37 protein-coding genes and 1 pseudogene (1 of these 38 running past the window's edge) are annotated in these 57,671 nt (G+C 41.0%); 19 read left to right on the top strand and 19 right to left on the bottom strand.

Going from position 1 to position 57,671, the window contains the following annotated elements; all coding sequences use genetic code 11:
- From glmS to cas5, 9 genes are all read left to right on the top strand, one after another.
- Positions 1-1,470, top strand: the 3' portion of a protein-coding gene (gene glmS / locus RMY27_RS23995; RefSeq protein ID WP_322667390.1) for a glutamine--fructose-6-phosphate transaminase (isomerizing). The gene continues 402 nt to the left of window position 1, outside the view; the window shows 1,470 of its 1,872 coding nt (coding positions 403-1,872); its start codon lies beyond the left edge, outside the window; it ends in the stop codon at positions 1,468-1,470.
- A 132-nt stretch (positions 1,471-1,602) separates the two neighbouring features.
- Positions 1,603-2,421: a TnsA endonuclease C-terminal domain-containing protein gene (locus RMY27_RS23990; RefSeq protein ID WP_322667389.1), complete on the top strand. Its 819-nt coding sequence runs from the start codon at positions 1,603-1,605 to the stop codon at positions 2,419-2,421.
- Between the two features lie 153 nt (positions 2,422-2,574).
- Positions 2,575-4,812: a Mu transposase C-terminal domain-containing protein gene (locus RMY27_RS23985; RefSeq protein ID WP_322667388.1), complete on the top strand. Its 2,238-nt coding sequence runs from the start codon at positions 2,575-2,577 to the stop codon at positions 4,810-4,812.
- A complete protein-coding gene (locus tag RMY27_RS23980) occupies positions 4,799-6,472 on the top strand; it encodes an ATP-binding protein (protein ID WP_322667387.1) in 1,674 nt (557 codons plus the stop codon). The genes RMY27_RS23985 and RMY27_RS23980 overlap by 14 nt, the downstream gene beginning before the upstream one ends.
- 7 nt (positions 6,473-6,479) lie before the next feature.
- Complete coding sequence (locus RMY27_RS23975; RefSeq protein WP_322667401.1) at positions 6,480-7,427, top strand: TnsD family Tn7-like transposition protein; 948 nt, start codon at positions 6,480-6,482, stop codon at positions 7,425-7,427.
- Between the two features lie 172 nt (positions 7,428-7,599).
- The gene (gene cas6 / locus RMY27_RS23970) at positions 7,600-8,301 is read left to right on the top strand and encodes a type I-MYXAN CRISPR-associated protein Cas6/Cmx6 (RefSeq protein WP_322667386.1); all 702 of its coding nucleotides are present in this window, start codon (positions 7,600-7,602) and stop codon (positions 8,299-8,301) included.
- Positions 8,302-8,354: 53 nt separating this feature from the next.
- The gene (cas8a1, locus tag RMY27_RS23965; RefSeq protein ID WP_322667385.1) at positions 8,355-9,890 is read left to right on the top strand and encodes a type I-MYXAN CRISPR-associated Cas8a1/Cmx1; all 1,536 of its coding nucleotides are present in this window, start codon (positions 8,355-8,357) and stop codon (positions 9,888-9,890) included.
- Positions 9,891-9,945: 55 nt separating this feature from the next.
- Positions 9,946-10,920, top strand: coding sequence for a DevR family CRISPR-associated autoregulator (locus RMY27_RS23960; protein WP_322667384.1), 975 nt, complete (start codon positions 9,946-9,948; stop codon positions 10,918-10,920).
- A gap of 1 nt (position 10,921) precedes the next feature.
- Entirely contained in the window at positions 10,922-11,548 is a 627-nt protein-coding gene (gene cas5, locus RMY27_RS23955; protein ID WP_322667383.1) for a type I-MYXAN CRISPR-associated protein Cas5/Cmx5/DevS, read from the top strand.
- A gap of 565 nt (positions 11,549-12,113) precedes the next feature.
- On the opposite strand, the gene RMY27_RS23950 is transcribed toward cas5, so the two are convergent.
- Entirely contained in the window at positions 12,114-12,260 is a 147-nt protein-coding gene (locus RMY27_RS23950) for a hypothetical protein (RefSeq protein ID WP_322667382.1), read from the bottom strand.
- A gap of 449 nt (positions 12,261-12,709) precedes the next feature.
- Positions 12,710-12,973, bottom strand: coding sequence for a helix-turn-helix domain-containing protein (locus RMY27_RS23945; protein WP_099100438.1), 264 nt, complete (start codon positions 12,971-12,973; stop codon positions 12,710-12,712).
- A 95-nt stretch (positions 12,974-13,068) separates the two neighbouring features.
- On the opposite strand from RMY27_RS23945, the gene RMY27_RS23940 reads away from it, so the two are divergent.
- On the top strand, positions 13,069-13,380 hold the full coding sequence (locus tag RMY27_RS23940; protein ID WP_322667381.1) for a hypothetical protein: 312 nt from the start codon (positions 13,069-13,071) through the stop codon (positions 13,378-13,380).
- Positions 13,373-13,657 carry a helix-turn-helix domain-containing protein gene (locus RMY27_RS23935; protein WP_322667380.1) on the top strand — a complete coding sequence of 95 codons (285 nt, stop codon included), beginning with the start codon at positions 13,373-13,375 and terminating at the stop codon, positions 13,655-13,657. The genes RMY27_RS23940 and RMY27_RS23935 overlap by 8 nt, the downstream gene beginning before the upstream one ends.
- Here the strand turns inward: RMY27_RS23935 and RMY27_RS23930 are convergent.
- Complete coding sequence (locus RMY27_RS23930) at positions 13,640-13,837, bottom strand: hypothetical protein (RefSeq protein WP_322667379.1); 198 nt, start codon at positions 13,835-13,837, stop codon at positions 13,640-13,642. The genes RMY27_RS23935 and RMY27_RS23930 overlap by 18 nt on opposite strands.
- A gap of 3 nt (positions 13,838-13,840) precedes the next feature.
- On the opposite strand from RMY27_RS23930, the gene RMY27_RS23925 reads away from it, so the two are divergent.
- Both RMY27_RS23925 and RMY27_RS23920 read left to right on the top strand, forming a co-directional pair.
- Positions 13,841-15,073, top strand: a complete 1,233-nt coding sequence (locus tag RMY27_RS23925; protein WP_322667378.1) for a hypothetical protein — start codon at positions 13,841-13,843, stop codon at positions 15,071-15,073.
- Positions 15,074-15,154: 81 nt separating this feature from the next.
- On the top strand, positions 15,155-17,080 hold the full coding sequence (locus RMY27_RS23920) for a TnsD family transposase (RefSeq protein ID WP_322667377.1): 1,926 nt from the start codon (positions 15,155-15,157) through the stop codon (positions 17,078-17,080).
- Here RMY27_RS23920 and RMY27_RS23915 read toward each other — a convergent pair whose 3' ends face one another.
- From RMY27_RS23915 to RMY27_RS23880, 8 genes are all read right to left on the bottom strand, one after another.
- The gene (locus tag RMY27_RS23915) at positions 17,081-17,824 is read right to left on the bottom strand and encodes a hypothetical protein (protein ID WP_322667376.1); all 744 of its coding nucleotides are present in this window, start codon (positions 17,822-17,824) and stop codon (positions 17,081-17,083) included.
- 5 nt (positions 17,825-17,829) lie between these two features.
- Positions 17,830-19,815, bottom strand: coding sequence for a BREX-3 system phosphatase PglZ (pglZ, locus tag RMY27_RS23910; protein ID WP_322667375.1), 1,986 nt, complete (start codon positions 19,813-19,815; stop codon positions 17,830-17,832).
- Positions 19,812-22,607: a DEAD/DEAH box helicase gene (locus tag RMY27_RS23905; protein WP_322667374.1), complete on the bottom strand. Its 2,796-nt coding sequence runs from the start codon at positions 22,605-22,607 to the stop codon at positions 19,812-19,814. The genes pglZ and RMY27_RS23905 overlap by 4 nt, the downstream gene beginning before the upstream one ends.
- Positions 22,604-24,532 (bottom strand): hypothetical protein, encoded by a 1,929-nt coding sequence (locus RMY27_RS23900; RefSeq protein WP_322667373.1) that lies wholly within the window; start codon positions 24,530-24,532, stop codon positions 22,604-22,606. Before RMY27_RS23900 ends, RMY27_RS23905 begins: the two co-directional genes overlap by 4 nt.
- 195 nt (positions 24,533-24,727) lie before the next feature.
- Positions 24,728-27,649 (bottom strand): DNA methyltransferase, encoded by a 2,922-nt coding sequence (locus RMY27_RS23895; protein WP_322667372.1) that lies wholly within the window; start codon positions 27,647-27,649, stop codon positions 24,728-24,730.
- A 121-nt stretch (positions 27,650-27,770) separates the two neighbouring features.
- On the bottom strand, positions 27,771-31,481 hold the full coding sequence (locus RMY27_RS23890) for a DUF6079 family protein (RefSeq protein WP_322667371.1): 3,711 nt from the start codon (positions 31,479-31,481) through the stop codon (positions 27,771-27,773).
- A gap of 28 nt (positions 31,482-31,509) precedes the next feature.
- Positions 31,510-35,364 (bottom strand): BREX-3 system P-loop-containing protein BrxF, encoded by a 3,855-nt coding sequence (gene brxF, locus RMY27_RS23885; protein ID WP_322667370.1) that lies wholly within the window; start codon positions 35,362-35,364, stop codon positions 31,510-31,512.
- Entirely contained in the window at positions 35,361-37,985 is a 2,625-nt protein-coding gene (locus RMY27_RS23880) for a PD-(D/E)XK nuclease family protein (protein WP_322667369.1), read from the bottom strand. Before RMY27_RS23880 ends, brxF begins: the two co-directional genes overlap by 4 nt.
- A gap of 517 nt (positions 37,986-38,502) precedes the next feature.
- On the opposite strand from RMY27_RS23880, the pseudogene RMY27_RS23875 reads away from it, so the two are divergent.
- Positions 38,503-39,221: pseudogene (locus RMY27_RS23875) on the top strand (IS630 family transposase); the annotation flags it as partial.
- Between the two features lie 169 nt (positions 39,222-39,390).
- Entirely contained in the window at positions 39,391-39,513 is a 123-nt protein-coding gene (locus tag RMY27_RS23870) for a hypothetical protein (RefSeq protein ID WP_322667368.1), read from the top strand.
- On the opposite strand, the gene RMY27_RS23865 is transcribed toward RMY27_RS23870, so the two are convergent.
- Both RMY27_RS23865 and RMY27_RS23860 read right to left on the bottom strand, forming a co-directional pair.
- Positions 39,508-40,134 (bottom strand): peptidoglycan-binding protein, encoded by a 627-nt coding sequence (locus RMY27_RS23865; protein ID WP_322667367.1) that lies wholly within the window; start codon positions 40,132-40,134, stop codon positions 39,508-39,510. The two genes, RMY27_RS23870 and RMY27_RS23865, sit on opposite strands and share 6 nt — an antisense overlap.
- Positions 40,135-40,262: 128 nt before the next feature.
- Positions 40,263-40,679: a hypothetical protein gene (locus RMY27_RS23860; RefSeq protein ID WP_322667366.1), complete on the bottom strand. Its 417-nt coding sequence runs from the start codon at positions 40,677-40,679 to the stop codon at positions 40,263-40,265.
- A gap of 600 nt (positions 40,680-41,279) precedes the next feature.
- Here RMY27_RS23860 and RMY27_RS23855 point away from each other — a divergent pair.
- On the top strand, positions 41,280-41,411 hold the full coding sequence (locus RMY27_RS23855; RefSeq protein ID WP_322667365.1) for a hypothetical protein: 132 nt from the start codon (positions 41,280-41,282) through the stop codon (positions 41,409-41,411).
- A gap of 241 nt (positions 41,412-41,652) precedes the next feature.
- A complete protein-coding gene (locus RMY27_RS23850) occupies positions 41,653-43,776 on the top strand; it encodes a M13 family metallopeptidase (protein ID WP_322667364.1) in 2,124 nt (707 codons plus the stop codon).
- Positions 43,777-43,983: 207 nt separating this feature from the next.
- On the opposite strand, the gene RMY27_RS23845 is transcribed toward RMY27_RS23850, so the two are convergent.
- From RMY27_RS23845 to RMY27_RS23820, 6 genes are all read right to left on the bottom strand, one after another.
- Positions 43,984-45,789, bottom strand: coding sequence for a mechanosensitive ion channel family protein (locus tag RMY27_RS23845; protein ID WP_322667363.1), 1,806 nt, complete (start codon positions 45,787-45,789; stop codon positions 43,984-43,986).
- 105 nt (positions 45,790-45,894) lie between these two features.
- Positions 45,895-47,070 (bottom strand): PrsW family intramembrane metalloprotease, encoded by a 1,176-nt coding sequence (locus RMY27_RS23840; protein ID WP_322667362.1) that lies wholly within the window; start codon positions 47,068-47,070, stop codon positions 45,895-45,897.
- A gap of 11 nt (positions 47,071-47,081) precedes the next feature.
- On the bottom strand, positions 47,082-47,318 hold the full coding sequence (locus tag RMY27_RS23835) for a hypothetical protein (RefSeq protein WP_322667361.1): 237 nt from the start codon (positions 47,316-47,318) through the stop codon (positions 47,082-47,084).
- Positions 47,319-48,966: 1,648 nt separating this feature from the next.
- Positions 48,967-49,716 carry a hypothetical protein gene (locus RMY27_RS23830; protein ID WP_322667360.1) on the bottom strand — a complete coding sequence of 250 codons (750 nt, stop codon included), beginning with the start codon at positions 49,714-49,716 and terminating at the stop codon, positions 48,967-48,969.
- Positions 49,717-49,970: 254 nt separating this feature from the next.
- Positions 49,971-50,534 (bottom strand): hypothetical protein, encoded by a 564-nt coding sequence (locus RMY27_RS23825; RefSeq protein ID WP_322667359.1) that lies wholly within the window; start codon positions 50,532-50,534, stop codon positions 49,971-49,973.
- 58 nt (positions 50,535-50,592) lie between these two features.
- The gene (locus RMY27_RS23820; RefSeq protein ID WP_322667358.1) at positions 50,593-50,970 is read right to left on the bottom strand and encodes a hypothetical protein; all 378 of its coding nucleotides are present in this window, start codon (positions 50,968-50,970) and stop codon (positions 50,593-50,595) included.
- A 637-nt stretch (positions 50,971-51,607) separates the two neighbouring features.
- Between RMY27_RS23820 and RMY27_RS23815 the strand changes: the two genes are divergently transcribed.
- Both RMY27_RS23815 and RMY27_RS23810 read left to right on the top strand, forming a co-directional pair.
- Complete coding sequence (locus RMY27_RS23815) at positions 51,608-53,125, top strand: AAA-like domain-containing protein (protein WP_322667357.1); 1,518 nt, start codon at positions 51,608-51,610, stop codon at positions 53,123-53,125.
- Between the two features lie 34 nt (positions 53,126-53,159).
- On the top strand, positions 53,160-57,170 hold the full coding sequence (locus RMY27_RS23810; RefSeq protein ID WP_322667356.1) for an AAA-like domain-containing protein: 4,011 nt from the start codon (positions 53,160-53,162) through the stop codon (positions 57,168-57,170).
- Positions 57,171-57,671: the final 501 nt, after the last annotated feature.

Here is a 57,671-nt window from a genome sequence, read left to right as displayed (position 1 = left end):
GAATTTTTAAAGAATCTTCCCCCCTCATCTCCCTTCCTAGAGGCAGTTCGCCAAGCCGTTAACCATTTGCGCGGGGCGTTTGCACTTGCAGTTATTTCTGCTGATTTCCCCGATGAATTGATTGTTGTTCGCCAACAAGCACCTTTAGTAATTGGTTTTGGGCAAGGGGAGTTATTTTGTGCGTCTGACACGCCTGCGATCGTTGCCTACACCCGTGCCGTACTACCTCTGGAAAATGGCGAAATTGCTCGCCTCACACCTTTGGGCGTTGAGATTTACAATTTTGCTGGCGACAGGTTGAAAAAACAACCACGCCTGCTCAACTTCAATCCGGCAATGGTAGAAAAGCAGGGATTCAAACACTTCATGCTCAAAGAAATCCATGAGCAACCAGGAGTAGTAAGAGCTAGTTTAGACGCTTACTTTAATCCAGCCGAATCTACCGAATCCCCAATCAATCTTGGTTTACCTGCGGATTTATACACCGATTTAGAACAAATTCAAATCCTCGCTTGTGGTACAAGTTGGCACGCAGCATTAGTCGGAAAATATTTACTCGAACAACTAGCAGGAATTTCCACTCAAGTACATTACGCTTCTGAGTATCGTTATGCACCATCACCCGTGACAGCTAACACCTTGATAGTTGGCGTTACCCAATCAGGTGAAACAGCCGATACCCTAGCAGCTTTGACGATGGAAAAAGAACGTCGCCAAGGGAGAGAACCCAAATATCAAGCGCGACTATTGGGTATTACCAATCGCCCAGAAAGCAGCCTTGGTCATCTAGTGCCGCACATTATCAGTACCCTAGCGGGAATTGAAATTGGGGTAGCGGCAACGAAAACTTTTACCGCTCAACTGATGGCGTTTTATGCTTTGGCATTGGATTTAGCAGCTCGTCGTCAGACAGTTTCAAAAGATACATTAGATCAAATTATTAATGGGTTGCGGCAGATTCCCAAAGAAATTGAAGCAACTTTGGAAACCCAGGAACGTTTAACCGAACAGCTAGCCCACGAATTTGCTGAAACTCAAGATTTCATTTTTGTGGGCAGAGGAATTAACTTTCCTATTGCTTTGGAAGGGGCTTTGAAATTAAAAGAAATCAGCTACATTCACGCCGAAGGGTATCCGGCTGGAGAGATGAAACATGGCCCGATCGCACTTTTAGATGCGAAAGTACCAGTAGTTGCGATCGCAATACCTGGTAGCGTTTACGAAAAGGTTATTTCTAATGCCCAAGAAGCCAAAGCCAGAGATTCTCGGTTAATTGGCGTGACTCCCGTCAACGATGGCGAAGCTACGGAAATCTTTAACGATCTTCTTCCCGTCTCTCATGTAGAAGAGTTACTTTCTCCGATTTTGACAGTAGTTCCTTTGCAATTATTGGCTTATCATATTGCCGCCCGTCGCGGTTTGGATGTCGATCAGCCTCGTAACCTTGCTAAAAGTGTCACCGTTGAATAGTATAATCTTATACTTTAATTTAATTGTACAACAATAATAAAGTCGTATAACAAATAAAAAAGTTATACAATATATAAAAAAGTTGTACAATTCTTCCTGTGGGTGTATATGTAAGCATCTACAGGAGTTTTTATGGCTAGAAGCAAACAAGATTGGACGCAAGCCAAGTTTGAGCGTTACCTCAAAGAAGGGCGTGGTCAGGGTAGCGGGAAAGACTATCAGCCTTGGATAAAGATTCAGGATTTTCCTTCAAAGGGCCGTGTTTCCAGACCCCCAGGTTGGAAAACAAACCGAGAACATCATCTGCTTTCTGATAACGAGAAGCGGCTGTTTTACGTCTTCGAGTGGTCAGATACGATTGTAGATATAAGAGAGCAGTTTCCTCTAATTGACCTTGACTTAGCAATGAGTATCGCAGACGAAATGGGTATTAAGTATCCTAAAGATTCGCAAAGCAATACTCCCTATGTTTTAACTACGGATTTTATGCTTTCTGTCAAACAAAGCAAAACTATAGTCCAGCAAGCACGAACATTTAAGCTAACTAAGGATTTGGGAAGTAAATCTGTAGCTGAAAAGTTTGAGTTAGAAAAGCGTTACTATGCTGCCAAAGGTATTGATTGGGGAATAATCACAGAGAAAGAAGTCTTTAAGCAATTAGCGGAAAATGTTGAGTGGATTCATACTGCTTATAAACTAGAAGAAAATGCAGATATAAAGCTCGAAGAACTACGCAACATCGCCAACATCTTAAAATCCAGACTTCAGGAAAGTGATGCAAGCATCAATCAGATAACAACATCTTTAGATAAAAACATGAATCTAGAGTCTGGTACATCTCTGTATCTTTTTAGGCATCTTATTGCTAAGAAGGAAATCATTATAGATATGTTAGCCACAAAAATATCTAGTTGCCCTTCTTCTAGAGAAATTAAAAATATTATTTTTTAGAAAATAATATGTGGTGTATTACATCATAGAGTTTCTCGCAGAGGTAAGGTACAGAAAAAATAATTAACCACAGATGAACATAAATCCTTGTAAGAGCGTACATCTATGCGCCCTACCCATGTACCTCATTGAAATTATAATCGCCATATTATTATGATTAATGATTTATTTGTCAACGACCTGATTGAATGGATTGATGAATCAGGTAATAGCTTTATAGAACGGGTTCTCTGGGTTGATGAAAGCTATATTATAGCCTTTGTTTTTAATATAAATACTAAAAAAGGATTTCCAGAGCCTAAAAAAGTTTCGGAGATTATAGAAGCTATTTCTAATGGTAGCGCATTGAAACTTAAATCAGACCCGTGGGCAAGAATAGTAACAGAGAAAGATTTGTCTGAGAAAGAAAAAGAACTTAGAGATAGAGCTTGGGAAATAATTTCATTTATTGTTATTCAAGAACCATCGATATATTATCGGGATTATAGAGGTGCTTTAGTTCAGCAGACTATTGAAAAATATAATGTAGGTAGAAGTAAAGGTAAATTAGTAGAAATAAGTGTTTATAAATATTTAAGAAGATTTTGGCAAAGAGGTAAAAATAAAAATGCCCTTTTGCCTGATTATGTAAATTCTGGAGGTAAAGGAAAGCCTAAAACATCTGGAGAAAAAAAGAGAGGAAGGCCAAGAAAATATATACACGATCAAGAAATTGGTGTTGGAATAAATGTCACTGAGGAAGATAAAAAAATATTTAGATTTGCAATTACTAAGTTTTACAATAACTCTAAAGAAAATTTTTTAACAACCGCCTATGATTTAATGATTAAGGAATATTACTCAGAAGATTTTTATTACGATGAAAATGGAGCCAAAAAAAGTATCTTGATTCCTCCAGATAAACAACCTACATTTACTCAATTTAAATACTGGTATGAAGTAGAACAATCTGATATCAGAAAGACTATAATATCTCGTAAGGGTTCGACAAAATACGCTTTAGAACATCGAGCCATTACGGGAACTTCCCAAATGGAAACTATTGGCCCTGGAGCTAGATATCAGATTGATGCCACAATTGCGGATGTATATTTAATATCAATGTACAATCGTAACTGGATTATTGGTAGACCTGTTATCTATGTGGTTATTGATGTTTTTAGTCGCATGATAACGGGGGTTTACGTTGGATTAGAAGGGCCATCTTGGGCAGGGGCAATGATGGCTTTAGCCAATTCAGCCATAGATAAAGTAAAGTTTTGCCGAGAATATGGTATAGAGATTTCTGAAGATGAGTGGCCATGTAGACATATTCCTGATGCTATTTTGGGCGATCGAGGTGAATTAGCAGGGATGAAGGTAGAGACATTAATCCCTAATTTAAACGTTCGCATTGAAAATGCTGCTCCTTATCGAGCAGATTGGAAAGGATTAGTTGAAAGACAATTTCGGACTATTCATGGGTATGTAAAACCATTTGTTCCCGGTTATATAGATACTGACTTTAGACAGAGAGGAGGTCATGATTATCGCCTCGATGGTAGGCTTAACATAAATGAATTTACTAAAATAGTTATCTTTTTCATCCTCCAGCACAACAATTATGATTATTTAACTAAATATGCTAGAGATGAAATGATGATCTCTGATGATGTTAATCCTATACCTAGAGAGTTATGGCAATGGGGAATTGCCAATCGTTCCGGTAAGCTGAGAACTTATGAAGAAGATATTGTCAAGCTGAATTTAATGCCAACTGGAAAAGCTACAATTACCGCTCGTGGTATTAAATTTAAGGGAATGTATTACACCTGCGAGAAAGCAAGGAAAGAATTATGGTTTGAAAAATCTAGAAGTAGTTTACTTTCTAAATCCGAAAAATCATTAGATATATCATATGATATTCGACAATCAAAGTTTATTTATTTGCGTTCTCCAAATGGTAGAGATTTTGAAAAGTGTTTTCTTTTAGAGTCTGAACAAAGGTATTTAGATAAAAATTTATATGATATTGAATATTTGTTTGCATATGAAGAATTGCAAAGGCAAAAAAACCAAGGTAAACGACTACAAGGAAAAGTCGATTTGATAGCAAATATAGAAAATATAGTTAGTAAGGCTAAAGAAGATACTGAAGCAGTTTTAGATGATAATACAAGTAATAGACAAAAGGTTGCAAGAATTCGAGAAAAAAAAGCTTTTGAAAAAGAGAAACGACGTGAAAATGAAAGTTTTGAACTAGCAAAAGAAGAAATTACTGATAGTACCGAGGCTACAAATAATAAAATAAACACTCAATCTGAAGATTCAGAGTCATCCAAATTATTGAAGCCTGACCATATGGATTTACTAAGGCGAAAAAGACAGGAGCGAAAACGTGGAGAAGATTGAGGGCGAACTTGTTATGATTCCTAATGGGAAATCAGCGATTGTTGCCAGATATATAGACCAAAAACTTCTAGAATACAACACCAATCCATTAATTCAGGCACTACCTCCTATCCTTTCATCGGAAGAATTTATAGATAAAGTAACGAGAACACCAGACTTTGATGAGCAAGAGAGGCAGCTAGAAGCGCATTATCGATTTCATTGCATTGAGAGGCTATCTCGATATTTTGATCCTCAAAATAAAACTGTTGAATTACAGAAGGTCATTTCTGTACTAATTATGACGGGCTATTTAGCTCGGAATATTCTGAAACCTGAATATGCGAGTCGCTCTAGGCAAATTTATAATGCAATAAAAGATGGAGGAGGTAAAAACTTAGAAAACTATGTTAATCTTCCTACATCTGCTTCCGGTTTAACCCTAATTGGCCCATCAGGGATGGGTAAGTCTACGAATTTTCAAAATATTCTTAATCTTTACCCTCAGATAATTCTTCATCCTGAGTATACTGTTTACCAAATAGTTTGGTTGATGGTTGACTGCCCTCATGCTGGTTCTTTGAAAGGTCTGTGTACTGATATTTTTCTTGGTGTTGACAAACTATTAGGTACTAATTATTTTAAAAAATTTGGTTCATCGCGCAACTCAGAAGATTACATGCTTGCTCAAGTTGCCCAAATTGCCCATACCCATCATTTAGGCACTCTAGTTATAGATGAGATGCAAAATCTTGTTACAGCAAGAAGAAGTAGCTCAGATATGTTGAACTTTTTAGTAAAAATGGACAATACTGTAGGAATTCCAGTAATCCGAGTGGGAACAAATGAGGCTTTTCCTATTCTTCAAGGAAATTTTAGAAATGCTAGGAGAGGAACAGGAGAAGGAAGTGTAATTTGGGATAGAATGGTAAACGATGACGAATGGTATTTCTTCATGGAAGGAATGTGGGAATACCAGTGGACAAAAATGCATGTTCCTTTCTCTGATGAAATAAACGAAGTTTTTTATGACGAAAGTCAGGGAATTATTGATATTGCTGTCAAGCTTTACAAAATGGTTCAATGGAGAGCTATTTCAATAGGTGGGAAAGAAATTATTACTATTGATATAATTCGTCAAGCAGCTAAAGACGGACTATATTTAGTCAAGCCAATGCTTGATGCTATTAGGTCAGGCGATAAAGAGTGGATGATTAAGTATAAAGATATTGCTCCTCTCGATACTACAGAATATCAAAAAAAATGTTTATCTGAACTTGATTCTAAAGATTTGCAAGAGATTCGGAGATTAGCCAGAAAGCAACAGACTCATCAGAAAGTATCACCTAAGCTAAATTATATAATTCTTGAGCTTTTGGAGTTGGAAGTAGAACCTGCTAAAGCAAAAGAATGTGCTGAACAAGTAATAGTTTCTAGTGATGAAGATGCAGACATTACATTGTTAATAAAGAAAGCATATACTCTTGCTTTGCAAGGAGGACAAGTAAATGAGAGTCTTGTTAAGGCAAATACAAGCAAGGCTAAATTAAAACCAAAGTACCAAGGAAATGACATTCGACGAATTGTTGAAAATGCCAAGAAGGAGAAAAAATTTGCATACGATGATTTGAAATTAGCTGGTATAATCAAAAATCCAGTCGAAGATTTTATAAATATTTAGCTTCTTGATGCTTAGTTTTTTCCCAACTCTGTATCCTGACGAGCTTTTGTATAGTACTTTAGCTCGATACCATATTCGGAGTGGTAATAAAAGTTTCAAACAAACTGACTTAGAGGTATTCGGTTACAGCTCTCAACAAGTGTGCAAAGTTACTTTAACTAATAACTTAAATTATTTAGTTAAAAATTTACCTTTACGTTCTCAGCAGACAGTTGATAATTTACTGCAAAATCATACTTTATATCCTTTTTACGGAACTTTCTTAATACCACAGGAAGCTTGGTTATTAAAAGACTCAATGAGTAAAAAACTTAGTGGGTCTATTCTAGAGGTTGCTAAGGTGGCTACTGGTTCTAGTGGTGAGTCAAAAAAATTTTTAAAATTTTGCCCTAAATGTTTAGAAGAAGATACTCGGCAATATGGTGAGCCTTACTGGCATAGAACACATCAAATACCAGGAATTTTAGTTTGTCCAATTCATGGTGTCGTTCTTTGTGATAGTTGTGTAGCAGTTGAGTCGAAAGGCATACATTATTATGCTGCGAGCCTAGATAATTGTTTAGTAATCACAGATGTCAAAATTTTTACAAATCAGGCTTTAAAAACGCTCTTAACACTGACAAATGACATTAATCTGCTAATCCATAGTAATTTTGCCTTTAAAGGTTTGGTTTGGCTTCGAACTCAATACCAACGTTACTTAGTTAATAAAGGACTGTTGCAAATCTTTCCTGGTGGAAAGTTTAAGTTTGATGAGTATGCTTTTTCAAAGCTTATATTTGATTTTTATGGTCAAGAATCCTTAGAAGCCCTTAATCCAAAGTTAACCCAACATCAAGGTAAATATTTTTCTCATTGCTTGCTTGGATGTGACTTAAATCCAGCAGTTGACCGCATCACTCATATTTTAATGGTAAAATTTTTAGCAAATTCTATAGAAGCATTTTTTCAGTAATAAGATTTCCATCAAAAGATTGTTACGAACATTAATATAAAGTAACAATAAATTACTAAAAAATATTATATTTGCTTGGTGTTTTAAAGTACTCTCACATTAATCACTAAGGTAGTCTAAATAATAATTAGTTGCCTCTATCGTATATCTGTTTAAAGATAGGGTGGTAAAGATGGTTGTTGATTGCAGCTTACCTACACAGATTCTCTCAGAGTCACCTTTAAATCTAACAAAGCCAACGGAGGTTTTAACACCTCACTTACCGTACATAGATTTAATTTTTAACCTGCTTGGTGAAACAGTACCTCTCGATCACGGCTATGAGTTATTTTCTGCGATCGCCCACTTTGAACCTGAACTTCATAAGTTAAATACAGTTGGAATTCATACTATTGCAGGTATTCCCAAGGAAGGCGTAATTCAGCTAACTAAAAATTCTAGGCTTCGGATTCGGCTACCAGTAGAGCAAGTGCGTTTGGTTTATCCGTTAGCAGGTAAGTCCCTGAAAATTGGCAGGCATACAATTCGCTTGGAGATTCCTGAAATTTATTTGCTTGAGCCTGCTGAGAGACTGCGATCGCGTATAGTGATTATCCAGGGTTATCAAGAACCGGAATCATTTTTAGCAGCAGCACAGCGTCAGTTAGAACAACTGGGTATCCAGGGAAAAGCCTTTATTACCAAAAATACTGATGGTAGCCCAAAACGTAGAAGTATCAAAATCAAGCGCTTTACGGTTGTGGGTTTTGGGTTAGAAATCATTAATCTCAGCAATGAAGATTCGCTAACATTGCTGAGATATGGCATTGGGGGAAAACGTAAGATGGGCTGTGGCGTTTTTGTGCCTGTGGAGAGAAAGGGAAACGCAAGTTAAAGCTGGTTTTGAACCCAATATAAGTTTGAGAATATTTCCTAAAAATAAATAAGATGTCCGTAGTAGCTAGTGTTGTCAACCCCAAAATTCAGTTAAATTTGGGCGATCCAAGCATAACTTGGATACATCGTGCTGGCATAGCAGGGCTGTGGATGACGCTCAAGCAACTAGAAAAACTATATCCAATACCTGCGGAACGACCTGGTAATTTAAGTTGGTTGCTGACTCCTCGCAGCATCAGCCTTGAATGGCAAGGGCAGGATTTCGTAGTTTTAGACTGGCTGCTAAAGCAATCTTTTCAGATTAATGAAGAAGGTCTAATTTCGCTGACAGGCTTAAATACGCATTCAATCAATATTGAAACCCAAATTTATATTCACTTGGGAATAACAGGAACGTTTCTCCAACATAACCAGGTTTTTAAATTTGACGGGGGTAAATCCTGGTCATTAATAGTTGATGGTATAGAAATCGATGTCGAGTATAAGAAAGCAGTTTCCTATGCTCATCAAGATTTTGCTAAACAACTCTGTGATAAACAAGGTCAATTATTTGGACAATCAATTGGTGTAGCAGGGTGGCTGTATCCGGGGTCTGTAGTTCGTCATGTTGCTTTTACAGAAAAAACTAAGTTTGAAGAGAAACCACAATTGGCTTTTGCTCTTTTATATGCTCCTATTGCTTGCCACTACTTTGTTTTGCGATCGCATACCAAACCGGAACATACACAATATGCCCTAGTTATACCTGAAGTGGTTGACTTAGAAATTTATGCCCAGGAATACTGGAATTTGGGAAACTTAGATTACAAGGATTTCAATGTATCTAGCTTAGGAGATGCTGCATTAAGATACCTTACTTACGAAACAATTATAGAATTGGCTACACCCGATCAAGTAAAACGATGCCAAGTAATATTATTTGGAACGGTAATTTGGTCAAAGCAGCAAAAAACTCGCATAGAAATAGCAGTGGTAGAAGCCACTGGAATAATAAATTTTATCTATAAGCTTAGTCAGATTTCTTTTCCAGAGTACCAAATTATTGAGTATAAAAATAAAAATTTTATCATTAGCAATCTGTTTAGGGGAACAATTGCCGATAACTTAGTAAAGGGCTTTCCTTGGTGGGCTAATTTATATACAATCTTTAAAAATAAAAGTTTATTTAAATTTATTACCGATGATGGAGCATATAAGATGATTCAAAACTCTGAATGGAATCTAGAAAGTCAAAAACTCTTTATTAAAGCTTGTCATGAGGCATTGAAGAAAATATACGCTAAAATTTATGGACGAACAAATGAAGGTCAATATGCTCAAATTGAGCGAGAAAATATACGTATTTTATCGCAACTAGGACGTTGTACAAATGCTGAAAATTTTCGGAAATTTATTGCGGAGTTTTGGGGAAGAGCAGGTCAACTTTCCATTCTAGAAAAACACTGGGAAGAATTACTGCCATTAACTTCTGGCATAATGGATTGGAAAGTTGCCAGAGATTTAACTTTTATTGCTCTTGCTAGTTATCCAAAAAGCAATATGGTTGAGAAACAAATATTGGAAATCTCTGATTCTAATAGCGAATAATTACACCTTTTTTTGCTTAAAAAACACAAAAAATGAATTTAATAGGCAATTTTAAATGTTTCATTTATTCGGTAATATTTTGACTAGCTATGGAACCGCAGCTAATAATCGTGGGGAAAATGAAGGTAATATAACTCCTTTACAAAAATTGAATTGGAAAGGTGAAGTTCATACTATTGTTTCATCTGAGGCGATTCGTTGGGCATTACGGTACTACTGGCAAAATGTTGGCTATCCGGTGAATCGACGTTGGGATGAGAATGCTCAACCAGTAGCGGATCATGTTTGGCAAGACCCCAACTTTGATGATATTCGCTTCATTGATGATGATGTTCTGGGATTTATGCAGGCAGAGGCAGCCAAAGCTGAAGCTTCCGATGAGTCTGAAGGCGAGACCGAAGAAGCATCTCAAAATGAGAGCAAAAAAGTTTCTAAAAGTAAGGATAAGCAAAGTTCTCCACGTAAGGGAAAGCAAAAGCCTAAAGGAAAAATAACTGCTAGACGAGGTGTATTAGAAGTTACCCGTGCAGTATCAATGATACCTTTTATGGGAGACATTACCTTTAATGCTGTTAGTGGAGTAAAAGGACGAAATTCTCTTTATGCCACAGAGATTCATGCTACTCGTTATCAATATGGTTTTGCATTGACACCCGATAGCCTCAAAGATAAATCTCGCATCCATGCTGTTCTAGATGGTTTGATTTCGATTGGTGAAGTGGCGGGAAATCATGCCCGTTTTTTGTATGATTTCTCCCCTGAAAGTATTGTACTGCGGTGGACACATGATTTTTCCCCTCGTTTTCTATATTGCTTTGAGCAAGATGAACTGGGAAATATGTCAGCATCAAACTTAGTGCGACAGGTAGAAGTAGGAGATATTGATCCCAAAGAATTATGGATTGGAGGCTTAATTTCTCAAGGTTTAGAAGATTTGGGAGCAAATGTGTTTCCTGGAGTGAAGTCGGCAGTCAAAGCATTAAAACAGGTCATTGCTGAAGATTTGCAGTTGTCATCGGGGAGTGATTAAGATGACGACAATTGCTTTGAAAGTTGAAGTACCTATTGCTTGTTTTCGTCAATCCCGTGCTAGAGAATACGCTGAAACGTATTCAGTACCTCCACCTTCTACGGTGTATGGGATGTTACTTTCTCTGATTGGTGAGACAGATCGTTATAAGCATTGTGGAACTCAATTAGCGATCGCGCTCTTGTCTAAACCAGAAAAATCTATTGTAATTCGGACTTTTCGCAGGTTTAAAACGAAAGATATCCACCACCCTAAGAATGCTAAACCTGATTACCAAGAGTTGCTAACGAACATTGAGTTTGTAGTTTGGGTAAAAACAAACAAAGCAAAGCCTACTTTACCAGAACTTTTGCAGCAAGCATTTGTGAACCCAGCTTCTATCAATCGATTTGGTGGGCTGTGTTTAGGTGAAAGTCGGGATCTAGTCAATACTGTTACCCTTTTACCTGAGAACTATCATGGTGAGTCTTTGTGGTGGTTAGTTACAGATGAAGATGGTTCGCTAACCTTACCCTACTGGGTTGACCATGTTGGGTCTAAGAGAACACGCTGGCAGTGTTATGAGCTTCAAGAGTCCCAAGTATGGCAACCACCGGATTTATCGTGGACTACAATTCAAACTAGTTGAAAAAGGAGGATATTTAGATTTTGACAAGCATACCTGCTTGTTGCGCCGACATAAAGAGATAAAAAGTCGGTATTCTTTACTGAATCAGCAATTGAGTCTTTTCATTATGATTAAGGATGCTTGCAATTCCTCAGAAAGTTCCAACAATAAGCCTTCTGGACGTTGCTAAATTAACCTAGCCTATTAAATTTTGCAAATTTAGTACCTCCTAATGGCAGGTGCTTGTAAAATTATTTAGAAGGCCTGATGGATTAATATGTTTAGCCATCGCTGTTTTTTAACATTAGATGTCGTAAGACGTTGAGCAGATCCGGAGGTCACACTCTAAAATCGAGGTCGGCAAGTTCTTTAACATTAGATGTCGTAAGACGTTGAGCAGCCACAAATTTTAGACCAACCTTTGTTATCCGGTTGTTCTTTAACATTAGATGTCGTAAGACGTTGAGCAGACCCAGATCCGAGCGAACTTCCCCACTACCTCTAATGTTCTTTAACATTAGATATTGTCAGACGTTGAGTAAGATTCTGCTGCTTGTTGCCATAGCTTTTACTTCAAAAACTTCCCTCAACCCTCTTCATGCGAAATTTTTGTGCGGATTTGTTCCCATTGCTCAATCTGCTCGTGTAGTTGCAATTTGCGATCACCCTTAACTGCACCAAGACTACTAAACAAATCCTGGCCATTCAACTGATCGCTGTAAATAGCAATCAATTCGGTCAGTTCTTTTTTATGGCTTCCATTTCCTCCTCAGTGAAGAAATTTACATCTAGGCAAATCAGTCATCTGCCAATTCTCTCCACAAGCTCCAACCTACTTATATCAAAATAAGGTTTTTTCTGAACCACCGACCTTGACGCTTAGTTTTAGAAAGGGTCAGATTAAAAAACAATCGTTTGCTATTTCCTACTTTCGCAAGTTCTAATGGTTGGATTTTAGTTTCAACAACAATATCCAACGAATTAGATACTTTTAGTGCTTCTGAAAGTAAATTAGGTGTCGTTAAATCAGGAACTAGATTCGCTAATTTTTGGGTATGTCTGTTTGGATCATTGATTTTATCAATATCAATGTCTGGGCTTTTCCAGAACGAAACACACGCTTACTTAGATGTATAAGCGTCTGAGTTTTATGATGAATCATGAAATGCAGTATGCAACTGCTCAACAATCCTTCCCTGGTTCATTCTCAACCTGAATGCCGTAATTAATGAACATTGCCGGGATGGATATGTCTAGGGCGTTTGCTAGCTTTTCCATAGTTTCTAACGAAGGATTCAACTCACCTCTTTCCAGGTTGGATATGTAAGTACGATGAAGTTCAGCCCGTTCTGCTAGCTGCTCTTGAGAAAGATCCAGTTCACGCCTACGTCGTCTGACCGCTTTACCAAAGCGCTGTTTAATACTTAGTTCATTTTTTTCAGTCACTGCACAATATTCAAAAAGTGCAGGTAATAAGTCTACATACTATAAATAACTAATTGTAGTGTATAAATAACATTAGAGATTAGTGCAAAAATTTTATGCCTAAAATACCCCTTCAAATACCGCCAGTTGGCTTACCAGAGCTTATTCCCAGCGAATTACCCCACCAAAAATTTCATCTCGGTGAATGGGTACGCTGGTTTCAAGTACCCAACGGTGACTTTGGTCGCGTCATCGGAGTTCTATACACCCAACAAGCCAGTTGCATTGCCACTGGCTTACATTACTTGGTTCTTTTAGATGAGCGCAGCCCCTCTTGTAAAATTTGCACCTGCGACTTCGCTTTCGAGGAAGATATCGAACCTTTAGATAATTCATCCTTGGAAGGGCTTCAGGGCAATCATGTCTAAAGCTCAACAACATCAGCAGTTGCTAGAAATACATAATCAAATGTTCATGTCTCCCCAAGACTTTAGCTATCGTTGGGGATTGGGTTACGAAGAATTAGCAAAAATCTGTGCCATCTCTAAATCTACGGCTTATCACTGGTTGGGTGGACAAGCCAGCCGCAGAGAAGCTGGATTACCTTATCAGAGAATTATGGCTGTGGCTGATTTTCTTTTCGCCAACGCCGAAGTAATTAACCCTCTGTTGGAACAGTGGCATAATTCACCACCACCAAATTAATTCTTCAGTTTTTGCAAATTGACAAAACTTTTCTCCATCACCTTGACTGGCATAAAAAATAGGTAGTAGGGTGCAATTTATCGTCATCAGCCTAGCCACTGTTCCATGAACCGCTCCACCAATGACTCCTATTACTTGCCCTCCAGTATTGAATTGACCCAAAGCCATGTCCTGATTCATCGCATGGCAATTCCTCTCAAAAATGCCATCAGCTACTTACAACAATTTCCCCAGTCAGAATACGAGGATATTTGCCGAGATGCTTTTGAGTTAGGATTTCTTTGCTTGCAAACTGCTCAAACTCGTCATGGCAACGAATTAATCAAGCAGCAGATGGAATCCTTGTTGGTGGAGTTTCAGCAGGCAGTCAAGGTAATTGCAGAGTCTTTCCAGCAGGAATTAATTAATCAAGTAGGGACAGATAATGGTCAATTATTAGCTCCACTCCAAACTCAAATTAATCTGACATCAGCCATCCTCACTGAAAAACTCAATAGCGTCAGCACTTTGCTTACACTCGAAATTGATCCCGCCAGAGAAACTTCTGTTGTTGGCCGCTTTCTCTCTTCATTACGTCAACTCTTAGATGCCAAACGCTCTGATTCCATTCAAGGCGCATTTAAAGCAGCATTAATAAATGCGACTAAGGAAAATGGTACTCTGGCTGCGGCAGTTAAAAATGTGGTTTCTGAGTCTGTGAAACCATTAACCGAACAAGTGGAAAAACTGACCAGAGAAATTCGAGATCAACAGGTGACACAACAAGTACTTGAGCAGACAACTGCTAAAGGCATCAACTATGAAGAATTAGTTGTTGTCGAACTACGAGATTGGTCAAAATTGAGTGGAGTAGAGGTGGAGCATATTGGTCGTGATGGGGATACTGGCGATATTCTCCTAAAGTTCACCAGTAAATCGTTAGCTGTAATTGAACTGTCAATAGTGATTGAAGCTAGGAAACGACCCTCAAAACCTTTTGGTCGCCAAGCAATCACTCAACATTTACAGTCAGCAATGGTGCGGCGTTCTGCAAACTCGGCAATTTTTTTAAGTTATTCGCGTGAGGGATTAGCGCAGGAAATCGGTGATTGGGCAGAGGGAGTTTCTGAGTCGGGTTATTGGATCGCCACAACCCATCCATTTTTAATCATTGCTATCCGCTTTTTGGTGATTCAGCAAAGGTTAAATAAATTGCGTACCTTTGAATCAGAACTGGATGTAACTGCTGTTGAACAACAAATTCAGCAAATCCGCACAGCTTTGGGACGAATCAGAACTATAAAAAAATCCTTGACGGAAATTGGTAAGGGTGTGACTGTGATTAAAGCTGAGGCAGATGCTTTGAACGCAGATATTCAATCAGCACTGAAATCAATTGAGCAAGTCCTGAGTTTTGTTCCAAGTGAAAGTATATAAAAGTCAACAGCAAGGGCTACGGGTAGATTCTCTAAACTGCTCAAAAATATTTTTTTCAGGTTTCAACATGAGAAAGAATCTATGCTTGGCTTTTTTCCAGCCCCTTATCCAGATGAAATTTTATACAGTATCTTGGCTCGTTACCACATTAGGAGTGGTAACACGAGTCCAAAAATAACTGTAAAGGAGCTATTTAATTCTCAAGATGTAATAGCTACTGTTGACTTACCTTCTAACCTTAATTCGTTGATTGAGAATCTACAATTTATCTCGAATTATCAAGTAGAAGATTTGATATATAAATATACCCTCTATCCTTTTTACAGTGTTTTCCTGCCACCGAAAAGAGCTAGTCAGGTGATGGAGTCTATGAAAGCAGATTTCGGAGGAGATATTCATACCAGAACCGGAATTATGGCGAGTTCGTTGAAGATGCAGAGGTATCTGCGATTTTGCCCAAAATGTTTGGAAGAAGATTTGCAAAACTATGGGGAGTCCTACTGGCATAGACTACATCAAACACCAGGGGTTCTGGTTTGCCCAGTTCATGGTGTGACTTTGCAAGATAGCACAATTCCCATGCAAGGTTTTAACAGGCATGAATACTATGCTGCAAGCCAAGAAAACTGTCCTGTTGTACCGATACAACAGGCTTACAGTCAAGAGACTTTAAAAAAGTTGCGACTGCTGGCTCAAGATATTTCATGGTTGATAACTAGTAATCTTTTCTCTAGAGAACTAGAGTGGTTTCAAAGAAAATATATAACTTTATTAACTGAAAAAGATTTTGCAACGGCAACCGGGCGAGTAAACCAGAAGAGACTACTAGATAATTTCTTGTTCTTTTATGGTGCTGAAGTGCTTGAGGCTGTTAACTCAATGGTGAATTACGAAAATGAGCAAAACTGGCTATTCAGCATTGTTAGGAAGCATAGAAAGTCATTTCATCCCATCAGACATCTACTCGTAATTAGATTCCTGACGAATTCTATCGAGGAATTTTTCAACACGAATTACCAGTATAAACCTTTTGGTGAAGGGCCTTGGCTGTGTCTAAATGCTGCGGTAGACCACTACCTCAAGCCAGTGATAACTAATCTTGTTGTTACTCACTGTTTGGATAATAAAAAGCCGTTAGGTACTTTTTCTTGTTCCTGTGGGATGGTTTATTGCAGAACTGGCCCTGATAAAACTGATGAAGATAAGCAGCGAATTGGCAAAGTCTTGACATACGGTCAATTCTGGGAGCAGAAGCTAAAAGAACTGGTAGAGATCCAAAAGTTAGGTCTACGAGAGACAGCAAGACAACTCAAGGTCGATTCCAGAACAGTAAAACGTTATACTGCCATACTTAAGCTAAAAACTTTTTGGAAATCTTCAGAGGAAAATCAGCTAGTAGACTCACAGGAAGTTTTAGACTCAAATCTAAATTTAGCCAGTGATGACAAAATCAAATACAGGGAAGTTTGGAAAGCTTTACAACAGCAGTACCCAGAAGCCTCAAAAACGACTTTGAGGGGATTAGCCAAGGGAACCTATACTTGGCTATATAGAAACGACAAAGAGTGGCTCAACACAAATTCGCCGGATTTAAAAGTGCCTGTCCCTTGCTCCGGTAAAGTTGATTGGGCAGAAAGAGACAAGCAAGTTCTCGAAAAGGTAAAAAATGCTGTACGAACACCTCTGAGTGCAGAAAAACCCGTGAGAATCACTATTGGCAGGATAGGGAAAAGTATTGGCTTACTGGCACTACTCGAAAAACATTTGGCAGAAATGCCAATGACTAAGGTTTATTTAGAATCAGTGATAGAAACTGTAGACGATTTTCAGATTCGGCGTATTAAGTGGGCAATTCGGTGGCTTGATGATTGCGGAGAAGAAATTCAGCCTTGGAAGGTGATTAGACTGGCTGCGCTACGAGAAAATTGCTCACAGAGAGTACAGGCGGCTCTAGAAAGTGAGCTTTATAAACAACCGGATTCTAATAAAATTAGAGACAATAATTAACTAATGCCGCAGCATCACCATATTTTCATCAAGACCTTGACAGAAAAATTCTAGTCTTTGATTTTTCTCTACATCTCTAAGGTTGATGGAACTGACTACAAATGGAAATAATGCAGGTGTTTGGCTAATTACACCTAAAGCTTGGGAATTAGAATTACTTGCTATTAAAACTGCTTCTATTAGCCATGCTACCAGTCTCCTGTTATCGACTAATTGCACTGATGCTGGTTGATATATGCCTTTTTCATTAGTATCTTGCAAGACTCCCCAATCGACAAAACAGCGCAGTAGACGTTGAGTTGCGCGTGATACTGTTTCTCGTTCGCCTAATTGTTCTTTTATGCGTCTTTGCACAGAAGCTGCTGCAAATAAACCCTGTAATCTTATTAATCGCCCAACATTTTCTGCAACAGTCCCGAAAAATGGGTAAACAGCCATAGCCATACCCCAATGGATAACTATGTGTTGATTAGATGGGCTGATTCTTAAAAGTTCCAAAGCTTCATTTCGCAGAGGCTCTAGGTTTGTTGGCACTCCAACCCAGATTTTCAGCAGTATCGAAATGGTTTTTCTACGGCCACTAGATTTACTTTCACTGCCAACTGAAACCTTATCCTGTAAAAATTCATTAAGTGCTGTTTGAATTTCTGAGCGTGTAGAACCAGCTAAAAGAAGGTTGGCTGTAAGTTCCAACCAATTTAATTGAATACGCTGACTAAAACCAACTTCTACCCGCCTGCTCATTTGGATTAAACTGAAACGCTAATAAATGGTACTACTAACTCTTCAACAGAAATACCACCATGAGCAACAATTTGTTTCCCTTCTTGAATAAAAGCTTGGCGACCTGGTGCTAGAAGCGGTAAGTATTTTTCTGGTAATCCTAAAAGTGGCCACTCAATTGCATTGGGGAATTCACTTTTAACTTTTGCCCTCAAAATAGGATCTGAGTAGACTCTCACCCTTTCTCCACGTAAATCAGCGATCGCACCTTCTCTGGGCTGTCCAATACCAGTTGCCTCAATGTTACCGTGGTCAGATGTCAGAAAAATTTGAAATTTTTGTGCCAGCAGCAAGTCTATCAAATTCGCCATCCATCCCAGTTCTGCCCATTGGCGTACTTGGTTGTGCATCCCCGCAGTACCAAGTTGCATCCCGTGCATGATTTTATCGACTTTATCGACCACCAAACCTATTATCCGTAATTTAGGGGATAGTTTTTCTTCTAGCAGTGAAAGACTATCTGTTTCGCCCAGCCCCTTAGCATAGGCAACTTCAGTGGGATTGAAGCCTTGATCAGTCCAGAATTGCTTCCAGAGTTGTTCTTCTTTAGCTGTTGTTTCAAGGCTATTGGGAAAAAGAATCGGAGGTTTCCCTGCAAATATTGCTTGCCTAGAGATGGAAGTGATGGTTGGTAGCCATGCAAATACTGTTTCGTCTTTAAACTTTAACTGAGGACGTTGTGCAAGCAGCACGTTTTTCAGCACTAACCACTGGTCTAAAGCTAGACCATCTAATACTATTAGTGCTACTTTATTGGTTTTCGATGCTTCCAAATTCCGTCTTAAAAAACGCGGAATTTGGTGTAACACTACAGGCGGAATTGGTGGCTGACTGTAAAGTGTGCCATAGCGCGAATTTATCCAGCTAAAAAAGGAATTGTCTACCTTTTCTTGCACGGTAAGAAAGTGTGTATAAAAATCTGATATTTTGTCTTGATGCCACAAAACTATCAATTTTGCCCACGCTTCACTAAATTTCAGCCAATCTTGGTAATTGGCATCACTGGAAGGAATGGATGAGTCTAAAGATTCTAATAAACCTTGTAAGCGTCTGCGTTGGTCAACGTTTGGGTCAAAACTCAAACCTACTTTTATCCAAGAATTTGACTCCAAGCTTGTGGTTGTTATTTTTAGTTTATCAGCGTCTATAGGCTGGAGATAACCTTCTAAAAAAAGATGGTTGATGTAAATGCGAATATCTTGATTGTCGAAAGGCAATTTAGTTACAGTGGCGTAAGTACCAGTTGCTTCAGAAACTTGGCTTGACTTTACTAGGTGCTGACGAACAAATTCTGTCCAAGCTTGCTGCAAAAAGGCAAAGAAGGCTTGGCGATCGCGGATGATTGTTTCTAGGGGTAAGGTGGAAAATAATTGGCGATCGCGCAGAGTTTGAATGAAGCGATCGCATAAAATCTCTGGTAGTCGTTGTCCCCGATAGTGCCAACGCAAAAGAATTAGCAGTAAATCAGATGTTTCCTGGATTAAGTCGGGATCAATGTTGTAAACATAGCGTAGAATAAAATCCTTAGTAGCATTTTCACCTAATTGTTCTGGCTTATGTTGTGCCTGTGCTTTGTATAGTGCATCAAAATTGCTGCGGTCTAGGGAATTAACTACGCTGTAGCTGAGATGGGGAAATAAACTGCCTATACTGAAAGCAAGCTGCCGTCCTGCTTGTACTAAGTCATAGGGCAGCAAGCGTACCTCTTGTGTATCCTTGTTGACAACAACAATTAAATCTAACGCTGCACCTTGTTGTTGCTGGGGACGATATTGGGATTCGTAGATGTAGCGGAAGGCGATCGCATCTTCAAAAGGGACTATTTCAAAACCTCGTGCTTGTATTGTTTGCAGCATCTCTGCTTCCGTTAGCAAGCCGTCTGGATCTGCAACTAACGTCAGATTTGCTACCTGTGGTGTAAATTCTTTTAAAATTTGATTACGCCAGTTCACGAATAGTTCTCCACGCGCATTAGCAACAAGGGTATTAATTCCGGTGTGATTTCAGATTTTTGCTGCATCGCTTCATGCCAAGTTTGTTCCTCTTGGGCCAGCTGCGTCAATCTGTAATCTCTCACTTGAGGTAGTCCAATACGTTCTATTGCACGTCGTCTTGCTGCAAAAGCATACATACTTTTTTCACGTTCTTTTTCAAGCTGTTGGTGATGTTTCCGTAGCAGTTCCTCATAAATGCCCTTACCTTGAACTAATGCCGTTTCCCAGACTATGCTAAATGCTTTTGTTGCTTCTTCTCCACAGAGGTGTTTTTGAATCTCCACTTCCTCTGTTAATAATTGTTCCCAAATATAACGGGCTGTAGGTAAGAAAACTCGCCCATCATCATTAAGAAATAAGGGCATCATCCTTTGCTGATTCCAATCTTCGGTATAAATGGCTATTCGCCACAGTGACCAAAATCCTTGGACATCTCCTGGTAAGCCTGGGATGGAAATACAAGGGATGGGTTGCCCTTCGGCGAAAACTTGTTTCGCCATAACCATGCCTCGAATTTGAGAATCTTCTAAGGTTAAGTGTTGGGCATTGGGTGTGACTGTTGCTTGTGTTGCATTAAACACAGTGTTTTTTAACTGTTCACCTGTAGGTAAAGTTAAATTCCAAATGTCACCTTGTTTTTCAGCTATGCCACCATGCGATCGCAAATAATTGATGGTCATCCGTTCAACCCAGTGGGGGATGGGATGATCTATCAGTTGTTGTGCGGCGGTAGGATCTAGTTCCTCGTTTGTTTGGTAAATTGCTGTACTTTCTTTGGCTACTACAAGCTGTTGTTGTACTCGACTAACAACTTCTTGAACTTTGGTATCTAAACTTTCTGGATTGATCAGGGTTTTGATATACAAGTCGTCAAATATCAGTCCGGCTTGTGCTGAATCCAGGACATCGCCAGTTTTGTCTACACCAAATTCGCTAAGAATAACTGCCAGCTTTTCTTCTAGTACCTCACGGACGCGGTATTCTACGGTGTCTTCAAACACGAAGTTCAAAGCGCGGACAGAGAAAGTTTGTCCAATTCGGTCTACCCTACCAATGCGCTGTTCTAATCGCATTGGGTTCCAAGGGATATCGTAATTAACGACTACGTGGCAGAACTGTAAGTTTAATCCTTCTCCACCGGCATCAGTGGAAATTAAAATGCGAACATCTTTGGCAAAGGCTTCTTGAACTTGTTTGCGTTCCTGCATCCCCATTGAACCGTTGAGACAAACTACAGAGATACCGCGCTGAGTTAAAAATTCCCGCAGCATTTTTTGGGTGGGGACAAATTCAGTAAAAATCAGAACTTTGATGTCAGGGTCGCTTTCTTCCTGTTGCAAGCGATAAATCCAGTCTAGTAACTCTTCCGCCTTGGGGTCTGCACCTGCGGCTTCTGTCAGTTTGGCAGCTTCTAGTAATAATTCCACCTCAGCTTTTTCGTTTTTAAATGCTTTGAGTCGGGTTGTCAGGAGTGAATCAACCTGTTCCTGTCCGTCCATTTCTGACCATTCCTCTGCCGCAAACATTGGGAAGAGGGTTAGTTGTTCTTCTGGTTCGCGTAGGACTTCTAAGCGCCTTTCTAAGGTGGTACGGATGGCATGGGTGGAAGATGTTACTAACCGTTGCATCAAAATCATTAAAAAGCCAACATAACTTTTTTTCTGTTTTAGTGCTTGGTTGTAACCTTCACGCACGTAGTCGGTAACTGCTTCGTAAAGTTGGCGGTGCTGACGATGTTTTACTGACCACGAAACTGGTATAAGCTGAGTTTGTCTTGGTTTAAATAAAGGTTCTCCTTGGGCGTTTATGGCACGGCGTTTTTCGGTACGAATAACGTAAGGTTGTACCCGTTCCCGCGTGACGCTGGAAATATCGGGGAAGGCAACAGGATCTAACAGAGAAATAAGACGATAAAAAGCATCGGTTTTACCTTGATGCGGTGTGGCAGAAAGCATTAGAAAGTAAGGTGCAGCTTCCGATAATCCTTGACCGAGTTTATAACGGGCAACTTGGTCGCTACTACCGCCTAAACGATGGGCTTCGTCTACTATGACTAAATCCCAAGCTGCGGCGATTAAATCTTCAAAGCGATCGCGGTTATATTCTGCTAGTTGTTCTTTTGTCCAGCCCCGGCGTTTATCCATTGGTTTTACTGAGTCCATTGGACAAACTACTTGGTTAAAAAGACTCCACGGATTTTGGTTTTCTGGGTTGCTATACAGACGCTGCAAAGTTTTGATGTCTTCGGGAAGGATAAGCTGAAATTCTTCGTTAAAATGCAGCCGCATTTCGCTTACCCACTGGCTGACTAAACCTTTGGGGGCAACTATCAGGATACGTCGCACCATTCCCCGCAGTTTCAGTTCCCGCATAATTAGCCCAGCTTCTATGGTTTTGCCCAGTCCAACTTCATCAGCTAGCAGGTAGCGAACGCTATTACTGGAAACTGCTTTTGATAATGCTTTGATTTGATGCGGTAAGGGAATAACAGCAGATTCAATTGGTGCTAGGAGTACATCTTGAGTTAGTGCATCTGCTATGCGGGCAGATGTGGCAATGTAGGCAATACCTGCTGGAGTGGTGATTCCTGCAACAGATAGGGGTTTTAGTGTGTCTGCGCGAACGCGAACTACAGTTTCTCGGTTGGGTAGCCAGATGCGATGGAAGGTATTCCCCCAAAGGGTTTGGGTTTCAATAACTTTGCATAATTGGCGATGTTCTTCACTCCACAACCAAGCACCATCCATCATGGTGCCTCTCTCGCTAAATCTTGTAAATGAGGTTTGAGATGGTACACCTCAGCTTCAAAGTCAATCAGCATATCTTTTTGGAGAGATTGACACATTACTATTACATCTTCGCTGTTAGTACCTGTCCCTGAACAAATAGCGGCAAGAGTCATTCCCGCAGGAGCATTACCCAAAAGTCCCAGAATTTTTGCAGCTTCGGGGGTAACAGTAGCTCCCAAACGCTGTTTCCAAAAAGTATCGGCGATAATTTTTAACGGACGAGAATCAAGTTCGATACGGAAGCGGTTGTGTTGTTCATCTGTTAGCACAATTGGAGGACGGCGTTTAGCATTGCGCCAAACACGGGAGACTTCCCGCAAACCAGAACCACCAAGTTCGGCAAAACCTATTAATTTCAAAGCACGAGCAATTAGTGGGTTACGGGCGGTGCTAGTTCCACCGTTCATCAGGTCTTTTTCTGATACTAGTGATGCACCTGCATTAACCATAATTGTACAATGTGGTACTAGTTCGATTTGTGCAACTGTGCGTTGGTCTGTGTAGTCCTGGTGAATAATTAAGTTGATCAAAGCTTCGCGGACAGCAATATAGTCAGCAGAACCGGTGGGTGTCTGGAGATTATCTGTAGATAACCCTTCAATAGGGTTGTGCTGGGTAATAAAATCAATAGCTTTCCGCAGTGATTGGAGTAAGTTTTCAGTTAATTCTTCTCGTTTATCCCAACGTCCTTCAGTTGTTAATCTTGCGCGTAAGTCGAGAATTTCCCGTCCTATTTTGCGGTGAATTTCTTTACCATTGCCAAATAGCAGCGTTAACTGGTGCAAATCGTCGGGTGTAACTTCTCCCCTTCCATCCAGTAAAATTTGGCGAATTACTTCTATTGGGTTTTTCCAGTCAATTGTTATTCCCTGCTCATTTAAGATTTCTAAGTTAAGCCTTGCCTTTAAAATCTTGCTGTACCAGTGCAGAGTTTGCTGGTCTAATTCCGTCCAACCCACGTTCCGGGAAACGTTTGTTTTACCTGTAATAATAAGTTCTTGCCGTTCTTTCCAAGCCTCTAAAAAGCTTCTGCCATCATTTAGTGTTATCGCCTCAATCGGCACAGGTTCACCTTGCAGTACTCGCAACAAATCATCTGGTATTGGTGGTTCTGTTGGTGGACTGACAGCAGCCAAGGATTTATACGTAAGTTTTTCTGTAGCAACTTTATCTATCAGGTAAATACTTTGGGCAGCGCGGTTGCATTCTAAACCCCACACCAACATCGGGTAAAGTAAAAGTGCGCCTTCTGTTGTGCCGACATACAACCTTTTTTCGTCTGAAAACCAGTCTGAAACTGCAACTTCCTCTGGCATAGGTTCACTTTGTTCTCCCATCAACAGCAAGCGAATGATATGGCTAATTTTTTGCTTGCGTTTATGAGCATCAACCAAAAATAAAGGCAACTCACAGAGAGGCAGAATTCCCTCTACTACCTCTTCAAGAGTTGACAGTGGGTTTTTAGTGTTTAAAATTGTAGTCGCACTGTTTTCATTTAAGCCTCTTAAGTCGTGACCAACATCGTTTCTCAGGGTTAGTAAGTTTTCTAATTTACCTTTGGCGATACTCTTTTTATTTAGGAAGGACTGGGAAAATAGAAGCTGTAATGGATGGCGAGTATTAAGGCTAGAAATGGCTTGGACAAGATTGAGAAAGTGACCAAAAGCTAGATTGCCACGAAATTCTGTTAAAGCGGGTGGTGGTGAAACTGTTGCATCTTCTCGTGCCGCAAAGGATGCTATGGCTAACGCACAGAGGTAACGGGTGGTAACTTCTGCACAACGGAGAATTTGATCTAATTTTTCTGCTTGAGAACGGGTACGATAAATGTTGCCATAGGCGTAAGCGATAGGCTGGGGGTAAGTTTGCAGTACTTGGGTGAGCATAGATAACAAGGTTTTACCCGGAAAATACTGCTACATATTATACGGATATACCTCGTAATTAGGGTGGGTCAAACACATATAATGTAGTATTTTTTACTATTTATTTGCATCTATCCATGAAAGGGCAGGTAATACCCACCGTATAGGAGATATAAGTTCTCTGCAATAACTTACAACGCAGAATCCAAAATTATCTTATTCCTCTAATCTGTTAAGAGCGTTGTCATACAACATAATTAATTTTTGGTCTTCTTGCATTACAGTTTCTGGTATTTTCTCGGCTACATCAACAATTAGTTGATAATTTCGCTCCTGCCATGCTTTTTTAAAACCTACACGTACAGCTTCTAAACGAAATATTTTGAGTTTCTTTTGCTTACTTTGACGATATTCGTCGAATTCTTTGAGTAAAGCTTTTTCCCGTAATTTTTCTAAATCTATTGCTCTGTTTGGGTCAGGGACATACCATCTATCTTTGGCAGCACTGATAAGAGTCAGGTGATCTGTTTCCAACCCATTTCCTGAAAGTACGGCCTTTTCTTCAACTTTGTTGATTGTATCGCGGTGGAGAGATGAAAGTTTTAACCAAGAAACAATTTGGTTAGGAATTGCGTCTTTCCCTTCGTAAAGGATAAAGTTTTGTTTGAGAATTTCGGATAATTCTAAGCGTTGTTCTGCTTTCGACCATGCGGCTGTTACTTGCATGAACTGGGGCTGAATTTCTTGGAAAGTTTGGGGTTTTTTAGTAAGTTGCTGTTTTAGCCACTGTACGGCACTTTCTTCGTTACTGACGACTAATTCTAATTGGAGAATTTCTTTTACTGTTATACGTTTTTTATCATACTCTGCTACCTGTTCTGGGAGAAAATACATTTCGTCCCGATTAGTAAAACGTTGTGTGAGTCCGGCATAAAATTCGGAAGCGGAGAAAGGAACAGTAACACCACGTTGAATATGAAAGGCTACCATGCGGTCAAACAATAAATAATTTTGGCGTTCGGCGATGGTTTCAGCTGTTCCGTTTTTAGCGACGAATACAGGGAGTTTTTGTAAATGAGTACGGATGAATTCCCATGCTGCTTCTTCGCTTCCAGCTTCAAGTTGGAAATGTTGTTCAAAGGTAGTATTGGGTTTGTAGGCAGAAATAATTAAGTCTTGTTTTGTAGCATTACTACTATTAACTTGCTTAAATGAACCTTGCTTTTTATCTAGTGTCCGTACATCTGCAATAACAAAACCAGCGTGCTGCATTGCTTCTTGTATAGAATTCCATACACTGTTTCTAGAATTATGAAACTCTACAGTCATCCAGTGTTCTGGTTTGAGAACTCTATAATATTGTTCAAAACATTTCGCCATCAGCTCTTGATATTCAAAGAGTCCTTTACCTTGAACCTTATTTTCTATTGCTTCTCGTTTCGTATTTGTAAAGACTCTAAGCCAAGATTCTCCTAAAAAATTTAATTCTGAATACATGATATTATTACCAAATGGTGGATCAGTAAAGATATATTCAATAGAATTATTAGGAACAAAGTTATCATCCGCAGAAGCTGTTATCGTTAAAGAATCACCTTGCTTGTTTGTGAGCTTTTTAAATCCACGACTTATCCAATTTATTCTGTCACTTATTTGTTCAATGACTGAAGTTTCTATAGGAATTGACGATATATAAAGAGTTCCTTTAAGATAACCAGCATTACAACCACCACCACCAAAAAAATAGTATTTTAGATGAATTCTATTCATTTTAGTTGCTCTATTGAGCATACTGGAAAACATAAATTTGTTAAGTAAGATTGGCGAAGTCTTGATCAGCCTATTTACAACAGATAAAGCAGATAGATTCCTTGTCGTATAAAAATGATGTATGTGTGTAATTCCAGCTTGATCATTGCGACGAGATTCTTCACCCTCCGGCATTCTCTCTGTCGGAAAGTAATCACCTATGTTCTGATTATCAATTTCTTTTGTTAAAGCCAAGTCAAAAAGATCAATTTTTTTATCAAAACTTTTATTATTAAAACTATAGTTAATTAATACTGGTACTTGTTTAGATTGTTTTATAGTCTCATTAATAGCAGTATCGAATCTTGTCACCCATGCTCGTTCTATATTACGTTTAGTCAATCGAGCATTACAATGTGGGCATGAAAAATCATCAAGCACCTTACCAGCTGCTTTATCTATAGCTGCTTCCCAAAATACTACCTCATCAGCACATTCAGGGCAGGTAAAAACATCAGACCAAACAGTATAATTAATTTTTCCAAAAGATAATCTGCTATTTGGAATATCAACTTGTAGATTATTAGATTCTTTAAGTAGTGAAACTCCTCTTCCAATCTGTTCTGGGTTGGGATTGTGCAGCGTTAAATACATCCAGCCGCATTCCTTTTCCACTTCAGCCAATATCCGCTTTGCTTCTTTTTCAAACTCTGATACATCAACAGACGTATTATAGTTGTAAGCAATAAATGTAGCTGCCGGCGAAAGATCATTTAAAATTGCACGTCTAGTACCTAATTTAGAAAAAGCTTTACCTTCTTCATCCAAAATAGTGCCATCAGTCTGCACCTTATAACCCAAAGATTCCACTGTTGCTTTATCACCACACAACTGTGCTGCAACACCCGTCATTCCCGTCCCACAAAAACCATCAAAAACAATATCTCCAGGTTCTGTATAGTGCAAAATATAACGCATAATTGCCTTATGCGGCACTTTCGTATGATAGGAATGAGCATTATAAATCGGGTCATTTTTCCCTTCACTTACATCTGCGGCGAAAGGTTCCCGATGATATTCTTCAGTTTCAGAAGAAGAGTTATTATCTTTTTCTTGATCCCAATAATTAATAAAATTTTCGATAAAAGGATTACGACAGGCAGTATAGTAAGGTGGATCAGAAAGTGCTAAAATCTCTTCATCCTGACCAATAGGAAATCCCTCTATCTGGCGAAATTCTGGTTCTCGTAATTTCTCTCGTAACTTTTCTGTAAAATAACCTCGGCGTGCCTCATCACTTTCAAAAGTCATACCAAGGCACTCAACTGCACCTTTTTCTTCAGAATTTGTATTAAGTTGAATATCTAGTGGTAATTGCTGTCCTTCCATTTGATGACTCTGCTTTGGTTTATATTGTCTTCTCTCAAGCACTTCCAATTCCTAGAGAAAATTCTCTCAGAATAAACTCCTCCTACCAGGAAGCTAGAAGGGAGTTAAGCCTGGGGTTATTTTATTCAACAACAATCCTGACCTTACTTAAATCCTTACCTCTTGCAAGGTCGCCAAGATAATCATCAAAACGCTTCTTCATTTCTTGTACAGTACAAGGTGAACCACCTGCAAGTAAAACTTTTTGTAAGTCTTGCGTCTTCACTACCACTTTCGCCAAACCGGAAAGGACTTCCTTAACCGCATGAATAAACTCGTTTGTCAATGGATTAGGTAGAATCCGTGATGCCAAAAACCCATCTACTAACTGTCTTTGGTCAGTTTTGAGTAAATTCAAATTTTCTCGCGTTGTCGGGTCTTCTAAATTTGCCAGTAGTGTCTGCGTCCAGTTAGCCAAAATTTGGTCTAGCTCTGTTTCAATCTCCCCTAACTCACTGCTAGCAGGTATGTTTATTGCCTCAGTTGCTGGTTTAAACTGACAGTGGGGACAAATCGCTGTGGCTTGCAATTCCGGCTCAGTCAATACTGCACAAGTTTTCAAACTTGCCAGATTATTTTGCCAATCCCGGAACTGAGTAGCTGGCATTAAATCTATTGTCGTCAATTTCTGTAAACTTTGCGAACGCACATCCTTAAGCAACTGGGCTTTGAGCCTGCCTTCATTTACACCTAGTCGCGCGGTAGTATGCAATGCCATGTAATTTTGGATGTAATCCTGCTTCAGGTCTGTTAGTTTTTGCAAGGTTTGCTGGCGAAAATTAACCGCAGAACGCTTGTGGGAATTTAAGATATCTGTCAGAATTTCTCCCTGCACCTGTCGCATTTTAGCTAACCAAGGATGTTCACTCGGTAACACTGCCTCGGCTGTTGTCAGGTAAGATGCAATTGCGCCCAGATTAGTGAGTAAATCTTGCAGTGCAGTAATTTCTGCCAGGGTTTGCAAACCACTACGGTGTGTAGTAATTTCTTGCTCTTGATAGCGGAAGTTTTTCAGCTTACCTGGAGTAGTAAAAGATTGCAGTGACTCCAAAAAAGTTTTAGTTCGGTCTAAATTAGAGCGATATTCATTTTGTAATACATCACTTAAAAGATTTCGCCCCCAGAAAATTAACCCAGTTTGTAATTTCTGCCGTGCTAATACAATTTGATTAACTGTTTCAGTAACAGCTTTCTGCAATTCCTGAACTGGTTCAGCTTGACCCTGAGTTATCAACTGAGCCATTCCTGGTGTCAATCCCAATAGCTCAAATAATGCTCTCAGTGCAGGTAAATTCCAATCTTTCGGTTGTTCAAGGTGCTTAAAGTTAATTAGATCCTCAACAGAAGTAGTTACCAAAGTATCTAAATTATTAGCATCGAACTTGTTACCTGGAACAGCTAATACTATATCCCCGTTGTAAACTAATGCCGCAGACAAAACCACAACCCACTGAGGTTCTAGGCGATATTGACCAGGAGCCATATACTCCACACCCAATACATCCTGAATAATTTCTACACGATTGAGAACTTGACCAGAACCCTTTTGCTGTAGAAGAGACAAAATATATTTGGCATATTTGGAGCTATGAACATCAAGCTTGTCGCCATCGAGTAATTCTAAAGCATCAAGAACTGCGATCGCTTGCTGGGTTTTGCTGCTACCCTTAATAAATCGCAATGCGTCCTGTGCAGCTTGGCTTCTGTTCGCACTGGTAATCAGCACATTAAAAGTAGGATATTCTGGTGCTTGATCGGTAAAATGACTAGCCAAACAGCCAGAACTAATTGTATTGAGAAGATCGCGTACATTTGCACGCGCACCACTCGCTGCTTTAACACCCTTCATCCATTCCAAAAAGGATTTACTTTTTCCTTGGTGAGTAACTTCAAAGGCTGTTGTCATGTGTTCTTGCAGCCAATTAACCAAATTACGTAGAAAGCCTTTTGCCTTATCTTCATAACTTCTCTTCGCTTGTCCCGATGAAGTTGAACCTAAGTCTAATGCAGCAGCATACTTGTTCAAATTCTGTCGAAAGGTATCATCAGGCTTTGCTAATTCAAAGAAAACCTCGTCAGCATTTTTTTCTTTTTTATAAGGTGGCGGGTCAAAAGGTGGAATAAAGTACAGATAAAAATCTCTTGATGGAGCTGCGGTAGAACGTTCATTTGGCGCACCAAAAAACAAATAGCCTTGGCGAGTAGCTTTTTTGGTCGTCCACTCTAACTCATGCAACCAAATGCGATAACCAGTGACATAAGTTTGGTCTGTGCATTCCAGCACCTGTTGGAGTGCTAAAAAATAATATTTGTCTAACTGTGAACTATCCAGACTCTCAGATCGCTTCTCAATCAAAGCATCATAATCATCTGTTTTCTTTAAATCAATATAATATTGACGATTATTAGTGTTAGAAGAAATAAACTGCCCACTGACCGTTTTATAAATTTCCCGTAATACCGTTTCAATTTGGGAGAGCAAATCATCCGCAGGCTCACCCCCTAACTCTGCTACTACTGGGTCATAGAGACATAAACTATCTCTTAACTCATCTGGTGTTGCACCCAAAGGTGAGTAAATATCTCCTACAGTTAAACGATGTACTGATAGCGCGGCGATAATTCGCAATGCTATTGGTTTATAAATAGGACGAGTCAAAGCTTGCTGAATGCGTCCTTCTAGCACCTGGGAACAATCAATCACTGCGCGAATATCGGGAACTGCGCGGAAGGAAGGGTTTTCTTTGAGGGTATCCCAGTAGCTATCATAAGCAATTAAACCTGGTGCATCTTGCGGCATATTTTGGTTGACCAATTTCCGCATCGTCACAGACAGAGTTTTCAGCACCTCCCGCTTTTCAGCAACAGTAATTCGCTCAAATGTATCAATATAATCCGGGTGAATGGGAAACAGCCTGACAAATTCATCCATCCGCTCGTTCATATTGCCGTAGAACTTTGCGAAAGGAGTTAAATGTTCTCGAATTTTTGTTAGTTGGTCTGCGGTTTTCTTTAACAGACGTTCTGCAACTACATATTTAATATCTCTACGAGCAATTAATATTTGCTCAAAACGGTCTTTGACTCGACGAATTGCATCAGCTACAAATGCAAAACGAGGATTATCAAACAAAGTTTCTTGCAAACCTGCAATAATGCGGAACCTCAAATCTTTGCAAACTTCGCCTAATTCTCTTAAAAATCCCAGATCAAGAATTAAGGCTTGGTCTTTGCGACTGCGTAAATAGTCTAAGAACTCATCTATCACAAACAGCAAACCTTGGTCAGGAAACTGTTCGTGAAAAAGCGCCATCATATCTTCAAATACACCCTTATGATTAGGGATTGTATCCCTTGGTGGAAACTGAAATCCAATCCCCCAAGTTAAGAGTGCTTCTTCTAGCTGGGAACAGACAACTTCTCGCAAATCCATTGTTGTCGAACCCAGTTCTATGCGAATCACCTTGAACTTACCAGCAATGGGACGCGCACTTTCAGCAACTTGAGGATTTTGCAGATAGCTAGAAAGTTCTTTATGTTCTGCGATCGCACTTATCACTGACATCAAATGCGACTTGCCAGTACCGTAATTTCCTACAACCAGAATACCTTTATTATCAGCAGGCTGCTCAAATTGCAAATTCGGAAAAACTACAGATGCTAGACGATCTGCCATCTCTTGAGAAATTACATAAGTGGAAACCAGTCGCTGTGCCTCAGCTAATTCACTAGCATCCTGTAATTGAATTACAGTCTCAATAGGCTCAAATTGAATTAACTCACCGTATTTCATAGCACCATTTTTACTCTAGTTATTAGCTTTAGCTGGCTTGCATCTGTTCGAGGTTAACGATTAAAAAATCCTTTACAGGATAACGACGGTACTCAGGATGTCCTAGTTCAGCATAAATTAAATTATTGTTCTCAATATTACCGTGCCATCTAGCCACAATGGTACGATTGCGGGCTAATTTCTTGAGACACTGTAATGGGTCAAGGTTGAGAGAAGTATCAAACAGAATCTCCAAGTGTTCTAAAAAAATTACCCTATTATTAGGATTCCCAACTATTTTTTTTAATAACTCTTCTGCTTTTAAAGAACGCTGCCGTTGTGTCAACTCTAGTAACTCTCGACTCAATTCTAGGCTAACGTTTATGTATCTATTGTTACCAAAATCGGAAATTTTTTGAAAGTTGATTTTTTGAGTGCGATCGCTTTGCCTGCCGCAGGCATCACATGGAACTATAATCAGCTGATAGTACATTTGTGCGGCTTGGGGAAAGTAGCTGCTAATTTTTGTGGATATTAATTCATATTCAGCAATATTTGGTTGTTCAGGCTGCGTGTTCACCTCAGACGATAACTTTGCAGATGAAGAAGAATTTTCATTTGTTTCCCTGTCTTCCTGATCCTGAGTTTCTGTGTCTGCCATTTGAAAGGGAGTTGACTCTACTGCCTCATCTGTTGCTTGATAACGTTCGTCGCAAATTTCCTGATATGCACAAAAGCCGCAATTAGTGTGGGAAGAATTAGCCAGGAAATTTCCATCCAAAATCTGTTGAACTAAAATTTCTGCCTCTTGACCAGTGTTTTGCAATTCTTCAATGCTAAATGAGTGTAAATAATCATGCCGCAGGTAAGCTATGTGAGCATTAGTGCTTCCTGTTGCTTGTGCATAAGCCCAAAGCTGAAAACGGTGATGTTGTGGGTCTATTTCTTGGTCAGTTTTGAAATCTAAAACCCAGTCTTCTCCTAATAAATCAACAATACCGTTAAAGGTCAAGCGCCCAATATTCAAATTTACAGGCAACTCCCACTGCCCTTTTTGAAACAAGGCAAAATCTACCACTCGATCAAATCGCTGTGCTAGCTGCAAAGCCTCATCAACATATTCTTTTGCCAAACTAACGTCAAATCCTGCTAGTGTTTCTAAGTCGCGGATATCCCGTTCCAAAGCCAAGTGTGCCAAAGTTCCGACTCGCCTTGCCCTTCCAACGCCTGAGCCAATCCCTGGATGACCTTGTATAAACCGATAAGCAAACCGTTTGGGACATAGGGCATACTCACTTAAAGCAGTGACAGGTAATTCAAATAAACCTGCTCCGACAGAATTGATTAGTAAACTATGAGGTTCTGGTGGTAAAGGTGGTTCTGGTGGCACTGGGGGTTGTGCTAATTCTGAATTAAAGGGAATAGTATTTAGAGAAATTCCCGCAGCAGTTAAACCAAGTTCTAACTTATTTAAACTACCTCTAGATTCGTGGGTTGCAGTCAGAATTAGTTGATCTCGCGCACGGGTTAAAGCTACATACAGTAACCGCAAAGCCTCTGCTTCTTCCCTCTGTTTCCGCAAATGCTCCAAACAAACGTATAGCACAGGCTTTTGAGTTTCACCTTGCTCATCCTCTAACTTCAAAGCAACACCGTATGCAGGGTCAAAGTAAACTGTTTCGCTGGGATGGGATTGGGAACGGGCTAAATCAGGAATAACTACTACTGACCACTCCAAGCCTTTAGCAGCATGGATACTCATTAAAGCCACTGCATCATTAGCTGATAAAGGTAAACGGGGTATTTTTATTTCTGCTGCTGCTAACCGCTTAATACGACGGACTGCGGCAAACACATCACTACTGCCATGTTCTAACTGCTGTACTAATTCTACAAAACCTCGCCAGTCAGCTTCTCGCCGTGCTGCACCCGGTAAGTTAGTAATGACAGCAGTGTAACCAGTTAGATGATTTGCTAGTTGCAGAAGGCGAGTTGGGGGTTCTAAATTGCGATCGCGCAACAGTTGACCCAATACTTGTATTGGCCGCTGCAATTCAGGAATATCAGATAATTTTAGTTTTTGCCACCAGTTAGTTTTCGATTCTTCGTCTTTTTCTGTGGTCTTATTTTGCTCTTGGCTTTGAATGAAAGTAAACAGAACTCTATCACTAACTGCAAAAAACGGACTACGCAGCACTGCCACTAAAGCTAAATCGTCACTGGGATCAGCCAAAAAACGCAACAATGCCCAACCATCTTTAGCTTCTCTTGTGGCCAGTAAATTACCACCGCCAGCCAAAGCGACAGGAATTCCCACACTTTCCAAAGCTTCGCCATAAACTTCCAACGGTTCCCATGTGCGAGACAATATTGCAATATCTCCAGGCAGCATTGGACGCAGCATCTGAGTTTTTTTATCGTAAACCGGAGTTTGGTCATCTAGCATTTTTTTGAGTAGTTCCGCTATATGACAAGCTTCTACTCTTAAACGCTGAGGTTTATTGATGTCTGACTCGGCTTGTACTGTATAAACTTGTACTGGCGGGTAAGAATTAGGGCAGTCTGCGCGATGAGCGTCTAAATTTTGGTGTATATTCCCTAACAATGGGGCAAATATATTGTTGATATCATCCACCAGTAGTTTGTGAGTGCGGAAGCTAGTGGTTAAAATCTCTTCATTTCCACCACAACTGGTAATGCGATCGCGCCAACTTTGAAATACTTCAACATCAGCACGGCGAAAGCCATAAATTGATTGTTTAGCATCCCCGACTATAGTCAGTAAAGTATTTTGCGTGAGTAATTGTAATATCTCCGACTGAACAGGGTTAGTATCTTGAAATTCATCGACTAAGAAAGCCTGCCATCGTTGAGCATAATAAAACTGTACTTGCTCATCTTGTAAAGCTCTCAGTGCGCCAACTTCCAAATCTGCAAAGTCCAAAACACGAGAACGGTGTTTCTCTTGATTAATATGTCTTTGTACTAAACTAAACGCTTCTTGCAGTGCTGGTAGCATAGTCTTTAACTGCTCATCAGCCACACCAAATTCTAGAGTTACTAAACCATCTTTAAGAGCTTTTTGGACTAAATCTCGCAGTTCATTGATAGTTTTTTTAACAATTTCTAAGACTCCCTCCGGCCAATTCTTTTTACTGCCAAAATTAAGTTTGAGTCCAACTATCACCAATAGCGATTTTATAATATTTTCTCCCGACTCTAAAGCATTCATTGCTTGCAAAGCTGGTTGACGGGTTTCTACTTCCAAGCGATCGCTTGCTTGTCCCACATAAGTTTGTAGAGTCATACGAACTCGTTGCCAAGTGAGATGCTGCAACAACTCACTCAGAGCTTTTGCTTGTAATTCCTGTGCCAATTGCTGCCATTTTTCAGTACCCTGTGCTAAAGCTTTCTCAGCAGCAATTGGGTCTTTAAGCAATGCCTGCAAACTTTGGGACATCAAAGAATAAGGAATTTTTTCGTAAAGCTCTACTGGCAAAGAATCCAATGCTTCATCTAACCACTGGCTTACCCAAAGAATTCCCTCCAGTTTATCTAAAACTGTAAAATCAGGTGGCACATCCGCAGCTTGGGGATGTTCCCGACAGATTCGCATTGCTAAAGCGTGGATAGTACTAATTTGAGCCGCCTCAAGTTCTGCCAATAAGTCAGAACGTTCTGGTAATTCCTGACTGACCAAAAGACGAATGCGCGATCGCAACTCCGCAGCCGCTTTTTCTGTATATGTAACTGCAACAATCTCTAAAGGTGAAAACTCACGCACCCGTAGATGATACAAGTAGCGTTCCGCAAGCATATAGGTTTTACCAGTTCCCGCACCTGCTATGACTGCAACATTACCGTTGGCATAGGCTGCTCTTTGTTGTTGTTCAGTCAAACTCATAGGTTAATTCCTTTGCGGCTTTGGCGAGAACCTTTACGACAAACTAAGTCGTAAGAACAATACTGACAGGCATTTTGATCGACATCCGGTTCAACTGCGTAATATCCTGTGTGCAAGAAAGTTTTGATTTTTTGAGCGATCGCTTCTAATGTTTCTTGGCTTGGTTGTTTCTTAGGAAGCTTTTTGCCCTTGGTTACAGAATAATAATAAGCTTCATGTACTGTTTCTCCAGGAAACAAAGTTGTACTAGCGAAGTGAATATATAGAGGTAATTGAATATCTACATTAGCTTTACCAGATTCATCTTTGATACCCTTTGGCACTTGAGAACTGGTTTTATAATCTAATAAAACTAAACCTTGGGGAGTGCGGTCTATTCTATCAATTACACCTTTAATATTTAAGCCATACCATTCTCCACTAAACTCTTTCTCTACATGAAAAAACTCTGCCTCTGATTGACGAAAATCAGGTTGCACACAAGCACGCCCTAAAACTTTTAAATGTTCTATTCTCCGAGCTTCCCAGGCTGACAAGACAGGTAACTGTAAGTCTTGTTCTGCTTGCACAAAAGCAGATTGTAAATTCTCTGTAATTATGCTTAAATCTGAAGTATTTAATAAAGCTAGTTCCAAGCTCCGGTGATAGAGAGAACCTCTTAATCCTGAACTTAATTCTTCTTCAGCTTCTTCCAACTCTGCCAATTTTAAAACTTTATTAGCAAACCATTTAAAGGGACATTGACCCAAAGCAGTTAGTTGAGATGCACTAAATACTCGTCTATCCGGGTCTAATGGCAGACCAATTACTCCATCGTACTCATCATAAGAGTCTGCTCCTTCTCTTCGTTTTTCCACATTCCAAGCATGAAATGCCTGTGGTAAAACATCATCGTCTGCTAAAGTCTCACGTCGAAGATAAAGTTGTCGTGCCTCTTCTAAGCTGGCAACAGGTAAAGGTGGAGGTTGCAAAATTTCCAATCTCAATCGGGACAAGTAAGGACTGGGTAAAGTGGCTTCCTTGCCAATCATCTGCGGGTAAGAAAAAGTCAAGCTTTGGATAGGAGTTTGTAGTAAAGCATAGAATGAAATTACTTCTCTTCGCGCCGCTTGTGCCGCATCCTCAAACTCAAACCCCTGTTGGCGCAGTAGTTTACGTTCGTAAAAATCCAATATTGGGTCATCTTGTACTAGCGCTGGTAAAATACCTTCTACTGCACCCAAGACAAAAACGTGCCGAAATTTTGCTCCAAATAAGGAAAGGGGTGTATGCAATTCCACACCTCCTCTACCAGGTTGGGCAGGCACAGTCACCAGTGCTAAACTGCCCATAACATCCGCAGCAAATTCTCCGAAACTGATGACTTCCTCTTCTGGTTTCGACAAGTCCACCAGCACTTCCTGAAATTCATAATAAGCAACAATCTCCCTAGCCCAACGTCCTGCACCTTGACGCAAGTTAAATTTATTCAATACATCTTGCATCCGTTCTACCCAATTATCGCGAGTATCTTCGTACTGCCAATCGAGCAGGGAAAGGTTAATGCCCAAACCTTGCCATGCCAAAAGGTCAGATGGATGCTGTTTACGAGCTTCTTGCCAAACTTGGGCAGATAAAAAAGAACACAAGGGATGCCTAAGCAATCTGGCAGTTAACTCAAAGGGAAATTTTTCTTGGATAACTTCCAATAGTAACTGTACCCAAGCTCCCAGCCTAGTGGCGTTCAACGGTACTCCATAAAGAGCGCGTACTGGTAATTTGTACTCGTAAGCTACATCTAAGACTGACGGGCCATAGAATGTATCATCCCTAGCGACAAGCACAATTTCATTTGCTGGCGTTCCTTGACTGAGAAGATTTTTTACCTGGGCTAACGCGCCACGTACCTCTGATTCCAAGTGTGGATAAATGTAGACTTTGACATTAGGAGGAACTATTGTCGTATTAAGGAAACAATTTTGCAGTTGCTCACCTAATGAAAGAGTAGTTTCTTCCAAGGCTTGTACTTCCCAGCCCTGCTGCTGTAACCATTCCACAGCTTTTTTAGGATCTACAAAGTTGCTAGACTCTGGACAAGGCAATACCATCACACTGTCATCATCTGCGATCGCATTTAAAAAGTTAAGTTGGTCAATGCGGGGATGAAAGTAGCCATAAATCAGAACTGGTTGATGTTTAGTAATAGCACCGCTAGCCTGCCACAGAACTTCAGCAGGATCTATCATGCCCCTTTCTCTGAGCAAACTTACGTATGTTTGAGCTAAAAGAGCTAGTTTTTGGGTACGATTACTACTAACAGCAGCAAGTGATTCTGGATTGATTCCGGCACGCAATATAGCTTTGACCGCAGAAGACAGAGCGCGTGTAGTTCCTTCAACATCAGATGTTTGAATAACTCTACCTACTGCTGTATGCAGCAAGCGTAATGCGATTAGTATTGGTGCAACTCGAATACCTGCTTCTAGCAAACTTTGTTTTCCCAAAGTTTCTAAGCTTTGGTGTGGTACTTTTAATGCTCGTGCTGCAAGTGAAGTTGGGGTAATTACCTTAAGAGAGGGATACTTAGCTAACTGCTGGATTAAATAGCTATGAGGTAGGCTGAAGTCAACAAGTCGCTTCATTTAATTGTGGTTGCCAATTTTTGAGGTTTAGTTTTGGCTTCCCTATCGTGAAAGTCCATCTTCCTTGAGTTATAACCTCGGTACTCATAACTGTCTATACATCTCATACTGAATCACGAGATGCGATCGGTTAATCGGGCGATCGTGATTCTGATTTGCGTATATTGCACACTATGGAAACAAAATTGTGCCTGTACAAATGCTGCGTCACTCAATGCTACTGACTATAGGTAAAGTGAAATAAAGTGCGATCGCATCTCTCGAAACTCAAGCTGTTGATTCAGCTTTGTACTTGGAATGCGATCACCACTAAATCTTAGAGCGAATATTCCCAAATCCTTACAGGGAAGTCGTTTGTAAAATTGTACAACTTTTTTATTTGTTTTTGGATGGTAGCATGATGAAATTGTATAACTTTATTTTTTCAAAAGTTCTCAGTAGCTAACGATATAATAGTGCTTGTAGCCGCGCAAATTGTACAACTTTTTTAGTTGTTTACAACGACTTCCGTCAGAAAGTGATCCAAGCCATCGAGTTAGATGGACTAAAGAAAAGCGAAGCGAGTGAACTGTTCAATATCAGCCGCAACACGATCAACCTGTGGTTGCAACGTAAAGCCCAAACGGGAGATGTGAGGGCATTGCCTAACCGACCAAGAGGCAACAACCATAAAATTACAGACTGGGAGCAGTTTCAGGCGTTTGCCAAGACTCATGGAGATAAAACTCAGGTGGAGATGGCGCAATTATGGCAGGGTGAGATTAGCGATGCCTGCGGCGAGCTTCGCTTACGCACAATCTCACGAGCTCTAAAGAAAATTGGATTTACGCGAAAAAAAAGACCTACGGCTACCTCGAACGGGATGAGTCGAAACGGCAAACGTTCATAGAGGAGTTGGCCCGCCTTGCGGATGAAACGATTGTTTATGTAGATGAAGCAGGCATGGACAACCGAGAAGACTACGGTTTTGGCTGGAATGAGAGAGGACAACGGTTTTATGCCTTGAAGTCAGGACGACGACAAGGGCGAGTGAATATGATCGCAGCCCAATGTCTTGGGCAACAGATGGCTCCGTTTACTGTCGAAGGAGCCTGTAATCGGGCTGTATTTGAGATTTGGCTAGAAACTTGTCTGATTCCCCTACTCATACCAGGGCAGGTAGTGGTCATGGATAATGCCACGTTTCATAAAGGAGGTCGCATTGAACTACTGATTCAGGAAGCCGGATGTGAGTTGCTCGGAGGTTGAGCAATGAGGCTTTGATGATAAAGTCATTCTAGAAGTAGAAGAAAGACCCGCTACTTATGCCCTCCTACCTATTTTCTCACGATTGATTCAGGATTGCTATATGTTCCTATTGAATAGCTTCCTCCGTTCAACAATCAGGTTTGTAATAATTAGTTTAATGGCGATTGCAATGGTGCTTGGCTGGAATGCGATCGCCCACAGTCAAATACCTTCTTTATCCACCGCAGCCTCTGAAGATCCGCACCAGCCACCTAGGGGTGTCACCCGTCTCGGTTTATAAGTATCCTTCATTTACAGTGCTATACGATCCAAATAAAGCACTGCGAGTTTGGGGGCCGACTATACCATCGACACGCAAACCATTGTTGGCTTGAAACTGCCGGACTAGCCCAATAGTCGTATTTCCGTAATAACCTGTAGGATTAATCCCTAAACGCCTTTGTACTTGTGATACAGCAGAACCTCTAGAACCATAACTGAGTGTGATGCGTCCACCTACTCCAGCAGAGGTTGGGTTGTTTGAACGAGAGTTATACGTATCACCTACCCATCTTGCAGCTACATATCTATTTCTGGATAGGCGAACAAAACCATTGGCTCTACCAGTGCTGGTAATTCTAGTACCGTTGGGAATACAGTCTACAACTGAAGAACTAGTGTAGGGGCTTACACGCACGTTAAGACAACTGCCGTTAGTTCTGACATAAGCGCCTAATGCTGCTGACACTTGGGTAATAGCTGTAAAAAATACTATAAAACCAGCTAACGATAACCAAACAGAAGATTTCAGAGATTTCTTCCAATCTAAGTCAAACTTGGGAAATTCATAGTCGATAGATTTTGCCTGACCGTTTGCCTCTTCGTAGGCCACGAACATAGATGAATAAGCAATATATTCCATTGATTAACACCTTAATCTTTTAAAAACTAAAAACTCACAAACTTTTCACACCACAAATTAAGCGATTCTTGAACAGCAATAGGCTCACTCAAAGCCATCGTCCAGTGTCTATGGTGTAGACTGCAATTTTATTCGCCACCATCGCTGAAAATAATGTTGTCGCTACGAATCCAACCAATCGCTCCCGATCTTGGGAATTTCACTCGACACCAGTTAAGCTGACTACCACGTCTATCTTTGTCTTGAACGCATTGTAAATTTTGGGCGCGATCGCCACCTAACCCGTAGCCTTTAGTACCCGAGTTGATAGTTGGTCTTGTACGTAGATTAATTCTTTTTGACCGTCCTCCAGCTAGCGTCACCCAATTAGGTCTAGCGATGAGATAAGGCTGGTTTAACTGATTTACAACAGAAGAATTTGAGGTTACAGAAATATCATTAATTCTTTGCACTCCTTCCTGAGAAATATTTGCTTTCACTGGAAAAGTCGTAACAAATGATGCTAAAGATACAACAGTGGTAATAAGTAATGTTTTAAGTTTCATGATTTTTGTTCACCTAAATATTGACAAATTAAACTTCACCTAGCTTTTGTAGCTTGTTTTCGTATTTGCTCGTTAAACTTACCCATCCTGGAACAAATATAGAGAACAGAAGCCCTAAAATTTTTAGACAGATTTAAATTTCCCATGTTTTCTTCTTGACTTCAAGTGCAGATAAATCAGTTAATCTATTTACAGGCAAATTAGCCCAAAGCACCATCTATTAATTTTTTGATATGTAATTTGGAGATCAACTTAAAACTTTTCTTAATATAGCTTTAATATACGTTGTATATTTTACTTTTTCTATCAAAAAATATCCATGAATTTAGTTACAGTTACATAAATATCACTTAAATCAGTTAAGAGATAAATTACTTTATTTAAAACATCATATACATCAGTTAAGGTGAGAAACTTAATTACGAACATCTGACTTTTTTCAGATAGTTCCAACAGACTGTAAGCCATTGAGTAAGTCAATCGACAAACAAAGGACTTGAAGGATATTTTTCGATTTTATATATACACAAAAATTTTGTATTTATTTATTTTTGGAATCAAATTTTTATGAAAGAATAGCTATTAGATTTTCAGAATTTTGTGAAAATATCAAAATCAAATCTAACTGAAAATGAAGCAATTAACCAAGTTGAAGAAGTCAGAATTCAGGAGTCAGAATCAAGACGCGACGCTCGAATACTCGCTAACGCTCCGCTATCGATGACTCGCTAACGCTTCTCTACGAGACGCTTCGCGAACGCTATCAGTCGGGGATTCAGACCCGCGACTTTCTTGTTGACCACCAAATTTTCAATTTGGTGGGGGTGCAAAAACGTCGGTTATTCAGACGCGACGCTCGATGACTCGCTAACGCTCCGCTATCGAGTACTCGCTAACGCTGCGCTATCCGCTTTTTCGGTCAAAAAACATTGCCGAATTCTGACTCCTGACTCCTGAATTCTGTTCGATAAACATGAAAAACAATCAGAAATTTTCTGCCTTTCCTCGGTTAACCAGCAGTATCTTTTTAATTTTGGGGATTTCCGCCATACCCTACACTACGGCTTGCAGTAATCAATCCAATAGCAGCAAAGCCGAACAAGTTTCTCATACTAAGTTTCCTCTAGGTTTTTCGGTAAGTAAAATAGACACCACGGTAGACCCCAAGCAGGATTTCCAGAAATTTGCAGCAGGTAAATGGCTCGATGGTGTGCAACTTACCCCAGACCTTCTGCGAGCGTCCGATAATAATTTTTTAAACAAGCAGGTTTCCCAGGAGGTGCAAAAAATAGTGTCACAAGCAGCTGCTCAAAGCACTAAGGCATCTAAAGGAAGCCCGTTGCAACAAGTTGGTAACTTTTATAGCTCAGGCATGGATGAGAAGCGGCTGAAAGCTTTGGGGGTTTCTCCTCTCAAGCCAATGTTTGACCGTGTTGAGGCTATCAACTCTCCTCAGACTTTGACGGAAACCCTTGCCGATTTGTCAGTCATATTCAGTGGAGATGATATCCCGATGTTTGGGGTTGAGATTGGAGCAGATACCCAGAATAGAACCATCAACAGTGTCTATGTAGGCGATCGCAAACTGTCCCTCCTAAATCAAGCAGAATATTTGAATCAAGACACGGCTGCTATCCGCAGTGCCTATTTAAAGTTCATCACAGACAACTTAAAAATCGCTGGCGATTCTCCTGAAAAAGCAGCAGCCGCAGCTAAGAAAATTCTGGAAATAGAGACTCGCCTTGCCAGTAAAAAACTCAGCCCTGTAGAAAAAAGAGACCCCAACCGGAAATACAAAAGGATGTCGTTTGCAGAGCTTGAGTCTTTGCTATCCAACTTCGATGTCAAGACCTATTTTCAAAAGTTGGGATTACCGACCAAGGGAAATGTCATTGTTGTCGAGTCTCAGGCATTGGCAGAGCTAAACCAGATACTCAAGCAATACCCGATAGAAGACATCAAGACCTATCTCCATTGGGTGGTATTGCTGCAAAGCATACCCCATCTGACTCCCGCATTTAACGAGCCTGCGCTTGCCTATGCTCAGAGTCGCTATGGAAAAATTCAGCTTTCACCCCGTGCTGAAATTATATCCAGTCAGATTCCTCAATTATTGGGTCATCCTTTATCTCAGCTCTATGTCAAAAAATATTTTTCTCCCCAATCTAAGCAAAGGGTAGAAGATATGATTGGACAAATCAAATCTGTGTTCAGGACGCGGTTGGCAGCGAATCGCTGGCTGAGTCAGTCTACCCGTAAATCCGCCCTGGAAAAACTTGACCGTATGGTAATCAAAGTAGGGTATCCAGAGAAATGGATTGATTACTCCAGTATTGATATTCGACGGGATGACTATTTTGGCAACGTGATACGGATCAAAGAATTTCTCTCCCGTCGCAATTTGGCCTTGTTGGGCAAATCAGTAATCCGTGATGAGTTCAACGACCCAGAAGGCACATTGCCTATCATAGTCGATGCAGCCTACGATCCAGGTAAAAATGGAATTGAGATCCCTGCGGCTTTTTTACAACCACCATACTTCGATAGTAAGGGCGATGCAGCCGTGAATTTTTGTTCTATGGGAGCTGTAATTGGTCATGAAATGACTCACGGTTTTGACAGTCAAGGGCGACTTTACAATGCTCAAGGTAATCTCCAGAATTGGTGGACTGATGAAGATGCTGCTAAGTTTGTAGCCCAGACCGATAAATTGGTGAAACAGGCTAATGCTTTTGAAGTGCTTCCGGGGTTGAAATTGAACGGAAAACTTACCGTAGGAGAAAATTTGGCTGATGCTGGTGGGGTCAGTCTAGCTTATGAAGCGCTACAAAAATATTTGAAAGAAAATCCCCAAGCTAATCAAAAGATCGATGGCTACACACCCCAACAGCGTTGCTTTATTGCCTGGTCTCAGTTGTGGGCTATGAAAACCAATGAAGGTATTCTTCGCCAACTGACAGCAACCGATCCCCATCCTCCAGGCTCTTATCGTGGCTTTGCTCCTTTTCAGCATGAGGATGGGTTTTACAAGGCGTTTGGCATCAAACCGGGCGATGCTATGTGGTTGGATGAAAAAGACCGCGTGAAGATATGGTAAGTAGTAATTCAACACACTAATATTGACCTGTGTAGATAGGGAAAAGGGCAAAGGGTAAGGGTTTAGTTCCAACATCGCTAAACTGACTATAATACGCAGTAGGGGCACAGCATTGCTGTGCCCCTACGACAGATGTGGTTCAAATACATGAAAACTGCTGTAACTAATATCGGATATTTTTTTCACTGCAAGTTTCTTACACAAAGGCTAATTTTGAAAAGGAGACTTTGCCAAATCTGTGTTGTAAGTAATCCATTGTGGTCTGCCAATCTGGATATTGTTTGCTTCAAAGGCTAGGCGCACTCGTAGACGGAACTCTCGCCCAACATTCCATTGTTCCATCGGTGCCGTTTTAATCCAAACGCGCACTAGCATACCCGTGTGGGAGAGGTCATCAATGCCCAGGACTTCGGGCGATTCTGGCAGGCGATCGCGCCATTCCACTTCGCTATACAATTGCTGGGATACTTGCCTGAGAATTTCTAAAACCTGCTTCGGGTCGTTTTCATAGGCCACCACAATAGAAAAGTCTACCCGCGACCAAAGGCGGGTTAAATTGTTGACATCAGTGATATTGCTATTAGGAATGGTAATTAACTTACCTTCGCCATTGCGTAGTTGAGTCACGCGTAGGTTGAGATTTTCCACCAGTCCGCTTTTATTCCCAATCTCAACCACATCTCCCACAGCAAATTGATCCTCCATCAAAATTAAGCAGCCATTGACCAAATCTTTCATCAAACTTTGAGAACCAAGGGAAATTGCAATACCGATGACAGCCCCCCCTGCCAAAATTGAACTAGTGGGTACATTAAAAATGTCTAGAGTCCGCAAGATACCGAAGGTAATCAAAACAAAGGTGATTAATCCTTTTAGTGCCCCAGAAACTGTTGCAGATCGCAGAGTAATCCGTTGAGTTTCACTCAAAGGGAGAGAGGGATGGGTTGTCCAGACATCGGTGATGTAGTCAATTAAGCTTTTGCCGATACGAATGACAACACTGATAAAAAACCAAATAATCAGCAGCGCGAGGGGACGGGCTAAAGCGTCATTCCACCATTTCATCAGGTAGGGGACACGAGATATGATGACCACAATCCCGATGTACCATCCGAGAATAAACGCCCAAAACAGTAGCAAGGTAAGAAAAGAATAGATCCCCAGTTGGCGCTTGAGAGTGAACTGTCGCTGGATGATTTCTAGAAATTGCGATCGCCCATCGGCGATGGTGTGTGCCTCTGATTCGCTGGTGTCGATTGCCTGAATATTGGCCGATGTTTCTGCCTGAGAGCGTTTGACCGCAGCCTCTTTTGCCTCAGCTATATGCTCTTGATAACGAGCTTGCAATACCGTCTGTTTGCGAATTAGAGTTCGCCGCAGGAACCATAACACAACACTGCCCAACACCAAGCCGATGCTGATTTGTAGTGCCTGGCCAACCCGTTGAGACAATACTTTAGGTGAGAAGAGTCGCTCGATGCGTTCCACTTCTGCTTGTAATATTTTTTGCCACTCCTGGGCCAATTCCTCAAGGGTTTTCCCATAGTAGTCAGCATCTGGCTCTGTCACTGTCACCAGCCTTAAAGAACGGGACATTTGATCGTCATTGAGCTGGAGGATTAGGCGGTTATTCAGGGTGGCAACAGAAATTATGGGAGTTTCTTGGGCTTTGTTGGCTCTATCGAGCGCTCGCATCAGCCGTTGCGTAATTTCTTCAGCACGTACTTCCACAGGAAGACTTCCCTCTGGCGGTTGGTCGCGATTAAAAACAGTGGGAGAGACAACCTTAAATAAAAGGTTTTTGTCTAGTGGTGAATTCACGTTGGCAATTTCATATTCACCGAGACGGGTGACGCCTTTAGGCGGTTTGTACGGATCGTTAGAAGCGGCGGTGGGTGATGAGGACAGTTGACTGTAGGCGATCGCACTCCAACCAAGTACTATTGCGATCGTCATCACGCTGACTAGCACAAACCGAATTATTGAATGGAGGAAGCGATTAAACAGGAACATAATCTCTGGTAAAGTGATTGAGCAACTCGATCTTGAAGCCTTGCTCTTGGAGTCATGCTCTACTGTATCAGGCACTCTCGATCGCCTCGGCATTTCGGCTGGAATCTACTCTAATCTACCTGACTGTGCGACACCGCGCACCCTCGCAATCTCCGCACGTGCGGCTTTGGCTGCCGGACTATCGAAACTGTCCGTAGATGCAATTGCCGCTGCAAGATCGATCGCCGCATCAAGTATCAACCCAGCGCGTTTTGCCGCGTCAGGCCCGGATGAGGACTTGATCTCTCTCAGGTAAGCTCGCCGATCTTTCGGTCGGTTGGAAATCGCAGCCAGTTCAGCTTCTGTCACGATTCCGTTTGCAACATCGTCAGCCAGCAGGACGCGGACAAACTTGCGTTGACGCTGCTCGGAGAACCGCCACGCAAGCAAAATCGCAACCGTTCCAATGACGATGCCGATGAGCCCGAAGCCGATAAACCCACCAACGGCATCCCAACAGCTATGAGCCAGACAAGCCAAAAGAAAGAAACCTACTAAAACCGCGAGCCGATGTCCGAACGAGCGATTTTTCGCTTCGAGGAAGTAGCCAAACCCCGTACCCGCAACTGCCGTGTAGAGCGAGTGACTCCAGAAACCGCTCACTGTACGCACTACCAATACCTGCAACGCATTAGCGACCTGCTGCGATCCGAAGCTTTCGTTGGGGGCGAGCACAATGTAAGACACGTCTTCAAAGACCTGAAAGCCGAGACCCACAAACGCACCAAGCAGAAACCCGTCGTAGGCGTTGCGGACATGGTTGCGTGCTAGTAAAGCGAGCATGACCAGCCCGACGAATTTGGAGCTTTCTTCCACGATGGGTGCCGTGAGAGCCGGACTCCAATGGCTATAAAAGTCGAGGCTGGTCAGCTTCGCAAATAGCGATAGGATTGCATTATTGCCAGGGAGCGCCATAACCCAGGGCGCTACTAGTCCGCCCCAGAGAAAGCCGAGCAGCGCGAGCTTGGCTGGCTCACGTTCATACCGATCTTTGTGCGTGAGAAACCAGATCCAAGGCAGGCAATATAGTGCCTCAGCGGAGAGGGCAATAAACAGAGCAGTGGGATAGATGGCGTTGGCGAACAAAAGTTGGCAGAAGCCGTAGATGCCTTTGAGTACGAGCAACCAATACAAGTAGCACGCCGGGTTGTGCGGCTGAAAAAATCGGACGGAATTGCTCCAGCCTGAACGATCGATGGCAGCCTTGCGGATTGTGTCCTCACTCTTTGAAGTGCTAGTCACGAATTGCCCTCCTATGGTTTAAATGTGATGCTCTGAATCATGTCAGCGATCGGTTGCTCCAGTTGTGTGGAGGTAGCGGCCGGGCCCTTCACAATCACTTCGACTGCCTGACCCTTGCCATCGACGTATGCAAGCAGTAGACCAATATAGTCGGGGCCATTAATTCTCTTAGCTACTCCGGCAACCTTTTGCAGTGTTGTAACAGGAACTAATTTACCCTCGACAATAAATTCATTCTGGTCTTTCACGATCTGGTTGAGGAGTTCCTCGGCAGTTCCCTTCCAGACGCCGCTCTTGACGCTAAACGTGACGCCATCTTTGAAGACCACTGCGTTTGATGAACTCCCGACAGGGGATGGGGTCTGAGTTATCACCCAGCCTTGGGTTGGCGTAAAACTTACAGGGCCGACATTATAAGCTGTCCCTGCTAAAACCTCTTTGTTATGAACAGCCTCGTTGATGGCTGGCATGACTCCCGACCATAAAAACACCACAAGATAAACGCTCACCGTCGGCCAAATGAGCCGGCGATCGAGTCCAAGCAGTCGATATTCAACTGGTACAGGGGCTTCGTGTCTTAGGGGGGACATACAATTTTCCTTTTTGCGGTGCTAAACAGGCGTGAAGCTGATGAGGGTGATACCAATTCAAAATTCAAAATTCAAAATTCAAAATTAGGAAAGCTAGACAGAACAAAGGTATGTCCGTATGTATCTGTTGCATTCTTTTTTAAAATTGGTGTGATTTGTGTTTTGCCGTGTCTCAAAAGATGGTCGTTGGTAGCCGCCGGACTATATTAGGGACTTCCAAATAAAAAATATCCCATCCCTGCGGGACGCTACGCGTAGCTTGCTTCCCCAATGGGGTACGCTTTTAGGGCAGGGGAGCAGGGGGAGGAAAAGTCGTTGTGATTCCAAAAATTGGATAATTTATTTTTTGGAGTTCCCTTATATTGGGCAGAAAATTTCTGCCTAAGATCCCGCACTTAATACGCTGTTGGAGGTGTTTAGACTGTTGCACTTCCAGCGATCGAGAAAACTGTTAAAAGCAATGTGATAAACGTATCGCTTCCAACAGTTTTCAAGCTTTTCTCTAGTATTGAAAAGCAACCATCACAAGATACCGACTGAAAGTTCAAAAGGAACTGTTCGATTTCTGTCCTTACTGCCACCCTTTAGATACACACGAACGGTATAGTTGCCACTCTGTGACAAACGAACGTTTCCGTCATTGCCCGATATTGAGCTGTTATAAATTGCCCGATCTGTGCTGCCTGGTGAGAGAATGTTGAAGTATGCTGCTCCTTTGGTAATCAACGAAACCGAGAGGCTCTGCCCTGCCCGCGCATTTAGAATATAGTCATGGTATTGGTTGCCAGTAACCGAAGACCGGATAAAAGTGTTGTCTTTGCCAGCGGAAAACCTTACGCTCGTATGAGCCTGAGCTAACGACGGTGCAGTGAAGCTAAATGTGAGCGATGTGGTGATAACCGAGGCGGCTAAAACACTACCAATAAGAGTCAAGGCAGAGTTTCCCATGTGATAGTTTCTCCAGCGCCAGCAATTCATTGTTTATTTTTCTAACTTAATCAGCAAACTATTCAGCTTAATTAAATTACCTTAAGCAAAAGTATTAATCTTCAAATTTGAAGATTGGTACTATGTTGTTGATGGTATTCAAATTTATCTAAATCTATCTTGATTTTTGTTTTATCGTTCTATTTTTAGTATTTATTTAGACTTACCTCGATTTTTCGCCTATTAGCTAGTGTCGAAGGGAGCAATGCGATCGCGTCTGCACCAAAACGAAATCTTGATGCCACCGATAGAGCGAGTTTTCAACTGCGAAGACATGGGTTTCGTCTTTAGTTTTGACGAAACCCAACAATACAACAGACTAAAAACGAGTTCTGCCACTGCTCCAGTCGCCGGAATCGCAAGTACCACGGAAATCCTCAATCCCATTAATGGCAATTCGTCCACTGCGTCGATCGATCTCAACACGCGGATGGTTTAGCCCATTTACTCGGTATTTACCCGTGATTTGCTCCGGTGTGACACGGAGATCGTTGAGGTTCCACCATCCATTAGTACCGCCGGAATTAATTGGCGGGATGAGCCTTCCGCCCAGATGAATTTTTCCCTGCATATTACGAATCTCGACTTGAACCTCAGAATCGAATTCCTTTGTCGAAGACTCTACACGATTTTGCAGTTCATAGCGATGACGACGTGAGTTCCATTCATAGCTGTTGCGGCTTTCAAGACTTGGTTTGCGACCTTCACCGTAGCAGATTAAGGTCAGTTTTTGCCGCATTGAGTCGTCACTGTTGCGCTCAGGTGCGCCTTGCTCCCGGAGATAGGTATCGATCGCTGTCTCGGCTTTACGGATTTCTGTTGAATTACAGGATCGACCCTGTTGAAGGATCTCCCCTTGAGGATTAAAAAGGACAGTGCAGCCACTTCCCGATCTCATACCAGTCACACTCAGATTACCGTTGTCTAAAGTGTCGATCGCTGCTTGAGCGTTAACAGGATGAGTGACTGTCAGAGTTAATAAACCCACAATAGTAGGGGCTAATATTCGCAAGCTTTTCATTAGTTGCATAGAGTCTAGATGAATTTGTTTGAAAACTTTAGCATTCATAAAAATATTCAATCTCTTATTTTTGTATAGTTGGGGTTAAGGCTTGCTCTTGAATGAGATTGTGTTCTTTGTTGATTTGCATTGAACTCATGATTTTTCGCTTCTGTCTAGATTTGGAAATGACCGGATTCTGGCTAATTTCAAGGGGGGTACTTAGCAACATTAAAACGCTGGCAAATCATAGAGAATTTTGCCAGTGTCAATCAGTGTTATGAGTTCTGTTGAAATGGTTTAGACACAACAACGGGATTAGATTATCTATGGCAGTGATGCCAATCAACGTAAAAGATGTTTTGATAGCGACCGTTTGAGGTAACTATTTCTACACACTTACCTGAGTTGCCTTCAACCCAGAATGAAGCAACAGAAGTATTTGACACTTTTTCGTTACGGCGATAGGTATATCCCCTCTGCCGCAATTCGCCCTCTGCTTGACCAGCCCTCGCTCCTACTAGGTCTGACAAAGGTCGGGAAGACGAATTGCCTGTATTTTGAGGACGTTTTCTATCTCCGCGATCGCAATCTGCCGTGGTTCCGGTATCAGCCAGAGAGACATAGCGACCTTGTTCTGTCCTCACGCTAATGCACCGACCGGTTTTAGTTTGAGTCCAAAAGCTATAAGTAGAATCATCAGATTTTTCAGCCCAGCGAAACCTATAGCCCCGCTTTTGGAGTATGGCTTCTCCATCTCGTCCGCGAACATTCACTAAATCTTGAAGTCCGCGAACAGGATCTCCAGCATTTTGAGCCTGGGCATTGAGGGCAATTGTGATGATTAGGGAACTCGCAACGATCGGAATTAAACGGTTTATTTTCATGTTGTTTTCTCAAGAGTGCCAATATTTTAGGAATCATTACAAATTGGATTGCTTGAACCTAAAGCGCCCCTTCATTGGTATCAGAGAAGTAGTAGTTGTAAAACTCAGTCCCCGTCTTTTTGTTAATCACCACAACCTGCTTAGTACCTCGGTTATAGATGACGCGCACCTGCTCGTTTTCGCCAATGAATGTATTGCCAGATGTCCGTTCCAGATAGCCGTGGAAGTTAAATTCGCCCTCCGTAATTTGGATGACGATTGTATTTTTGTCCAGTACTGTCATGTAGGTGACAGGTTTAGAAGATTCGGAAATGATTATTGAAACAGGTTCAAAGCTTTGAGCTTGGGCAGAGCTAACCAGCCCCTCCATGCTCCAGAAAAGACTCCCAGCAGCGATAAAACAAAGAGCAATGATTTTTTTCTCCACGCTTTTCATGGCGCTCAATCCTGTTATTTAAAAAATGGAAATAATAATGATAGGACAAGAACACAGATGTCAGGGTGATAGTTAAAGTTTGACATAACTGTAGGTTGCGATTGTCTCAAGCATTCGCCTTTAGGCGTTCCTGCTTTCTGAGGCACAAAGTTACGAAGGAAAAAAAGTAATTTTAGAATTTCATAGTTCTGATTGAGCAACGCCAATATTTTAGACAGCTTCAAATTTCCCATGTTTTCTTATTTACCTCAAGTGCAGATAAATCAGTTAACTTACTTGCAGGAAAATTACCTGAAAACACTCTTATATAGGCTGTAGCTTTGGTAATCTCAGGATTGGGCAATAAAATACTTCATTTGCTTAAAAATTTTTGTATTTTTATATACAAATTTTATTTCTGCTTACATAGACATTTAAAACTTTTCTTATTATTTTTTAATCATGTTTTATTTTGTCACTACTAAAAAATCAATTGATTTTTTCCCAGTTCAAAAACTTCACTTACATCAGTTAAACTGTTGCAAATATCTGGTAATATTTAGATTACATCGATTAAAACATCATATACGTCACTTAAGGCTGGAAACCGCTTTTGAGCAAAATTAATATGAAAACAAGTTAAAAATTTCATTTAGAAATGAAAGAAGACAAAAATAAATCACTGCGAAAAAGAGGAGTAGTTCTAACTGCTGTCGGGATGAAGAGATTGCAAACTGCAATTTTGGAAGAAGAGAGACAAAAAAGAGGAGGTAAACGTTTTACACAAGTAGAATTAGGCGATCGCATTGGAATTTCCACCTCTACTTTAAGCCGTTTGTGGTCTTTGAATTCGAGGATAGATCCGCGCACCATGCGAATCTGCTTTAGTGCTTTTGATTTAACGTTGCATGAAGATGACTACACTATTTATGATGAAAATGACATTGATTTTTATCAGGAATATTCCCAAGAACAGCGACAGTTGATAGTTAGAGATTTATCTCAAAATTCAGATAATTCTGTGCAACAACAAACAATCATACCAAATACTGCACCATCCCAAATTGTTTCCATATTTCTCAGTGAAGAGAAAATTAAGAGTGAAATTACACTCAAAAAACAGAGCGATGGCAACATTCAAGCAAAGATTAGTGAATATATAAAATATCCCTGCGCTCCTTTATCTTTAGATTCTAAATTCTATATCCCTCGTCCTCCATTAGAAGAACTAGCATATCAAGAAATCACGCAACCGGGATGCGTTATTCGCATTCAAGGTTGTCGAGGCATGGGTAAAACATCTTTGATGTTGCGGATTTTAGCTCATGCCAAAACATTAGACTATAAAACAGCAAAACTCAATATCGCTCAAGTTGATATTGATGTTTTGCAAAAACCTCAATTATTCATGCAATGGTTAGCTGCAAGTATAGCTCGTCAACTAGGCATAGAATTTAATATCGATAAACATTGGGACGAAGAAATAGGTAGTAAACTCAGCTGCACTCTTTATTTAAAAGAATGTTTGCTTGCACCTTTAGAAAAACCTTTATTATTAGTATTAGACGAAGTTCAGCATATTTTTGAATATCCCGAACTAGCCAATGAATTTCTACCTCTGTTACGTTCGTGGCAAGAAGAAGCGCAACAGGATGAAGTATGGCCAAAGTTACGGTTAGTAATTGTTTATTCAACAGAAGTTGATTTTTCTCTTGATATTAATCAATCTCCCTTTAATATTGGGCTACCCTTGAAATTATTGGAATTTACTTCTGAACATGTAATTGAGTTAGCAAATCGATATGGAATAGATTGGAAAGAAAATGAGCAAGTGCAGCAGCTAATGGAATTAATCGGGGGACATCCAGCATTGATCAATATTACTCTTTATCATCTGCGCTATCATAAATTAACCTTAGAAGATATTTTGCTAACAGCAAGTACAGAATTAGGAATTTATCGTCAATACTTACAAAATTTATTAAATAAATTACAAAGAAGTACCCAATTATTAGATAGTATGAAAATATTTTTCACAAAAAATGAAAATATCGATCTAGATATATTAAGTGCCTACAAATTAGAAGATATGGGGTTAATTAAATTGCAGCAACAAAAATGGGTGATTAGTTGTCAATTATATCGAGACTTCTTAAAAAAATATCTGGAGTTGTAATTAGACAAAGTTCAGCAAATTATGATTTGCTATTATGAACACAAGTATTTACAAAGTTGGTGGTTGTCTAAATGCTAATGCTGCCAACTATGTTACTAGGCAAGCAGACATTGAACTTTATACAGCCTTGAAAGCAGGGGAATTTTGCTATGTATTCAACTGTCGTCAAATAGGTAAGTCTTCACTACTGGTACATACCAAGCAACGATTACAAAATGAAGGCTTTAGTTGTGCTTACATTGATATTACGCAGATACGCAGCCAAGAACTCACCGAAACACAATTTTATAAAGGCATAATTGTCCGCTTGCTGCATAGTTTTGGATTAGCTAAGAAAATCGATTTTGCAGCTTGGTGGCAAGAACAAAGTGAATTTTCACTCATCCAACGCTTGGGCAATTTTATCGAAGATATTTTGCTAGTAAACCTGAGTAACAATCGGATTTTTATTTTCATTGATGAAATTGATAGTTTGCTGCAATTAAGCTTTGGCATAGATGATTTCTATGCGTGGATTCGGGCTTGTTATCAACAAAGAGTCCATAATCCTGAATACGAACGACTGGGTTTTGCTTTATTTGGGGTTGCAACTCCCTCTGATTTAATTCAAGATAAACTCAAAACACCTTTTAATATTGGTGTTGCTATTAATTTAGAAGGGTTTACATTAGCAGAGGCTCAACCTCTGGTAGTGGGATTAGAGCAAGTTGTGAACAATCCCCAAAGGGTATTTAAAGAAATTATTGCTTGGACTAATGGACAGCCATTTCTAACGCAAAAATTATGTCAGTTGATGGTAATAACCAAGCAACAGCATTACAGCCAAGGGATGAATCTAGAAAGTAACAACGGCAAAACTAGCCCACCTTTGGAAATTACACCAGGTAAGGAAGCAGATTGGATAGAGTGTTTAGTGCGATCGCAAATCATTAACAATTGGGAATCTCAAGACGAACCAGAGCATTTACGCACAATTCGCAATCGCTTACTTTACAATAGTCAGCGCATTAGTAGATTACTCGCAATCTATCAGCAACTTTTACAAGCTATTCCCGTAGCAGCCGACGACAGTCGAGAACAGGTAGAACTACTGCTTTCTGGTTTGGTAGTTAAATATCAAGGATATCTGCAAATCCGCAATCGCATATATCAAGACGTTTTTAATCGGGAATGGGTAGAAGCACAATTAAATCAACTATGTCCCTACTATGAAACAGTATCAGCTTGGATTGCTTCTCAAAAACAGGATACATCCCGGCTTTTACGGGGACAAGCTCTAATTGATGCCCAAAAGTGGGCGCAAAACAAAAGCCTCAGCGATTTAGATTACCAATTTCTGGCCGCCAGTCAGGATGCAGAACAGCAAGAAATCCGGCGGCAATTTGCGGCGCAGCAAGAAAGCGAAAGGTTCTTTCGGCAACTAGCAGAAGCAATGCCCCAGATGGTATGGATTGTAGAGCCAGATGGTAGACTATCTTATACCAACCAGCACTTAAGTACCTTTTTGGGGCGATCGCATTCAAAGGTGACGGACTGGAAAAGCCTGGATTTGGTTCATCCTGAAGATCGCCCCAACAGCCTTGTCGCCTGGAAACATTCCCTAGAAACCAACTCACCCTATGAAGTGCAACTGAGAATACAAGATGTCGCGGGAAACTATCGCTGGTTTCTCAATCGGGCGATTCCCATCAAGGATGGAAGCGGACAGGTGGTGAAATGGTTTGGCACCAGCACCGACTTAGATGATTTGAAACGACAAGAAGAATTGCGGCGACTGCAAGAAGTTGAAAAGCGGCTGCAACAAGAAAAACGCGCCAGTCGCTTGCAAAAGTGGCTACTGGGGACTGTTAGTATTGCTTTCGTCGTCGCGAGTTTCTTGGGAATGTATGCCTTCGCTCAAAGACATCAAGCCACTGTCCGAGAAATTGAAGCGATCGCTAACGTCTCGGAAGCTCAGTTTGCCTCTGGGAATCGATTAGATGCTTTAGTCAGTGCCATCAAAGCCCAGACTCGATTGAGCAAATTGTCGGATGTGCCTGCTGAGTTATTTACCAAGGTAGATCGAGAATTGCGCCGTGCCACCTTTCAAGTCATTGAACGCAACCGCCTAAACGGTAAACAGGGAAAAGTGCGGGGTATTGCCATCACTGCCAACGGACAGACAATCGCTGCTGCTCACCAACACGGTAAGATTACTCTGTGGAAAAGCGATGGCACATTGGTAAAAGTACTTGGCGGTCACAAAGGAGAAGTCTTTGATGTCACCTTTACTCCCAAAGGCGATAAACTAATTTCGGCTGGGCAAGATGGCACTGTGCGACTGTGGAAGCTGGACGGTACACTGGTTAAAATACTCAACGGACATCAAGATTGGGTGCGATCGCTCGCCGTCAGCCCTAACGGACAATGGATTGCCTCGGCTAGTAACGACAAGACAGTAAAACTTTGGCGCATCGACGGCAGCTTGATTCGCACTTTTAAGGGACACAGCGGTGCAGTTTCAAAGGTGGCGTTTAGTCCTGTTGATGCTAACACCCTAGCCTCGGTCAGTGATGATAATACTCTCATCCTCTGGAATCTGGAGGGTAAGAAAATTCGGACACTGAATAATCCCATCGCATCCAAAAAAGGCAAAAACCGTCTGATGAGCGTCACCTTCAGCCCTGACGGACAAACTCTGGTAGCTGGAGACTGGATTGGTAATGTTATCTGGTGGACTGTCACTGGCACTTTATTGGAAACTGCCACAGAACACGACAGCAGCGTGGTGACTCTCGCCTTTAGCCCCGATGGACAAACCCTCGCTTCAGCTGGTTGGGATAACACAATTAAGTTTTGGAACAGCGATCGAACTGTCAATCAAACCCTGTATGCCCATATTAACGGTACATGGGAAATAGCTTTCAGTGCCGATGGTCGTCGTTTGATTTCCGGTGGTGAAGACAACTTGGTGCGGCTGTGGCAGCGGCAAAGCGATATTCTCACGGTATTGCGGGGTCATCGTGCCTCTGTTTGGCACACGCCGATTAGCCCTGATGGGCAAACAATCGTTTCCTCTAGTGCTGACGGCACCATTAAGCTTTGGAATCGAGCCGGACAACTGCTCAACACCTTAACCCCGCCACCGGGACAGGTTTGGTCAGTGGATATCAGCCCAGATGGGAAGGACATCGCCGCAGGTAGCGATGATGGTTCCTTGACTTTATGGACGATGCAGGGAAAACCCTTAAAAACGATTTCAGCCCATAACGCAACAGTGCGGGATGTGATGTTTAGTCGCGACGGGCTAGAAATAGCTTCCATCAGTTGGGACGGCACAGCCAAACTCTGGAAGCGGGATGGCACTTTCATCCAAACCCTGAGTGAGTCCCTACCTAAAAACCGCGATCGCCTCAATGCTGGAGCATTTAGCCCTGATAACCAATGGTTAGCGATCGGCGGTCGAGATACGTTTCTTCGCCTCTGGCACAGGAATGCAAACGGGAAGTTTCCATCTCAGCCGCAATTCACCCTGAAAAGCCATAACGAGACTATTTGGGATGTCGCCTTTAGTCCTGATGGAAAGTTCGTTGCTACAGCCAGCGAGGACACGACAATTAAACTGTGGTCGTTAGAAGGTAAATTAATTCGCACCATTCCCGCCCACACAGATCGGGTAAATGGTATCACCTTCATTCCCCCTGATTCTGGGCTCCCCGACAACTGGGGTACTGTCTTAGCCTCTGCTGGTTGGGATAATATTGTGAAACTGTGGTCGCTAGATGGCATCCTTCGCGCTACTTTGGAAGGACATGAACAGCGAGCATTGAATGTTGCCTTTTACCCCTCTACCCAGCATCAAGGAGCAATCCTAGCATCTGCCGGGTTAGATGATGTTGTGATTCTCTGGCAACTCGATCGCGTTTTAGATAGTAACCAGATATTGCACTCTGGTTGTATGTGGATACGAGATTATTTGCAAAAGCATCCAGATTTGGGCGATCGTCAATCTCTTTGTCAGGTGGAAAAAACGATTCCTCCAGCCTACTCGAATACATCCGGTTAAGCCTGTTAGCCAAAGAATTTCATCAAGTTATTTCATGGTTGATTAAAAATTTAGGCAACAAAGTTATCAAGGTTTAGAGCGACCGACTCCGAAATACTTGATTTTAGATGCGATCGCAACTGTTGATCTACCAAGCAAATTGAACAGATTTGTTGCTGCTTTACCCACCGGACATTCTTACACAGTTGATGATTTCATAGACAATCACACTTTATTACCCTTTTATTGACCTTTCCTGCCACTAGAGCGACTTCAATTAGTTCGGCAGGATATGTGCGGTGATAATGGCTCAAAAATTCATACACGCTTGGGAATTGTTGCTGGATTCATTAAGATGCCTTCTCATTTGCGCTTCTGTCCATTGTGTATGGAAGATGATCAGAAGCAGTTTGGCGAGGTCGCGTATGTATTATTTATTGTTAATAAGGATTTTGCTTAACAAGTAGGTTTTATCCCTCTTTTGTCACTTTCCTAGTATTCTGAATAAAAGGATTAAAAGAA

It is taken from the genome of Nostoc sp. DedQUE09 (genome assembly GCF_034530915.1).
In the GTDB taxonomy this organism is placed as follows: domain Bacteria; phylum Cyanobacteriota; class Cyanobacteriia; order Cyanobacteriales; family Nostocaceae; genus Nostoc.
Note: the sequence above shows the minus strand (reverse complement) of the source record. Positions and strands in the feature narration are given on the sequence as shown.

Bases quoted from the DNA above. Each gene is read 5' to 3' on its own strand.
- RMY27_RS23990 (WP_322667389.1), top strand. From the start codon at position 1,603: ATGGCTAGAAGCAAACAAGATTGGACGCAAGCCAAGTTTGAGCGTTAC.
- RMY27_RS23985 (WP_322667388.1), top strand. From the start codon at position 2,575: ATGATTAATGATTTATTTGTCAACGACCTGATTGAATGGATTGATGAA.
- RMY27_RS23975 (WP_322667401.1), top strand. From the start codon at position 6,480: ATGCTTAGTTTTTTCCCAACTCTGTATCCTGACGAGCTTTTGTATAGT.
- cas6 (WP_322667386.1), top strand. From the start codon at position 7,600: ATGGTTGTTGATTGCAGCTTACCTACACAGATTCTCTCAGAGTCACCT.
- cas8a1 (WP_322667385.1), top strand. From the start codon at position 8,355: ATGTCCGTAGTAGCTAGTGTTGTCAACCCCAAAATTCAGTTAAATTTG.
- RMY27_RS23960 (WP_322667384.1), top strand. From the start codon at position 9,946: ATGTTTCATTTATTCGGTAATATTTTGACTAGCTATGGAACCGCAGCT.
- cas5 (WP_322667383.1), top strand. From the start codon at position 10,922: ATGACGACAATTGCTTTGAAAGTTGAAGTACCTATTGCTTGTTTTCGT.
- RMY27_RS23940 (WP_322667381.1), top strand. From the start codon at position 13,069: ATGCCTAAAATACCCCTTCAAATACCGCCAGTTGGCTTACCAGAGCTT.
- RMY27_RS23935 (WP_322667380.1), top strand. From the start codon at position 13,373: ATGTCTAAAGCTCAACAACATCAGCAGTTGCTAGAAATACATAATCAA.
- RMY27_RS23930 (WP_322667379.1), bottom strand. From the start codon at position 13,837: ATGAATCAGGACATGGCTTTGGGTCAATTCAATACTGGAGGGCAAGTA.
- RMY27_RS23925 (WP_322667378.1), top strand. From the start codon at position 13,841: ATGGCAATTCCTCTCAAAAATGCCATCAGCTACTTACAACAATTTCCC.
- RMY27_RS23920 (WP_322667377.1), top strand. From the start codon at position 15,155: ATGCTTGGCTTTTTTCCAGCCCCTTATCCAGATGAAATTTTATACAGT.
- RMY27_RS23915 (WP_322667376.1), bottom strand. From the start codon at position 17,824: ATGAGCAGGCGGGTAGAAGTTGGTTTTAGTCAGCGTATTCAATTAAAT.
- RMY27_RS23905 (WP_322667374.1), bottom strand. From the start codon at position 22,607: ATGATGGATGGTGCTTGGTTGTGGAGTGAAGAACATCGCCAATTATGC.
- RMY27_RS23900 (WP_322667373.1), bottom strand. From the start codon at position 24,532: ATGCTCACCCAAGTACTGCAAACTTACCCCCAGCCTATCGCTTACGCC.
- RMY27_RS23895 (WP_322667372.1), bottom strand. From the start codon at position 27,649: ATGGAAGGACAGCAATTACCACTAGATATTCAACTTAATACAAATTCT.
- RMY27_RS23890 (WP_322667371.1), bottom strand. From the start codon at position 31,481: ATGAAATACGGTGAGTTAATTCAATTTGAGCCTATTGAGACTGTAATT.
- brxF (WP_322667370.1), bottom strand. From the start codon at position 35,364: ATGAGTTTGACTGAACAACAACAAAGAGCAGCCTATGCCAACGGTAAT.
- RMY27_RS23880 (WP_322667369.1), bottom strand. From the start codon at position 37,985: ATGAAGCGACTTGTTGACTTCAGCCTACCTCATAGCTATTTAATCCAG.
- RMY27_RS23870 (WP_322667368.1), top strand. From the start codon at position 39,391: ATGGCGATTGCAATGGTGCTTGGCTGGAATGCGATCGCCCACAGTCAA.
- RMY27_RS23865 (WP_322667367.1), bottom strand. From the start codon at position 40,134: ATGGAATATATTGCTTATTCATCTATGTTCGTGGCCTACGAAGAGGCA.
- RMY27_RS23860 (WP_322667366.1), bottom strand. From the start codon at position 40,679: ATGAAACTTAAAACATTACTTATTACCACTGTTGTATCTTTAGCATCA.
- RMY27_RS23850 (WP_322667364.1), top strand. From the start codon at position 41,653: ATGAAAAACAATCAGAAATTTTCTGCCTTTCCTCGGTTAACCAGCAGT.
- RMY27_RS23845 (WP_322667363.1), bottom strand. From the start codon at position 45,789: ATGTTCCTGTTTAATCGCTTCCTCCATTCAATAATTCGGTTTGTGCTA.
- RMY27_RS23830 (WP_322667360.1), bottom strand. From the start codon at position 49,716: ATGAATGCTAAAGTTTTCAAACAAATTCATCTAGACTCTATGCAACTA.
- RMY27_RS23825 (WP_322667359.1), bottom strand. From the start codon at position 50,534: ATGAAAATAAACCGTTTAATTCCGATCGTTGCGAGTTCCCTAATCATC.
- RMY27_RS23820 (WP_322667358.1), bottom strand. From the start codon at position 50,970: ATGAAAAGCGTGGAGAAAAAAATCATTGCTCTTTGTTTTATCGCTGCT.
- RMY27_RS23815 (WP_322667357.1), top strand. From the start codon at position 51,608: ATGAAAGAAGACAAAAATAAATCACTGCGAAAAAGAGGAGTAGTTCTA.
- RMY27_RS23810 (WP_322667356.1), top strand. From the start codon at position 53,160: ATGAACACAAGTATTTACAAAGTTGGTGGTTGTCTAAATGCTAATGCT.